This is a genomic window from Bradyrhizobium sp. MOS001 (genome assembly GCF_004634465.1).
In the GTDB taxonomy this organism is placed as follows: Bacteria; Pseudomonadota; Alphaproteobacteria; order Rhizobiales; family Xanthobacteraceae; genus Bradyrhizobium; species Bradyrhizobium barranii.
The window spans coordinates 1-56014 of record NZ_SPVJ01000042.1 but is presented as its reverse complement, the minus strand read 5'-3'; the positions used below and the strand labels follow the sequence as shown (position 1 = coordinate 56014).

The following is a 56014-nucleotide window of genomic DNA, read 5'->3' as shown; positions in this document are numbered from 1 at the left end:
TGGCAATCGACGAGACCTGTCGTTACCGTTTAAGTCGACGTGGTAGATTGAAACGGAGACAGTCCTCTACCTGAAGAAGACTTGTCGGCTAATGCGAGCAGAAATCCTGAAATTGTTTTCTGATATTTGTTTTGTGCAGATTGGCTTGAGCAAAGCTTCAAGAACCCTCTGCTAGAGTCAGATATTTAGGATAAATGTTTCGCTGCCAGTTTCCTCGCCATTGGCTTCTTCTTTCGTGCCTTTATGAGAAAGCCCGCTAGAATCGACGCATGGTTCACAGTGGTGTCGCGGGCCGCATATAGCAACGTGGCCTTGCGGTCCCCGATCGCCTTGAGAACCTCCGTCACGGCCGGGTTGGATTTCAGCTCGTCCCGATAGCGTTGCTTGAACTCAGTGAATCGATCCGCACGATGATCGAACCAAACCCTCAACGAAGGAGTTGGCGCGATGTCTTTGCTCCAGAGGTCGATGGAGGCTTCCTCCTTCTGCAGACCGCGTGGCCATAAGCGATCTACCAAGATTCGCTTGCCGTCGTCGGGTGCACGCGGCTCGTAAACCCGCTTGATCACAATTGACGCCATGCCCAATCCCTTCCGCGGGACGTATGCGGCCTGCGGGGGACCGCTGCACCCGTGGCCGAAATCCACCTATGCGAGACTACGCAACCGAAGTTGCCATGGGCAAGATTGCGCTGCCCGCGAACAGTGCTATCTCACCTGCGCTCGTCATATGAGATCGGATACGCAACCTCACGAACGGCGAGCATTGGATCGGCAGCTTCAATGCCTGGCGGGAACGTTGCGGGCATGAACAGCAAACTTCTGCTCGCCTCTTGCTGGTCGGGCACCAGGCACTCTATGCTGATCGTCCCAAGCTTCGCCGTGGCTCGACTTTCGGGCCATGCGATAGACGGATCTTCAATCTCGTCGTCGGCCGTTGCAAGTTGAGCGTACCAATCGAATCGAATCGGTGCCGTTGCAATCCGTGTAGCAATTTCTTCGGAAAGATAATTCGGCCCCATCGACTTGCGAGTTGCCTCGTCGAGGTAATGCTCTCCAGCCTCGGGAACGAAACGATAGCGTACAAACGTCCGTTCGTTCGCTTCATTCAGGAAAGCTACCGAGTTGACGCCAAAATATGCGGTGGTGGCATAGCTCTCGGGCGGCGGCTCCTGCGTTGTAAGGAACCGTTTGGCGATAGCATGACTCTCGAGATATTTGTCCAAAGGCGTCGGCTTTGGAACGCCAGCTCCGCTGGAAGCGATGCTCCGCAATAGAATTCCAAACTCCTGCGCTGTCGAAACCGGAAAGCCGTTAAAGCTGTGACTGACGATGTCCAGGCTTTCGAACCCGCCGGTACCTAACTTGATAGCTAAGCCGCGCGGATTGGCGTCGATGATATTGTCCGGAATATTCGGAATGCCGGTGAAGTTCGAGAATCTGATTATCACCGGAATTGCCGGGCCAGAAAACAATGCGGCTTTGCTGAGAGTCCGTGCAGTTTCCGAGGGCAGGAAGTTGCCGGTCAATATGATGCCTTTGGCATGAACAGCTCGAGCTCGGTGTCTTCCAAAGGCCAGGCGAAGGTCATCGACCAACTGCGCAGCCTGAGCGGCAAGAGCGGTTGGCGGTTGAAGCAAGGGGTTGGCAGGTTCTACTTGTCGTCCGCTGAGAGTTTCTGACTTCGAATTTGTCGACACGGTCTGCTCTCCATCGAATGAGTTATGTTGTTCTAGCCGGACGATCGCCATGTTCAGAGAAAGGGGAAGCGTCTAGGCACTAATCGATGCCATGGTGCGCCATGCCTCAAGGCTGGTATTGCAGTTCCACAGGGGCGATGTTGCAATCGCACGCTGCCTTCAAAGTCAGCGAAAGTCTGCTCTCATTGAATGGCGTGCACGACTACCGGGCTGAAGTCTTCGAAAGCTTCCATATATTCCGGTGGCTGGCTGACAGAGGTCCCGCGTATCCGATGCAATCAGATCGCCTGCGGGCAACGGTGCGCGAAAAAGGCGCCGACGCCAGCGGCGGCAATGCAAGCGGCCGCTCCGACACCCAGAGCGAGGCGTGGACTCACCGCATCGATCGCGCCGATGATGGATGCCCCCACGGGGGTAGATCCTATAAAAGCGGTAGACCAAAGCGCCATGACACGTCCTCGGTACTCAGGCGACGCCGCCAACTGGATCGTGCTATTGCCGGTCGTCAGAAACAGAATGCTGGCAAAGCCCACCATAAGAAGAAACGATAGTGCCGAGGAAACATTAGAGGTGAACGCGGTTGCCAGCATCGCTGCTGCGTAAAAAACCGCTATCCAGCTCAGTCGCTTCAGACCGGTTGCCGGCCGCCACATCGCGTAGAAGCCGCCGGCGACCGAGCCGGCGCCAAAGGCGCCAATGAGCCAGCTATAGGTCGTGGATGTCCCGTCGAGTGAGACACGGGCGAAAAGTGGGAGGCTGACCTCGAATTCGTAAGTGAGGGTACCAATCAACGCCATCATTGCGATTGGACCGATGATCTCTGGCACCGTCAACGCGTATCGAAATCCCTCGAAAAGTTGACCTCTCGCGGCTTTCGCTGGCTTCACTGGGTGAAGTTCGGAAAGGGTCATCGTCGTAAGCGCGAACAGCACGGCTCCAAAGCTCGCCGCGTTGGTGAGAAAACACCAGCCAATTCCAACACTGGCGATCAGTCCGGCGGCCACCATCGGCCCGAGGGCGCGGCCGACGTTGACGAACGTGCTGTTCAAGGTGACCGCGCTTCGGACATACTCTTTGCTGACCATCTCCGGAATGAAGGCTTGGCGGGCTGGATTGTCCAACGCTGAAAGCGTGCCGAACGCAAGCGCAAGCAGGTACACGAACCCGATACTGATTGTATTCGTGAGCACGAGAACGGCCTGGATGACCGACAAAACTGCAAGAGAGAATGCCGTTCCTAGGAGAATGCGCCTCTTGCTGTACCGATCGACGAGGAGACCCGCATAGGGCGTCAGCAGTAAGACGGGAAGATAGCGAATCGCCGTGACGAATCCGACGCCGGTTGCTGAATTCGTGAGCTGCAGGACTAATATGGCCTGGGCGACCGTCTCGGTCCAAGAGCCGATCAGACTGATGCCCTGGCCCAGCACGAAACGACGAAAGTTCGGCACGGCCAGAGCTGAAAATCGACCTGCTGGCTTCAGGGTGCTTTGCAAGGAGGCTGCCATTATCGCGGATCTCTTTCGAAGCCCCGCGCCGGTATGTGGCCGCGCGCACAGGAACCCCGCAATTGATAAGGGATCACCCGGCATTGCTTTTGTCGGAGCTATTCAGCTCAATCCATATGATTTTGCGCCGACTCCAGCCAGTCGCCCCCCATCGACGATGAGGTATTCGGGGCGGATCGGACGGTTCTCGAGAAAGCATTGGAGTATCTCGAGCGTGCCGGCCGCGTAGCGCGCCTGCGCGGACAGGGAGCTGCCGGAGATATGTGGTGTCATTCCTTGATGAGGCATGTGACGCCATGGGTGGTCAGATGGAGCAGGCTGCGGAAACCAGACGTCTCCGGCATATCCGGCCAACCTACCGGATTCCATGGCGCGTACGACTGCATCGCGGTCGCATAAGTCGCCGCGCGCGCAGTTGATGAGATAAGCGCCGCGCTTCATCAACGCGAACATTGCGTCGTCGAACATGTGCCTCGTCTTCGGGTAAAGTGGAACCTGGAGATTGAGCACGTCACAGGCCTTGGCGATGGACTGGGGCGTGTCGTGATAGGTGAGACCGAGCTCCGCTTCGATATCTTGCGGTAAGCGATGCCGCTGGTTGTAATGCAAATGAACGCCGAACGGCTTAAGCCGGCGCAAAACCGCAAGACCGATGCGGCCTGCCCCGATTGTTCCAAAGTGCATACCTTCGAGGTCGTAGCTCCTGCTGACGCAATCCGCGATGTTCCATCCTCCGCTGACTGCATAGTCATGTGATGGGAGGTAATTTCGGACCAGAGCGAGCACCGACATGACGACGTGCTCGGCCACGCTTATGCTGTTGGAGAATGTCTGCTCGGCCACCGTGATTCCTCGCTCGGAGGCGGATCTTAGATCGACGTGGTCGGACCCAATGCCGGCTGTCAGCGCAAGCTTTAGATTTCTGGCCTTTGCGATTCGCTCGGGCGTCAAGTATGCGGGATAGAATGGCTGGGAGATGACGACGTGTGCATCGGCCAGATTCCGCTCGAAAGCAGAGTTTGACCCATCCTTGTCACTGGTCACCACAAACTCGTGTCCATGGCTTTCCAGATATCCGCGTAACCCCAATTCTCCCGAAACGCAGCCGACCAGTGCGCCCCGCTTGAAGCCGGGCGTCCCACGCGGCGTCGGAAGTGTCTGACCGTCCGGATAGCTGCTGATGACGGGTATGTCGTCGCGAGCGTACTGTGGCGGATAGCCGGTCGAGGGATCGGGATAGAGGACACAAAGAATCTTGGACATGGGATCGCCTCGCGCCTTAGAACTGCGACGATGAGAGTGTAGGTAGTGGTGGTGGCGGTCTTCATCAATCAAACGGCTTCATAATTATCATGCGATCCTGCAAAGATACGCGGACAGAATATCTCCGGAAAGTTCTAGCGAATCCGTAGGCCTGAGACGTCTCGGAAGAAAGCCGTGCTGCGCAGCAATCCGTCGTGCTTAGTAGGTAGATGAGCGTGCGCCAGCCGCATACTTTTCGCAGCGAAATAGCTCCGAATACGGCGGGTGGTACGGACGAGTCCGATGAGATATGTCGCTGCGGCTCGAATAGCGCTGACCCTATTGCTGACGTCACAATGCATGCACAGGCAGGACCATCCGTCTTTGTGTGCCCGGAGACGATCGAGGGTACGACAACCGAGAAACGGGCCGAAATCCACAAATTACTTCTTACTTCCGTCAGGAAACGCAATGAACGATCTCGCGCGCTTGAATGCGAGCATCGACGGCCTCCGGCGCCTCGGTTTATCACAGACGCTGATCGTCGATCACCTGATCGGAGCCTACTGCCCAACCGTCGCCAAGGACAATTCGCTTTCCGACGCCGAGAAGACCGCGAAGGTTCGCCGGTTCGCAAGCCGAATTACCGTCCTCGTCCACCGGGAAGAGGATATCTCCGAGATACTACTTTACGTTCCTTTGAAGCCGTCCGTCGTAGATGCAGTGAACGCAAAAGCGCAGGCGAGCGGCCTATCCGTGGAGAGATGGCTTTCAAGGACGATCGAGGCCGCAGCGCAGTAGGACGAAGCAGTTGGTCGGTCAAGGTCGCTTTTCGATCGTGCGAGCGCAAAATTTTCAGCACTGTTCAAATAGATCGACGCCAAGGAGGGCGACTAAGTTTGCTGGCAAGCCAGCCGATCCGAGGCTGGGGCGCCACCTGTTCCGGACGGCGATAGCAAAGGCACGGACGATAATGGAGAATTCCGATGAGCAATAAAGCCGTAACGGTCGCTGTGTTCGTGTCCCACACGCTGGCCGAAGACGCAGTGAGGAAACTGGCGATCGCAAGCGTTGACATGAAGTCGATTTCGATTATCGGCAAGGATTACCACAGCGAAGAGAATCCCGTCGAATATTACAACGCGGGAGATCGAGCAAAGATTTTTAGGAAGATACGGTGCCGTCTTTCCGGTTTTCAGCCACCTGGTAATTCTTGGGCCGCTCGCATCTATGGTTGTGAGTACTCTTGAAGGTGGGATTATCGGTGGCGCCGCGGGTGCTCTCGCGGGCGCGCTCAGCGCGCTCAGCGCGATCGGCGTGCCGCAAAATTCGGTCCTGCGTTACGAAACGGCTTTGAAAGCGGACAACTTCGTCGTTACCGCGCAAGGCACACCGGAACAGGCGGAGAAGGCACGGGAGGCTCTTGAGCCCACGGCCGAGGCTGAAGTGTCGACGTTCTCGCCCAAATGAGGATCGAGCTAAAGTTCGGCGGTTGACAGCTCCGGACGTTGCATAAACGTCCAAAGCGAGTTCGGCCGCAGGCTCCAGCGGTGGGCGCGTTAGGCACCTGCATCATGACGCACTTCTGATCTGCGATGAGCTGTTGGGATCTGCTGGGCGGCACGCATCGTAGCGAGACCTAACGGGCAAGCAGTCAGGAGTGTGCAGGGGCATGGCGGAGGATCGAGGCGAACCAATGCTGACCGAACGGCATTTTCAAGCCACGACGCCCACACAAGAACGCCGCGTCTGGCTAGTCGTTGCAACGGCTTGTGTTGGCGCTTTCATGGGTCAAATGGACGCGAGCGTTACGCAGCTGATTCTGCCTGTCCTGGAGCATGACTATCGCGCGAGCGTCGATCAGGTCAGCTGGGTCTCTGTTATTTACCTCCTGATTGCCGCCGTGCTGCTCCCCGTGTTCGGACGCCTCTCGGACATCTATGGACGCAAGATGTTCTATCTCTGCGGCTTTGCCGTCTTCGTGCTAGGGTCAGCGCTGAGTGGGTTGGCCCCCAACCTTGGTCTTCTGATCTGCGCACGCGCTTTACAGGGGATAGGATCGGCCATCCTGGGCGCGAATAGCGTAGCGATCATTGTCTCCGTCGCGGGCGAGAGACTCCGGGGACGTGCGCTAGGCATTCAGGCCGCTGTTCAGGCGGTGGGGTTGTGCACCGGACCAGCGGTTGGAGGCATCATCGTTTCGGAGCTGAATTGGCGCTGGGTGTTCTGGATAAACGTTCCAATCGGTATTGCGGGTGCATTAGCGGCGGCGCTGGTGATCCCTCAGTCTGGGGGAAACGCCAGTGGCGAGCGCTTTGACCGATGGGGTGCTGTGCTGCTCACCCCCGCACTTGGCGCCTTTGTCTTCGCGGTCAACCAGGTTGGCGCGTGGGGGCTGGCTTCGCCGGCAGTTTTGATGGCCGCCGTTCTAGCGGGTGTGCTGTTGGCTGTGTTTGCTTGGTGGGAGGCCGGAAATCCATCTCCGCTGATTTCGCTTGCCTTGTTCCGTAATGCGTCATTCGCATTGGGCAATATTGTCGGGATGATGGCAAACGCGGTTCTGTTTGGCGTTTTCTTCCTGATACCATTCACATTGGAGCGCGCTTTTCGGGATACGCCGCTTTCGGCGGGGTTTCGTCTGACGCTCGTCCCTCTTATGCTGGCCGTGGTCGGTCCGGTAAGTGGGACGTTAGCGGACCAACTTGGCGCTCACATTCTCTGCTCGGCGGGCATGTTGACGGCCGCCGGGGGGCTAGGGCTCCTCTACATCGCGCTCGATCCCAGTTCACCGAGCCTAGAGATGTTGACCGTTGCGCTGGGCATTTTTGGTGTCGGTCTAGGGATCTTCTTGGCTCCGAACAACAGTGCAATTATGGGCAGCGCGCCTCCGTCTGAAGTCGGCGAGGCCGGCAGTGTGATGAACGTCGTGCGAGCCCTGGGTATGAGCATCGGCATTGCTTTTACGTCGACCATCCTTGCTTCGCAGATCGCCGGTGGTGCTGCTGGCGTTCAGACGATCGGCCTTGCACCGAGGGAGATGAGCGAAGCCGCGCGGGTTGTCGTAGCTGTCTTCTGTGGCCTTTCACTGTTGGCTTCCGGTGTGTCGGTTTTGCGCTCAAACAGGTGAAGCGCGGAGTCTTCCAGGCCGTCGTGGCCTAATCGTGCATTCCCACAATCAATTTTCTATTCGTCAAAGAAGTCGGAAAGACTTCGTTTTATTCTTTCGGTGGATTAGTGCGTTGAGCAACAGGACCGTTGAATAATGAGAGCAATTGTTATCGATGAACACGGCGGCGCCAACGTACTCCGATTGCGGACATTACCAGCGCGGAAACCCGGCCCCGATCAGGTCCTGGTAGATGTGGTCGCCGCCGGCGTGAACTACATGGATGTAGGTACCCGCGAAGGATACGCCCGCGGAAACACGACGTTACCATTGACGCTCGGCGTCGAGGGGGCCGGCACGATTGTCGCAATGGGAAGCGAAGTAGATGGCTTGAACGTGGGAGACCGCGTCGCTTGGTACTTCGTCTGGGGGAGCTATGCTGAGCAAATCGTAGCACCTGCCAGTGCTCTCGTCCCTCTGCCTGATGAAATCGGCTTCGAGACTGCGGCGGCCTTGATGATGCAGGGTCTGACTGCGAGCCATCTGGTCTTTGAAACCTACGCCATGAGGCCAGGACACACCGCGCTCGTTCATTCTGCCGCGGGAGGCGTTGGCCTATTGCTCACGCAGATGATCAAACAGCTTGGCGGCAAGGTTATTGGCCGGGTGTCCAGTCCAGACAAGGTCGAGGTCGTTCAATCAGCGGGAGCGGACGCCGTCATCACTTCGACAACACACGAGTTCGCGGACGACGTACTTCTTCTCACAGCCGGTGACGGCGTTCAGGTCGTATATGATGGGTCTGGCGCCGATACATTTTGGGGCTCGGTCGCCGCACTCGGCTATCATGGCGTCTTGGCGTACTACGGCCCGCTATTCAATCCGCTAAATCCGATTGATCTAACCGATCTGCCCAAGAGCATTCATGTCACCTATCCGATCGTGATGCACCACGTCAGGACGCGGACCGCCCTGTTGAAGCGATCGGCGCAATTGTTCGATTGGGTCCGCAATGGAAAGCTCAAGGTTCGGATTGGCGGTCGCTACACATTGGCAGATGCTGCGCGGGCGCACCAGGACTTGCAATCTCGGCGTACGGTCGGAAAGTTGCTTTTGCTGCCGCACGCGCGAGAGGGGCGGCAAGAGACGGCATGAAGAAGATAAGTTTCTTCCTCGAACGTTGTCGGAATTTAGTCCCAGGACCGTAGACGCGAACCGTACGGGTTGGCAAGGCGGATGCTCGGGAATTTCGTTTTCCGGGTTCGGTAGCGGCCGAGAATGCCCGAGGGTCGAAGCAAGGGTGGCAAGCCACGTCAAAGACATCAGCAGGAGAGTACAGATGATTACGTTTGAAGTGTCCGAAATAATACGAACGAAGAAAGCGCAATACTGCAGGTTCGTCGACACGAAACAGTGGGATGGACTCAGCCGCTTGATACTGCCGGATGCGAAGTTCATCTTCTTCGGCGTTGATGGTGGAATTCTGCACGAATTCGACTCACTTCAGACGTGGATCGAGTTAACGGCCGCGACGCTCGACGGCGCCCATACGAGTCACCGGGTGAGCAATTCCGAGCTGACGCTGCTTTCGAAAGGGCAAGTTGCCGCGATTTGGGCGATGGAGGACTATCTGCTTTTGCGGGCGAAGGACGGCAACCCAGCTCAGACGATGCGAGGTTACGGGCACTATCACGAGATATGGAAGCAGTGGGACAGCGACTGGTTTTTGGCGAAACTTGAACTGACGCGCACAATCCTAGAGTTCAAGGCTGCTGCAAGATCCAACTGAGCACGCTCGACTACGAAGCAGATGTCGGGGTAGTCAAGAACCATCATAAACCAGACAGCGGTCTGAATATCGTTGGCATAAAAGACTTCTGGCGCCGCGCCAATGAGACGTCCAGATCGAACCATAGTGATGACCGGGCTCTCTGCTGACGTGCGGGCCAGCTGATAGGTGAGAAGAGGAAGCTGCTGCCGAAGTGTGAGCCACTGCGGACGCGACCGGTGCGACTTGCGCTGACAACGTGACACCCAGAAGCTACCGCGGTTATCGCGGCCCGCCGTCATCCAGCGGCGGAGATTCATGCCACTCGCGGCACAACGATGAGGCCCGCACCGGGGCGAAGCGCTTGCGCGCTTCTAGGCGCAGTTCGATGCACAAAAGAGCGCCCAGTCCGAACGCGCGGAAATTCGAGATCTCAAACCTAGTTTGATCTGTCTCAAAAACCGTATTCTTGTAAAAGGTCGGGGCTTCGACGAATAGTGTTTCGGGAAAGGAAATCCGTAGCCACCCGCATGAAGAGCAATCGCTTCGTTAGCCAGCCTTACATGGGGGTGGGGGGCCGAGATGATATGACGATCGGCGCTTCCGTCTGCAGTCCGGATGCGTTCAACTACACCCTTGGCGGCTCGCTCCGGATAAAGCCCGTCGCTGTCTACGAAGAGCTGGCCGAGCGACGTCGCGTTATGGGGTTCAAGCCGCTATAACATTGCGTCTGTAGCTATCGCCACGTGAAGACAAGGCGCCCGGCTCAAAATTCAGTCCACGCCATCGACGCGGCGTTTCGCCGACACACTGCCTGAATACCGTCGTGAAATGGGATTGCGACTGGAAGCCGACGGCAAGGGCTATATCGACTACAGACTCATTGGTTTCGGCGAGCAGGCGTCGCGCCATCTCAATTCGATACTGGACCACGAACTCGCGCGGACGTAATCCGGTTGCCAAGCGAAATTGTGCGGCGAAGTGCATTCGACTCAGTCCAGCAGCGCCGGCCAGATCTTGCAACTTGATGGTTTTGGCATAGTGCCTCTTTACATACTCGAGGACCCGCTTCAGTCGCCAGTTCTGTAGGGGCGCTGCCTGACGGTTAACCGCGGATTGGGTTACATTCTGCAGGCTGAGAATTCGGGTGACGATTGCTAGGCGGACGGCATCAGCATAAAGCCCATCGAACTCGGAGCCGCGCTCCTCAGCGAGCGCCAAAGCTGCCGTAAGGCGCTTCAGGACAGGATCGGAGAAGTGCGGACTGACGGCGTTGGCGAGTGGGCTACTGGGTTCGAATTCGCGAATATACTGTCGGTACTGCGCGACACGGCTCCGCTCGATCCGGAAACAGATGGAGGTACGTACTACCGGGGAGCGGTCTTCTGATGCCGAGATGTTCTTCGCAGATACATTCGCATCAGATTCCCGACGGCGCCGAGGGCGGTTTGCGGCCACCGATATGAGGGTGTCCAGCTCTCTCAAGTCGACTGAAACGGCTACCGGCTCCTTGTCGCCAAGCACAACAGGAAGATCCGACCCGAACGGTGATGTATCGGCAGGCCCGGCGCTGTCATCATCAGGGGAAGTAGCCGCCGTATTGACGTTTACTCGAAGGTTGTCGTCGAAGCGAGAAAATGAATGATGGTCCATAGCGCTCTCTCCGAAAAAGCAGCCACAAGCTGAAGGAGCTGAGCCCGATGAGCTGCTGCATCGGACAAGAGAAGCGGCCGCATCGATCCGGTGCCGCGTTCACTTGTGCGTTTTTACCGTCCAGTCGCGACCGAGCCCAATCAGTTTAAGCGAAGAATCGCGAAGTTTTGTTAAGTGGGAAATCAATGAAGCGACGCGGGACTTCCCGTTCAGATCTCTGTAGATGGTAGGTCGCCTATTGCGTATGCAACCGCACAATCCTTGATCAGACGGTGCGTCTGGTCGTTCGAAATGGAAGTCGTTCGCGCAACGCGGAGCGGGTATTTGAGCCGTGACCCCGTGAGCCTCGCAACTTGATTATCCGCTTTATGAAGAACTTGCGGCGGCGGAGGCTCTGATATCAGCCAAGACTAACTCGCTGCGAGGCGCATTGTCAGCCCACAGGCAGATGTAAAGTGTTTTACGGACGTTCGTGAGTATCGTTTTTCATGGCCAGCCGAATTGCGTCCAGTAAATCTTTATGCCGGACAGGTTTACTTAAAAACTTCACAGCGCCAGCGTTTATCGCTCTTGTCGACACAGGGGGGTCGGTACATCCACTCATAAAAATCACGGGAAGGTGCACGCCAGCCCTGACTAGGTCGTCGTAAAAGTCGAGACCACTTCGCCCAGGGAGTCTAACATCGAGTAGAAGACAACGACAACCGATCGCAGAAGAGCTTTGCAGGAAATCCCCGGTCGACGAAAAAACCTCCGCGCGTAGTCCAATCGATTGCAAAAGCCCTCTGATGGCCTTACGGATGTCTGGGTCGTCGTCGATAATCGCGACAGCGGATCGACCTTCATAGCGAGATATAGTCGGACAAGCCGCCAGCGACTGGTGTGGTAGTCCGACCTTATAGTGGTCGCCAACAAAGGTTGCGCTCGACCCCCATGCTGCTTCTCTGGTGGAAATCGGCGCTGTGAACGTGTAGCCGCGCCCCGAAATTGATTTTACTATTCCCTTATCACCGCCGAGTGCATTTCGTAGCGCTGCAATCTGAACCCGCAAGTTGCTCTCACTTACGATCGTGTTTGGCCATGCACGGGCGACCAACTCCTCCTTCGTGACGAGATTTCCATTTGAATTGAGCAATGCAAGTAGGAGATCAAATGCTCGACCGCCGATCTCAACGGGGATGCCGTCGGCAAACAGTTGCCGCGAATGAGGCAGTACATGAAATCGATTGAAGCCAATCAACGCTTCAGCGGTGTTCTCGATCGCGAGATCATTGACTGATTCGTTCAAGTTGCCGATACGGTCGAGTGACTTTATCGGGGATCCGTTGGTCATACTGAGGCCCTTGTTAAAGCCGCCAAAAACGGAAATCCTGATCACGCAAATAACTGCGGTCGCCGACCGATCATTCAGTGCTAGAAAGGGTCAGCGCCTTGCGCACGCATGACAGAAACTCGTTCCGACGGACTGGTTTGTTGAGAAAGCAAACTGCACCTGCATTCAAAGCTTTCGTTCGGATTTGTTCCTCCGAATTTGATGTCAGAAAGATGGTCGGAATCTGGTAGGCAGATCTGATCAGGTGTCCTTGGAGCTCAAGGCCGGATAGTCCTGGCAGATTAACGTCGATGATCAGGCACGAAGCCCGCTCCGGCTTGCCGTGCTGCAAGAAGTCTTCAGCTGTCAAGAACGTCTCAACCTCAAATCCCGCTGAGCGCAAAAGCTCGGCCACCGCGTTTCGAACAAGGTCATCATCTTCAACATAAGAGATGGTCGGATGAGGCACTATTGTAATCCCGCCTTGAGATTAAAGGATATCGTCCCGCCCAGGCCGCAGCCAGCTCTGCCTTGGTGAGCGTCAACTAGATCAAGGGTCTGGAAAAACCTAGCCCAAGGTCGAGGTACCCGAGCCTGCTTTGGGGAGCTTGTCAGCTATACGAATCAGCTCCGCGAGAGAGTGAGCTCTCATTTTTCGCATAACGTTTCCGCGATGCAGCTTTACGGTAGCAATGCTGATGCCGAATTGCTCGGCAATTCGCTTGTTCGGAGAACCTGCCACAACGAGGCTAAACACCCCTCGCTCGCGTGGGGTAAGGGATTCATAGTCAACTTGAATGCGCGCCTGCACTTGGCCAACTTCTCGCTGGGCGGCGTCACGGCTGATTGCCGTCTGAATCGCGTCCAACAAATCCTGATGACGCACTGGTTTTGTCAGGAACTCGACGGCGCCCGTTTTCATCGCTCGGACAGACATCGGCACGTCAGCATGTCCGCTAATGAAAATGACCGGGATTCGGATATTTGCCCGAAGGAGATCGTCGTGAAAATCCAGACCGCTTTGTCCTGGCAACCGGACGTCAAGTATTAGGCAGCCGGGACCGTCAAGCCGCGTTGGTGCATTGATGAACTCCTGTGCTGACGCAAATAGTTGCGCTCGCAGTCCCACCGATTGGAGCAAGCCGTCGAGCGCCTCGCGTACGTTCCGATCGTCGTCGATCACAATTACGGTCGGCTTCTCGGAATGCTCGCTCAAGTTAGTGTCTCTCGGTCGATGTTGCACGGCGGATAGGAGGCTACTGCCATGAGGAGGCTGCGGCAATGCCAAGGACCAAGCTGCGGGCGTGGCGATTTAGACGATTGGCGGATGGTCAGTGTCAAGTACGGAAATCATCCGACTGCATAATCTGGTTTGCCAGCCCTGTGGGCGTCCGCGTTGGCTGAGCGGTCGAACGGATACGTTCGGTCGGTGGTGCTTTGTATGGTGCGGGCCACATCTCCATCGGCCCCTTGGCCAAGTGAAGAATTCAAACACTACCCGGGGCCAGTTCACTGAGCAGAGTTCTGGCTGCCTGGAGATCGGCGGTATCGAGCCCCTCCTCATACCGGGAGAATACAGAGGCGATCAGCGCGCGTGCCCTCTCCGTTTCGCCATGGCTTTGCCAGAGCCGCCCGAGCGTCATCGCCGCCCTCAGCTCCCAGCCCATGGCGAAATGCTCACGAGACAGCTCGAGAGACTGAAGGAGCGTGCTCTCGGCCTCAGAGAAACGAGCGCAAGCCGCGAGCACATATCCCTTCACGCGCAGCATCTCCGGTAAGTCGAAGGATCGCCCGGCTTTTCCACGTTGGTCGATGGCCTCCATAATTGAGGCCAGCGCCTGGTCGCGCCGCTCCGCCTGCACCAATCCCTCCGCGAGAGTTGAGGCGAAGAGAGTGTGTATCGACCGATGACGGGCTATCCGAAGAATGTCAGATCCTTGGCGGAGCAGATCGATTCCAACTTCGATCTCGCCGCGACGGATCAACAACTCCCCCTGGAGTCCAAGCCCCACTGCCTGATAAGGACCAAGAAGGTGGCGGGCTGCATGATCCACGAGCTTTTCGACCAGCCTTCCGGCGTTCTCCAAGTCACCCACCCATAAAGAAACATAGGTGCCCCATACCAAGGCTATGCCGAGGGTGAGCGGTTGTTGTACACGCTCAGCTTCATCGACCGAACGTCTCGCCGTGTCGATGGCCCGTATCGGCTGCCCGATGAGCCAAAGGCTGCGAGCATAGGCCACTAGCGCAACAACTCGGTCATCAAACCCAATGCGAGGCATGCTGATCCGCCGGGTTGCAAGATGCGGCAGACTGGCTGTCCCGCATCTAACGACGGCTTTGTCTTGAGCGCCGACTAGATGATACGATACTCCACTCATCCACTCCGCGGTACGCAAGGTAGATGTATCATTCAACCTCGCTGCGATCGCTTCGCCGCGGTCGCTTACCCGCAGCGCTTCCTGATATTCGCCTATTCTGCAGAAATAGGTGTGAAACTCTCGTAGTAGCCATAACTGCCATTCAAGATCGTCGAGCGTCTCCGCGAGTTCGAGACTGCGGCTGAGAGCAACCTGGACTTCTTCTGTGTTGCCGCGCGTGAACATCAGGGACACGCCGAGTGCGGCGTGCAATTCCATCTCCTGGCGTTCGCTGGTTGAGGTTGGATCGAGTGCCTCGATCGCGAGTTTCGTCCACCGATGGCACTCCGTCAACAGTGAAAGCTCGAGGAAGTATGGAGCGGCGGCGGTCGCCAGTGCTATCCCAATCACCCGATTGCCTCGTTCCGAAAAGCTCCACTCCAAAGCAGCTTGGACGTCCGCGACGTGCTCGGCGTATGGGACGAAGCTAATTCCTTTCCCGAATACGACGTTGCTGGCGGAAACGCCGGCCAGGAGGTTACGAAAGTGATTCGCGTGGTTCTGTGAAATTTGTGCAGTTTCGTCACTCTCAATAAGAAGGCCGCCAACGAATGCTCGGGTGGTGTTGAGCAGTCGATACCTGGCTGGTTTTTCAGCCGAGAGCGAAATCAGAGATTTTGCCACCAAGTTCGCGATAGCTTCAACGATCCACTCTTCGCTCATGCCAGCGCTGCAGGTGACTGCTATTGCGGCGTCGAGAGTGAATGGTCCCGCGAATACCGACAGTCTGCGCAATATTGCGCCTTCGATAGGTAATAGTAGGTCGTAACTCCATCCAAGCGCGGCGCTCAGCGTCTGATGCCTCGGTATTGCGCTGCGCTTGCCTCGCCATAGCAGTGACAGTCGGCTGTTGAGCAGCTTGGCAGTCCCTTCGATCCCGTACGCGCTCACTCGGCCAGCAGCGAGCTCGAGTGCTAGCGCAATTCCGTCCAAATTTCTGCATATCTCACCAACTAAGGGAGCCTCGGAATCTTTGAGCATAAATCTGCCGACACTTGCCGCGACGCGTTCGACGAACAACTGCGCTGCCGGATAAGAAAGTACCGACGCTTCGGTTGTTGCTTCGAGAGGCGGGCAGTCCAGCGGGGATAGTCGGTGAACCTGTTCGCCCTCCGCTCGAAGCGGCTCGCGACTAGTAGCCAGAATGGAAATATCTGGAGCGCCGCGAACGATCGCCTCAGCGACCAATACCAGGCCCTCCAAAAGATGCTCGCAGCTATCAAGTACCAACAGCATGCGTTTCTCGCGAAGAAAAGCCAGGATGCTCGGCATCGGGTCTTCGAGCCTTACGGTTAGGCCTAGTGCAGCCGCGATGGCGGTTGTCGCGAGGTGCGCAGTTGTGAGTGCGCCCAAATCGACGAACTTGACCATTTCCTCGAACGCGGCAAGTTGTCTGTGACCTACCGCCAGCGCGACCGTTGTCTTTCCGATGCCGCCCGGCCCAACAATCGTAACCAATCGATGAAGCGAGAGATCCTCGCAAACACTGGCGATTGCTTCGGCGCGCCCGACTATGTTTGCTGTGTGAGCGGGAATGCTGCTTGAAAACGCTATTGCGAGGCGCGCCTGCTCCGGATGACGTCGGATTGGAGCGGCAAAGCAATAGCCTCGACCAGAGACGTTCACGATATATCGAACGCCGAGTGAATGCTTTTCAAGCAGCTTACGTAGTGCACTAATGTGGACGCGGAGTGCACTCTCATCGACGACCACATCGCCCCATGCCTTTGCGACGAGATCCTCCTTACTGATGACCTCGCCCGCGCTCTCTGCGAGGATAGTCAATATATCCAGGGCTCGTGCTCCAATGTTTAGGGGGGCGCCGTTCACTTCGAGCGTCCGCAATTTCGGGAACAAGCGAAAAGGCCCAAAGGCCAGAGCTCCATCCTGGGGATTGTCGCCGTGCATGCGGTGCCTCCTCTGTTCCCTGAAGGCCGCTGGTGATCCGCCCGAGGTCCTAGATATCTATCTGGACGCAGGGCCCGCGCGGCCCTGTGCTTTCGCTGCCGCTGCTTAATCATCGATACTAGCGCCGCCGCGTGCAACTGGCGTTGCGGCGATGGCCGCATCTCAAATGTCTAAGGTTGCTCGACTGGGGGCTAGGATCAATATGCGTTTGGCTAGGTGCAGATAGGCGGTTTGCAACTCCTATTCGTTGCGGGACCGCAGTTGAGGTCAGGCAACCCTGTCGGTCCCTGGCACTCGCACACATGCTGCGGCGGCTGCGCGACCGGTTCATCATTCGACAGGGATGGCGACACCATGGGTTTCCATGAGGTGCGGTCGGTGTGTGGTCGGGCTACAAGCGAGGCGCGAGTCCGCACTCTCAAACGTTAAAAAAAGTGCTAAACAGTGCTGTTTGATCCCGAGGCTTTCTTCGTGTGGAAGGAGCAGCCCACCATGATAGCACCGCCTCCCGAACAGCGCGTTTTCCTTGCAATCGCGGCATCCGCCGCCGGAATCGCAGCGTGCTGGCTAACAACAACGCCATTTGGTTTACTGGCTCCGGTTTCCGCTCTGTATCTCTACGCGAGTAACCGGGTGGTTCTGTTGCTCCGCGCGATCTGGGGTTTTGCGTTCGCCGGTGCAGCAATAGTCGTTTACGTCTATGCGAGTGGCTTGCCTAATCCTTTACTTTATTGGGCAGCGTTTTTCGCGCTGGCGCTTTGCATCGGAGAAATCTTTGCGGCGAAATCGCTCCGCGGCGACGCGGTGCGGGCAAAGTGGATCATTGAAAACATGCCGGCCCATACCTGGTCGGCGAGTTCTGGCGGACACATCATACACGTGAGCGCGAGCGTTCTCTGCTATACCGGCGAGCTGGGAGATAAGACGGAGCTTTTCCACGAATTGGATCCTGCGGGATGGCGCCGCGTCGTTCATCCCGACGACTATTTACGGGTCCACGACCGGTGGCGACATTCCCTGACGACGGGTGTCCCATTTGATACGGAATGCCGGGTCCGAAGCGGAGATGGCAACTATCGCTGGTTCTGGTCTTTCGGCTCTCCATCGCGCGATGACGACGGCCGTATCGCCGGTTGGTGCGGCACGATGATTGACATCGAAGAAAACAAGCTTGCAGAAGCAGCGTTGCGGGAACGCGAGCGCGAGCTTTTACAGCTTGTGAACATGTTGCCGAGTCACATTTGGAAGCTGAATCCGGACGGTGAGCCGATCTTCTTCAACAAGCGTGTGATCGACTATCTCGGCGTGGCCGCAGAGGAGCCCGCCGCGCCGGTCATGAGCCGGCTTGCGACCTTCATAGAGACTGCCGTCCATCCCGATGATGCTATCGATGTAGCAAAGAGGCTCAGCCGGTGCATCGTCACCGGCGACAGCTTCGCCATGCGTTATCGGCTGCGTGGCGCTGACGGCGTCTACCGCTGGATGTCAGGTCGCATGGAACCGATGCGGGAAGAGGATGGGCGCATCACCCAGTGGTATGGGCTCTCTCACGACATCGATGATCTCTTGGCAACGCAGGAAGCACTACGAGAGAGGGAGCGCCTCCTATGGCAGCTTGTTGAAACACTCCCGGCAATGATCGACTGCGCTGCGCCGAATGGCGAGCCCGTTTATCGTAGCCAGCGGCTCCGCAAATTCCTCGGGTATGAACTTGAAGAATTGGACGGCGGTGGGACGTCCCGATTGTCCGGCACGCTCGATGCCGGCGTTCATCCCGACGACGTTGCGGGCGTCAAGGAACAATACGCCCTTTCGTTGCTTACCGGTAAACCGTACGCTCGAAGGCATCGACTGCGACGCTTTGATGGCGAATATCGATGGGTCGAAACGCGCGCCGCGCCGATGCGAAACGCGGAAGGTGCGATTGTGCAGTGGAACGTGATCTGCCTAGATATTGATGGCGAGGTTCGAGCGCAGGAAGAGCTGCGACTGGCGCAAGGAAGGCTTGCGCGTGCAAACCAGGCGGCAAGCCTGGCGGAGCTATCGGCTTCGATCGCGCACGAGGTCAATCAGCCTCTTGCCGCTGTCGTTGCTAATTCGCACGCCTGTCAGCGCTGGCTCACGGCGGATCCGCCAAATATCGAGCGCGCGCGTAGAGTAGTCGAGCGCATCATTCGAGATGCGAACGGTGCGGCGGACGTCGTAGGCCGCATTCGTGCCTTGTTCAAGCAATCCGTGGAGACTGGCCGGAGTACCATAGTGTTGGCCAACGTCGTGACTGAGGTATGCGATCTCATGGCCGGGGAGGCGATCCGGCGGCGTACTCGGATCGATGTCGACGTCGATACAGACGTTCCACCCGTCGCACTTGACCGCATTCAAATTCAGCAGGTTGTGAGCAACCTCATTCGCAACGGCTTGGAGGCGATAGATCGAGGGTCGGGTGATAACGCGATTCGAGCGCGCGTGCGCAGGATTGAGGGGGCAGTCCAAGTCGAAATCAGCGATAGCGGCCCGGGTGTCGAATCTCCCGACCGAATATTCCAGCCGTTCTTCACGACGAAAGATCAAGGAATGGGTATGGGGCTGGCCATCTGCCGTTCAATCGTCGAATCTCACGGTGGACGATTATGGGTAGAGAAGAACGAGCCTCGTGGAGCAACCTTTATCTTCACGTTGCCACATGATGCGAAAGCGGTGACATGACAGCTGACGATCACATCGTCTTCATCGTGGACGACGACGCGCGCATGCGAGAGGCGCTGCTGGAGCTATTGGACTCGCACGAGATGCAAGCGTTGGCGTTCGGTTCGGCCGGCGAATACATGAACGCGAATAAGCCGGATGCTCCGGCCTGCCTCGTTCTCGACATCGAGTTGCCGGATATCAACGGTCTCGATTTACAGGGGCAGATCGCGCAGAGTGATCATCCACCGATCGTATTCATAACAGGACATGGCGATATTCCGTCCTCGGTACGCGCGATCAAGCATGGAGCGTTGGACTTCCTGACCAAGCCGTTCAGCGATGAAGATGTCATGACAGCGATCCGCGCAGCGGTCACACAAGATCGTGCAAAGCGGTCGGATCGCGCTGAACTCGCTGTGTTGAGGCAGCGCTATCTCACCCTGACGCCGCGCGAGCGTGACGTTCTTCCGCTTGTGGTGAGCGGTCTTCTAAACAAGCAGGCCGCCGCCGAATTGCGGATAAGCGAGGTTACGCTTCAGATTCATAGAAGAAACGTGATGCAGAAAATGGCAGCGGCTTCCCTAGCCGACCTCGTGCGTACGGCGGAGAGATTGGCGATACCAATTACCCACTCGCGACGACCGGGAGGGGATCGATTGTGAAGGGCAGTGTTGTAGCCGTTGTTGACGACGATCCGCGATTGATCGAATCGATGGAGGAACTGTTGGAGTCTGGCGGTTATCATGCGCGTTGTTTTTCTTCCGCGCAGTCGCTGCTCGACAACGGATTGTCAGGCGTAGACGTGCTCATAACCGACATTGGGATCCCCGACATTGATGGCTTTGAACTTCGCAACCTAGCCATGAGGTTGCGGCCTGGTCTGCCGGTGTTCCTGATTACCGGCCGTCATGAAATAGCGGACCAAGGCCGTGCCCAAGGCATAAGTGGATTCTTTCGCAAGCCTTTTGACGGGCAGGCGTTGCTTGCAGCGGTGGGAAAAGCCTTAAGTGACCGAAAGTGAAGGGCACCAATGAGAGTTGACCAGCAGTTTCGACGAAAATCGTCGCCGATATCTTTGATGAAAGGAGACGATCCAGAGCAGCCCCTCGTCATCATTGTCGATGATGACGCCTCTGTCCGCGAGGCGCTGTCTGAATTACTTTTGTCGGTGGGTTTTCAAGCATCCGGCTTCGCCTCGACTCGAGAGCTGCTCGCTGCCGGCGTGTTGGACCGCCATGGCTGTCTCATCCTCGACGTTCGGATGCCCGGAGCGAGCGGTCTTGATCTGCAGCATCATCTGGTCGAAAGCGGCAATTCTAAACCAATCATATTCCTTAGCGGTCATGGCGACATTCCAATGACCGTGCAGGCGATGAAGGCGGGCGCCATCGACTTCTTGACCAAACCGGTCCGCGATCAGACATTGCTTGACGCTGTAATGTCCGGGATCAAGAGAGATCTGGCACAACGAGCTTCCGCCTTGGCCACCAAGCGCAACCTTGAACTCTTAGAGACGTTATCGCAGCGAGAGCGTCAGATATTGTCTGAGGTTTCCGGCGGCCGGGTAAATAAGCAGATCGCATTTGACCTAGGTATCAGCGAAGCGACGGTGAAGCTCCATCGTTCGAACATCATGCGGAAGATGCAGGCTGCCTCAATCGGTGAAGTCATTCGGATCTGGGAGTCATTGCCCGCATCCGTACGAGAGGCTCGTGCTGAGGTATGAATCTTCGACCGCCCTCACCCCATGAGATGGCCGCGCTATCACGTGGGAGATCCGTGCTGCAATGCCTCATAGTCGGCGTTTGGGACGGTGTCAGGAAGTCTCACCGCCGCGGCTTAGATCGGCGACGGGGAAACCAACGAGCTCTGCCTATCCAAAGCCTGGGGGAGTTGGATCGCATTGGACCGGCCGCGGTTTGAGGAGGGCACTCTGAGGGCGTCGACAATCGATTGTAGGGAGGAGGTCTCAGTATTTTCCAGCGTGATGTGAGGAAGCGGCCTCGATCCATTGAAGCCGACGGCGAATGCGGGCGATGTTCCTGCGCGAGGAAGAGATGAGCTGAACTCGCTGCGTTGCCGATTTCGTTGAGCGACCGCAAATGGTTGCGGCTGAGCAGGAAGCTCACACCGCAGATTCCATTGGTGCCAGTTTAGGAGGCGAAGCATGCTTTAAGCGTGCCGGGCATCGGCCTTGAAGAATGTCAGCAGATCCTCGTTGACTTGATCCTTGTGCGTTGTGCACAGGCCGTGAGGGGCACCTTTGTAGACCTTCAACGTAGCGCCGTTGACGAGCTTGGCTTGCAGCGCGCCGGCGTCTGCGAACGGCACGATCTGATCGTCATCGCCCTGAATGATCAACGTCGGCACGTCAAATTGTTTCAGGTCTTCGGTCTGGTCCGTCTCGGAGAACGCCTTGATGCAGAAATAGGCGGCAGGGAAGCCCGCCCTCATGCCCTGCAGCCAGAATGATTGGCGCACCCCTTCCGACACCTTCGCGCTAGGGCGATTATAGCTATAGAACGGCATGCTGAGGTCCATCCAGAATTGGGATCGATCGGCGATAGCGCTGGCGCGGAGCCCGTCAAACACCGAGATCGGCAAGCCGTCTGGATTTGCAGCGGTTCTCAACATCAGCGGCGGAACTGACGAGATTAGTACGGCTTTAGCCACCTGTTTCGTACCGTGTCGGGCGATGTAACGCGCGACTTCACCGCCACCAGTTGAATGCCCCACGTGGATGGCCTTCTTCAAGTCGAGCTTCTGCACGAGCTCCGCGAGATCGTCAGCATAGGTATCCATATCGTTCCCGGTCCACGGTTGGCTCGAGCGGCCGTGGCCCCGACGGTCGTGGGCGATGCAGCGATAGCCGCGCGAAGCCAAGAAGAACATCTGGTCTTCGAATGCGTCAGAGGAAAGCGGCCAGCCGTGGCTGAAGACAATGGGCTGCCCTGAACCCCAATCCTTGTAAAAGATCTGGGTACCGTCTTTTGTCGTAATAGTACTCATGTTGGCCTCGATTGCTGGGGGTGGGATCGCGTAACGGTACGATCGCGGTGATCGAACGTATTGCGGGATCGGCCAAGCTGTTGCGCAAAGGCACGGTTGTCAGCCCACGATCACGACTTCATAAGGAATACATCGCTCCCGTGCATTTGCTAAAAGGCTCGTCTTGCTCTTGCAAGACTGCAGGTATGCCGAACACTACTGTGTCTCTGGAGACGCGATGCGCGCCTCAGTCGCTACTACGAAGGATTGCAAGATGCTTGATGCTTCCACACCTCGCGCAGCGCTCATGAGCCCGACCGATCTGGGGGCCGGCGCGATGAAGCAAATCCCGCCCGCATTGAGAGTTTTGCTGGCGGACGTCTTCGCCTTGTACGTGAAGACAAAGAATTTTCACTGGCACATGTCTGGAAGTCACTTCCGGGATTATCACCTATTGTTGGACGGCCACGGCGACCAGATATTCGCAATGATAGATGCGATTGCAGAACGTACCCGCAAAATCGGCGGAACGACTATTCGCTCGGTCGGCGATATCGTGCGTCATCAGCGCGTCGCCGATAACAATGCAGAATATGTCGGCCCGCAAGACATGCTGGCGGAATTGTGTGCCGACAATCAAGAATTGACTAGAGAGATGCGTAGGGTCCACTCTATATGCGACGAGCACGGCGATGTCGCGACCGCAAGTCTCCTTGAAAACTGGATCGATGAGACCGAGCGGCGAACCTGGTTTCTCTTCGAACCGTCGCAATGCCGTCTCAATTCGGATCGGTGAATGCTCCGCTGATGGTCATTGACCGTGACGGCGCGATGCTTGCCTTGCTGGCTTCGGGCCGCCGAGCGTCCGGCGTTGTCAGGGCGAGCCGCTTCTCGAAGGGGGCGACGCTGGTTCTGCCGCGCCGCTCGGCGCCGTCCCATCTTTGGCTGACACCGCAGGCTCGACTCCGAACTTGAAGCTCTTCTCTTTCCCACCGCGCGACGACCTGGACTACGGCGGCTCGGTGTCGTGGTGAGGGCGTTGATTCATCCCGCCCCATATTGCCGGCATGAACGGCCGGATGGTTGATCCAAGACCGTTCTCCACCTACTCGAGTGTCCGCGGCGGCCGGTACGGGTCGCTCATGCTGAGTCGACCGACCGATCGCCTCAGGATGACGGTCACGACCTTCTCCGTAGTCTTTCCGGCGGTGAAGCCGATGCGTGTTCATTGTTGCGTTTCACGTCTTCCGGCGCGCAACGTGCCGATTCTGCGCGTCCGCGGTGGTGGGCCACGTGCTGACGCTCAACGTGACGAGACCTAGGTTGAATTGCTGCCTCGATCGAAGCACGCTGACCAGCGTTGGACGGGGCCTTGCTGACCAAACCGCGAGCGGTCAATGTTTAAACCGCCCTGCGAAACTGAAAAGACCGGGGGAATAGTTCGATGCAAGATTGAGCTAGAAGCCGCAAAGGAGCTCATCATGCATTCGACAGTCAAGCCGTCATTTCGCTATCAGTTAGAGAAGCAGAAGCCACGCGTCGGAGCAGGTGGAACGACGCGTGGAGCGTCGGTTCACGAATTCCCGGCGAGCATCGGGATCGCCGGCGTCTCCATGCGTCTCGACGCGGGTTCAATGAGGGAGCTGCACTGGCACGCAAACGCGGCGGAATGGGGCTACGTGATATCAGGGCAATGCCGCACTACTCTATTGAATCCGGATGGTCCGACGGAGACGGACATTTTTGGCCCTGGGGACATCTGGTACTTTCCGCGGGGCTGGGGGCATTCCATTCAAGGTATTAGCCCTGGAGAGTGCCACTTCATTCTTATCTTCGACAATGGTGACTTCTCAGAAGATCATACGTTCAGCATCACCGATTGGCTGGCCCACACTCCCAAGGCTGTTATCGAGCAGAACTTGGGTGTCAGCGCCGACGTAGTCGCAAAGATGCCCAAAGGAGAGGCTTATTTCGCCAAAGGACCGGTGCCCAACGACCGGTCGTTCGATGCTGCGCCGAGAAGCTATCCCGAGTTAGCAAGTCGGCATCGTTATCCGTTGCTTGCGCAGCAACCGCGGCGCATTCCGGGCTGCGGTGTGCAGTATATCGCATCTGTCAGGGAATTTCCGATCTCGACCGGCATGGCCGGTGCGTTGCTCGAGATTGAGCCTGGTGCGATGCGTGAATTGCATTGGCATCCGAATGCCGACGAGTGGCAGTACTACATCGAAGGCAGCGCCGAGATGGCCGTATTCCTTGCGGAGGCACAGGTGGTTATCGATCAGTTCGAAGCCGGAGACGTCGGCTACGCACCGATGGGAGCCGGGCATTATATCCGGAACACCGGTAACGGCCTCCTGCGCGTGCTTATCGGGTTCAACAGTGGGCACTATCAATCGAATGATTTGAGTGCATGGGTTGCGTCGAATCCGCCCGATGTACTCGCAAGCAATCTCGACATCTCACGGGAGGCGGCAAAAGGCCTGCCACGTTCACCGCTCTTCATGGTGTCCGAGCGCGACGCCGGCTAATAACTTCGGCCGCGGGTCTGGCTAAGGTGCGACGTTGGTCAAAGGAGCGCGCCGGAAGGCCGGTGGCAGTCGAATGAGGCAACACGATTCCTGCCCTGACGATCCGATCGCGCTCAAGCGGAGCGGGCGGTTTGTTGAACGCGACATTGCCGTCGTAGCGTAGTTCAACGTTGCGGTACTTTGATGCTTTCGATCGGAGGAGGCGATGAAGCACCTTTTCGAGGCCTCGCTCGGGCTAAAGGGGTCGTAAATTGCCGACAAAGAACGTGCACTTTAGCTACGGCACGTTTTCTCATGAAAGAAAGTCCTATCCCATCTTGGGAGGCTGCTGGGGCCCGACCGTGAGACGAGGGTGAGCGGTGCTTGAGCGCCAACTTTGGCTCGGATCACGGTTCGGCCCGTTCAGAAGTGTGAGATGGCGCTGTGATGCGAAATGAGGTGAGCAGCCGAGATACGATGGCCGCCCAAGCTAAAGCCGCACTATTGGCGCTTGGTATCGTCTACGGCGATTTGGGTACCAGCCCGCTTTACACGGTTCAGGTGATAGCACAAATCATGGGCGATCGGTTTACCGCCGAGGCGGCTCTGGGCTCACTTTCCCTCATCGTATGGGCGCTTATTCTAACTGTCTCACTCAAATATTGCTGGTTTGTGATGCGGGCGGACAATCAGGGCGAAGGAGGAATTCTTGCCTTGATGACGATGACCGGTGCTCAGTGGGCCGGTCGAGGGCGCTGGTGGATCGTTGCGGGTCTATTCGGCGCAGCACTTCTCTATGGCGACGGAATCATCACCCCAGCGATTTCCGTGCTCAGCGCTGTCGAAGGCCTGACTATCGCGACGGATTGGTTTGTGCCGTACACGGTGCCAATCGCTGTCGCTATTCTTGTATTGCTGTTCGCTATCCAAAGCCGGGGCACCGGCACGGTTGGCAGAGCGTTTGCGCCGATCATGTTGGTCTGGTTTGTCACCATTGCGATGCTCGGCATCTTGGGAATTTGGCATCAGCCCGAGGTTCTGAAGGCGATCAATCCGCTCTACGGCTTTGAGCTACTGATCATGCATCGCGGGATCGGAATCGCGACCCTTGGTGGGGTGTTTCTCGCGTTGACTGGCGGCGAAGCACTTTATGCGGACATGGGTCAGGTGGGGCGAAGGCCGATGCGAATCGCTTGGTATTGCGTGGTGCTTCCGGCGCTTGTCCTCAACTATGCGGGGCAGATCGGCAATATCTTGAACATGGGTCATGCAAGAAGCCCGTTTTTCGAATTGGCTCCATCCTGGCTAATTTATCCTCTCGTCGTGCTGGCGACCAGTGCCTCGGTCATAGCGAGCCAGGCAATTATCTCCGGTTGCTTTTCCATGACCCAGCAGGCGGTGCAGCTTGGATGGCTTCCTGCCACTCGAATAAAGCACACGTCTGAGGATGCCTACGGGCAAATCTATGTGCCGTTTGTGAGTTGGACGATGATGATCTTTACGGTAGCGTTGATCCTGGGCTTTGGTAGCGCAAGCCGATTGGCGGGGGCCTATGGGACTGCTGTCTCGATCACAATGGTTCTTACCACGTTGCTGCTATACAAAGTTCTCCAGATGCGGCGGTCCTCTACGTTCTCCGTCAAAGCGGCGCTGCTTACGGCCATATTTCTCTCTGTCGATCTGGGCTTTCTTTCTGCCTGCATGCTCAAGATAGGGGATGGAGCATGGATACCGCTGACTATTGGCGGTCTCGTGTTCGCTACCATGGTAATCTGGCATTCGGGTGCGGCGTATTTGCACTGTCGGAGCCAAGTTCGATCGATGTCACCCGCACAATTCTTCGAACTCCTTAATAGCGGCCGGATCGTCCGCGCACCCGGCACCGCGATCTTCCTGACGCGACTGTCGGAAAACATACCGCCGATTATCGTCAATTATGCACGGCGGACGGGTTCATTGCAAAAGACGGTAGTTCTGCTCTCAGTGACATTCGAGCGGCTTCCGCGCGTGGCCCCGAGGGATCGAATAAGGATCTCACGACTTGCGGAGGACTTCTGGCGCATCAACGTTCACTTAGGGTTTTTTGAAGATCCCGATCTTCCTTCCGTCCTGCTAACCGCGACAAATTTGGGGGGACCGCTCGTCTGCCAGCCGTCTTACTTCATCGAGCGTCTTGACGTTGTCAGTCGCGGCTCTCGCACATTGCCGTTCAGACTGCAGATATGTTTATTTTCAATTATGTTGAGAAATTCGGCCCGCGTGGTCGATCGGTTCAAGGTTCCGCCAGCGACACTGATCGAGTTAGGACGGCGGATTGACCTGTAAGCCGTGCTTACCGCTGCAGGAGCTTGTGCACTCGCTCGGCTATACCTGAGCCGCCAAGCTGGCTCACCGTGCCAGCCACGCCCGACAGGTGGGGGCAGCACGAAAATTCCGGAGTGGATGGCCGAGACCACAAGATGACCGTTCTTGTGCGAGACGCTCGCCTAGCGCGGCGTCGATACGACCGTTTCGCGGCGCTTGCGTGGCTGCGTACAGGAGGCGGTTCCGGTGATTGCTGTCTTCGGCGGGCGCGAGATGAAGGACAGCCGGTTGAGAGCTCGCGCGAGCCCGACGGATACGTGCTCGAGTGGTAGTCACTGAAGAGGGAGATGGCGGCGTGCTTTGCTGCTTTTTCGTCCAAGTTTGGCTTGCGCTGAGCAACTGAGTAATCGAACGGCAACGGCTAATGCCGCAGTTGACATGAAGCGATTGCGCCGTCCAAGGCAAAGCGGCGCGTCCGAGATATAAACCGGCGCAGAGTCCGGCTTACTTCGAGCGCACACTCATAGTCCCGCAGCTGCTTGGCCGAGCCATGCTTTTCGCTTCACGCCTACTCAGAACAAAGCGCACAGAGCGCCGGCTCGGACCCACAACAACCTATGCGGCGATGTTGCACACGCAATCACAGGAGAGATATTGGGGAGCCGACATTTTTGGCTGTACTTCGCGACGGGTTGACTGGCTCACGACGCTACTTGATACCGATGACCATGCTATCCGGGCCAACGAGATGCTCGACGCGGGTCGTGGTAAATCCCGCTTCCCGCAGCCAGGCACTGCAATCAGCGCCGGTATAGTCAAATCCTCCAGTCGTCTCGACCAGCATGTTCAGGCTCATCAGAAGACCGAACGCATTGTCACGACGATCATCGTCGATGAGAGCCTCATAGATGATTACCGCACCGCCATTCGGCAAAGCGGCGAACGCCTTGGCGAGCAGGAGCTTCTTTTGTGCTAGGTCCCAATCATGCAAGATGTGGCCCATGATGATGACGTCGGCCTCGGGAAGCTCGTCCTTGAAAAAATTCCCCGCGTGAAACCGTACCCGGTCCGATAGCCCCATTCCGGCTATGAACTCCTCGAAGACCGGCTGGACTTGGGGAAGATCGAAACCGATCCCCCGAAGATGAGGATGGGCTCGCGCCAACGTAGCCGGCACCATGCCCTGCGCAGCGCCGATATCCACGAACGTCTTCTGATGGTCCCAGGGGAACTTCGCGGCTATCGCTAGCGCCGATCCCGCGCTGATTCCGCTCATGGCGGTCAAGAAGCCGCGCAAGACCTCCGGCTTTGCATACATGGCGCCAAAGAAATCCTCGTTGTTCTTGCTCTCGTTCTGAGGTTGACCCGAACGCAGAGCTTCGGTTAACGAGCCCCAGAAGCCGTATAGCCGCGTATTCGCCATTTCGAGCATGCCGCCAACGTAAGAAGGTTTGGCCCTGTCGAGAAACATATCGGTTTCGGGAGTATTGCGATAAACGCCGCCGTCGCGTTCCAGCATTTTCAAGGCAACCAACGCATCCAGAAAGTCGGGAGCCGCACGCCGATGAAGCCCAATCTTTATCCGTAGGGTCTCAAGGTCCGAAGGCCCGCTTGCGAGTGCACTGAACACACCCAGTTCGACCGCGCTCAACAATGTTTTCGAGCCCCAGAAACCCATGCCCAATTGCAGAATTTTGTTAGGCGTTACAGCCGCTTCGCCAATCGCCGGTGGATTGCTTCCAGCGGCCGAGCTGGTTATGGCTTCACCTAAGTTCATCGTCGCCTCCAGTGCTAGCGGTGTTGAGAGCTCCACGGGGTCGTTCTAACTCTCTTTAATGTGCATCATTGACCGGTCTCTTTGCAAACCCAAGGGGGCAATTCGCATGGTACCGGCGAATGCTTCGTTGGCGTCTCAAGGCAGTGCGATGTTTGGGTAGTTCGGTCCGTCCGTAGTGCCGCCCCGCTCGGTTGGTCTATCTTAGTAGCGGGATGCTTCGCGGCGGAGAGGGCTCGCTGGATGACTTCGACTGAACGAAAAGGTCTTGGGATTCGGCAACGGTCCACGCCGAAAGTAAGCTGCACGTCGTCGCTCTGTCGTCCGCGCTGACGCGACGCTGGCCGCGGGTCCTAAGCAACTCGGTCGATGCCGGCTGGGTGCGCACGAGGATGGGCGGCGCGGGCGCCCCGATCGACATCGAGAGCGGGCAGAAGACCCAGACGTGGCTGGCCGTAAGCGAGTATCCTGCTGCGCTGCTCAGCGGCCGATTACTGGCCTCACCTCCGGCAGCAAGAGCCGGCCGGCGAAGAAGCGGACCCCGGTTTTCAGGACAAACTCATCGACAAGCTTGGCGACATGCCCGACGTGGCGCTCCACAGTCCTGAATACTTCCGCTCCTGATTCAACAGCGTTCCTCGGGCTGCCACTCTCAAGGGCAGCAAAGGGCCCAAAGGCGGAAACTAGTGGCCCGTCGATCGGCATAGCTTCGCTAGCGTCCAATATTGAATCTCCAGCACGGGACGGCGGTCAGACCTGAGGAGTACTCGGTAAGGGTGAATAAGACTTCTATCGGAGGCAAGGAAAGACGCGCGCGCGTGCGGTTGTGCCGCACCGGGCTCTTGTGAACCGAGCCGCGGTGCGTCTCGGCCATTCGGCTTCGATCCCTCGCGCAAGCAGATATAATGTGTCGCTCGCCGGAGGCACTCGCGCGAAGGGCTGCCGCTTCGCGGCACCGCTATCACTGCCCGTCGCGCGGGTGCCTTGTTAACCGGTCTTCTCTAACCGGGGTTGGGACGTCAAGTACCAAATCTGGTCTAATTACTGCATTGTGGCTGTGCCTTCCGACCCTACCGTGGCGTCAAAGCGATCCGGCGATCGCGCTTCTCTTCGAGGTCGGGATTCCCGCCTCATGATGATGTTCGTGAAGAAGTGGCGGGACCATCTCGGGAACGCAGTTACGAAGCAATCGGCTCGCGCTGCAGACCGGTTATCACCCTCGCCATTCCTCGTCCTGCCGGACTCCTTGACAGCCTTTCGGCCGTGTTCTGCTGATCAGTTCATTCGGGTGTCAGGCTGCCGCTGCGGCCTCCGATCTCTCCCACCGGAAGTCGCTGCCGTCGCACCACATACGGTGCAGTATGACGGATATCTTGCGAGCCACCGCGACCAGCGCATTTTTCATGGAACTGCGCTTAGCGATGCGGATGCCCCATGCCTTTAACGAGCACCATCGTCTGGTGTTGACCATCAATGAGTGCGCCGCTTCAAAGAGATGTTCTCGAGCAAAGGCATCGCCGCATCGGGTGATGCGCCCGTTGTAATCGACCTCTCCGGATGCGTATTTGCCTGGGGTCAGTCCAAGATGGACGCCAACATGCCGTGATTTACGGAAGCGGCCTGGGTCATCGATGGTCGTCTTGAATGCTAATGCTGTCAGGGGGCCAACGCCAGGAACTGTCATGAACCGGCGGCAAATAGCATCGCTCCGAACCAGGCGCCCAATCAGGCACGCCAACACGCGCGCTTGTTCGCCGAGGATGCGCCGGGCTTCGAGCAATGGAACGACGAGGGCCTGTAAATCTCCGTCAGCCACGATCAGCTCGCGTACACGTTCTTCAAAGCGGCTTTGGCCGATAAGGCCCACTTTGAATCCGAAGGTTCGAAGCGCCGCCCGAATATGATTGTTGAGGTCGCGTTGCTTGTCGAGCAGGCACCGGCGACTGCCCATCAGCGCTCGTAGCTTTTGGCTGGCTTCAGATTTGATGTGAACCGCCTTAAACCACCCTGTTCGCATCATTTGCGCAAGCGCACGAGCATCGTTGCGGTCCGTCTTGACGGTCTGAGCTTGCATCACGCTCTTTGCGTGCCGGGTCTCAACACAAATGACTGGTAATCCGCCTCCCGAAAGTCCCTTGTGCAGCCAGGAAGAACATTGACCGGCTTCCAGCCCAACGCGCTGCAGAGCGAAGCGGGTATTTCTCAGCCAGGAAATTAGCGCCTCGGGTTCTGTATCCGTCACTCCTTCCCTGACGATATTTCCATCTTGATCAACGATGCAGATCGCGGTGCGCCTCAAAGACACGTCGAGTCCAGCGAAGTAATTCATCAGGATCTCCAGTTCATCTTGTTGGGCGAATCGATCGACGTATTATGCGCCCGAGAAGCCGGTGCCCGGTTACTTCATCTCGCGACTGCACTCGGTCCCGGGTCCCGCCGCTACGCGTCGGCGCTCGCGACTGCACTCGGTCCCGGGTCCCGCCGCTACGCGTCGGCGCTATGCTGACTCTCTTGCGGGTGCCTCTTTTCATTCTCTCACTCTTGCTCTTGTTTTCGATCTCTTGTTTTGGCCTGCGCTGACTTGCTCAACATTCCAACGCTTGAGATCTCAAGGGCGCCGCCCCTCGCGCGCGCCAGGGTAAAGCGCCGGCTGGCGCCGGCGCCGACCCGAGCGGTCTCCCCGGTCTTCCGTGCTTTCGAGGGCGTCACCTTCTCGAACGGCTGACATGCGCTCGTGCAGACCCGCGTCTATCGAGCGGCCCTTGCGGGCGGGCGAACCCCCTCCGCTCGGGTCGCCCTGGCGCTTGCTACCCCCGGTCTCGCCGACGGGCAGGGGTGCAGGCGCGGAGTGCGCGCTGCACCCATGGAAGCAAAAGGAAGAATGATCATGTCGGCCAAATCAGTTGAAATCAATCCCGCGAGCGGGACGGAGACTTTGATTCCGCTCAATAAGCTCAAGAAGTCCCCGAACAATGCGCGCAAGACGCCGCATAGCGAGGTGGCGATCGAGGGCTACGCGGCGAGTATTGCCGCCAAGGGCATCCTGCAAAATCTGGTGGTCGAGCCCGAGTTGGACGGAGAGGGGACGGCCACGGGGTTCTATCTCGTGACCATCGGTGAGGGCAGGCGGCTCGCCCAGCTTTTGCGGGTCAAGCGGAAGGAGATCAAGAAGACTGAGCCGATCCGCTGCATCATCGACACCGCGAACGACCCTCACGAGATCAGCCTGGACGAGAATGTCACCCGCGAAAACATGCATCCCGCCGACCAGTTCGAGGCTTTCAAGAAGCTCGCGGATGAGCGCGGGTTCGGCGCGGAAGAGATCGCTGCCCGCTTTGGCGTGACGGCGCATGTGGTGCGACAGCGCCTGCGGTTGGGCGCGGTTTCGCCCAAACTGATGCAGGTCTATCGCGAGGGCGAACTGGCCCTTGAGCAGCTGATGGCCTTTGCCATCAGTGACGATCAGGCCCGGCAGGAAGCTGTCTATGAGCGGCTATCTTACGAGCGGGATGCCACCACCATCCGCCGTCTGCTCACTGAAACCCATGTCGCTGCAACCGATCGCCGCTCGCGGTTTGTCGGGCTCGAGGCCTATATCGAGGCAGGCGGTACGATCCTGCGCGACCTCTTTACCGAGGATCGCGGCGGCTATCTCGAAGACGTGGCGCTGCTCGATCTCTTGGTGACAGCACGGCTTGGCCGGGAGGCGGACGCCTTACGGGCAGCCGAGGGATGGAAGTGGACGGAGCCCCATCTCGACTTCCCGCATGCCCACGGCATGCGTCGTGCCTACCCGCATCCGGTCGAGCTCTCGGCGGAAGATCAGGCCGCCCTTCAGGTCGTTCAAACCGAGTTCGATCGGCTGACCGAACAGCATCAAACGGCCGAAGAACTGCCTGATGAGGTGGATGCACGGTTTGGTGAACTGGAGAACCAAATCGAGCAGTTTGAGGCGAAACGGCAGGCCTACGATCCCGGCGACGTCGCGCGCGGCGGCGCGTTCGTGATCCTCAATCATGACGGCACCATCAGGGTCGAACGCGGTTTCATCCGCCCCGAGGACGAGAAATTCCCTGCCGAAGCGGGGCAGGAAGGCGATGCTGTGGCAGCCGATGATGAAGGAGGAGGTGACGATCAAGCCACGCGTCATGGTGAAGGAGAGGAGGAAGAAAACGAGGAGGAAGGCGAGGAACAGAAGCTGTCCGATACGCTCATTCGTGACCTCACCGCGCATCGCACCCTAGGGCTGCGTCTCAATCTGAGTGAGCAGCCGGACGTTGCCATCGTGACAGTCACCCACGCGCTCGCTGCTCAAATCTTCTATGTCGGGGCCAATGCCCATGTGGTCGGCATTCAACCGGTCAAGACGGATTTGACCGCGCATGCGGTCGGTATCGAGGATACTCCGGCGGGCAAAGCGTGGTCGGATCGCCATGCCAATTGGGCGGGGCAAATGCCCCGGGACGTCGCCAAGCTGTGGGAATTCGTGGTCGAACTCGACCACGACAGCCACATGGCGCTGTTCGCCCATTGCACGGCATTGACGGTCAATGCGGTCAAATTGCCACTTGACCTCCGGCCGCGCGCCTTGGCGGCGGCCAGCCGTCTGGCCGAGGCCGTCGCCCTCGACATGACCGGATATTGGCGGCCGACGGTGCAGAGTTATTTCGGCCGGGTCACCAAGGCGGGCATCCTTCAGGCCGTCCGCGAAGGCGTCGGCGAGGAGGCCGCCGAACGTATCTCGGGTATGAAAAAGGTCGAGATGGCGGCAGCCGCCGAGCAGCTGCTGGCGGCAACCGACTGGTTGCCGCCGTTGCTCCGCACGGCCAAGACGGGGGATAAGGTCGGTTTGCCAGATGGGGCGCAAGGCCATGATTTCTGCTCGCAAGCTGCCGAGTAAGAGGCGTGCCGGTGCCGCTGGAGCGGCCCCGGCACGCGTCAAATTCCGGCCGCGCTCCTCACGGTGCGCGGCCGGTTCAGTTGAAGCAAGGCGGGCAATTAATCACGCTAACCCGTCCCCAAATGGGGGCCACGATCCGTCCGATCTGCGCGGCTGGCAGTGCTTATCAAGCTGTGCCGCACCTTCCCTTTGATAGCGGCGAGCAATCAGGTTTGGCTACTGATTATGTCCAGATCTCGCGTGTTCAAAGCGCAGTCGCGCGAACAATTCTGGCCGGCGCCGTCGTTTCCCGATGCGAAAATGCGGTCGGGTTCGCTTGGTTTGTCCGGTCCATAGTTCTTGCGTTTGATGCGCAGACGCCGGCTCTTTTCTGATCGATACCGCCGTTTTCCAATGCTGTGGTGGGCGGTGGCTGCCATGGTCATCGCCGTCAGTCCGGTCATGGGCTCGCGTCCAACGCACCTTCGAATGGCTGATCAGGCCCGAGGGACGGCAAGAGCCTCGATCGCCTTCCCGCAACAGCTCACGCCTGCTTTTTTCCCCTGCCGCCAAGCGGCGGCATTCCTCGCGCAAGACAAAAAAGCAGGCTTTCGCCGTCCTCCGCTGGCGCTGCGGGCCTGGTGGCTGCGGGCCGATCGCTCCCCGGGCCAAGGATCGCCATCGAGGCTGCGATGGGCGCGGCCCGAGCAACAGACAGACGGAGATGACCATGGCGACCATCGGCACTTTCACCGCTTCGGACAACGGCTACACCGGCTCGATCAAGACGCTGACGCTGAACATCAAGGCCAAGTTCGCGGCCTCCGAGAAGGACAACGACAAGGCTCCCGACTACCGCATCTTCGCAGGAGCGACCGAATTCGGCGCCGCCTGGAAGAAGACGGTTCGCGACAGCGATCGCGAATATCTCTCGGTCAAACTCGACGATCCGAGCTTCCCCGCTCCGATCTACGCCTCGCTGGTCAAGGTCGAAGGCGAGGAGGGTTTCACCCTGATCTGGTCACGCCGCAACGGCGACTGACGCCGGGGATCATCGGCCCCGCCTCCTCGGAGGCGGGGCTTTTTTGCGTTTCTTGCGCCGCGTTGAAGGAAGGCATAAGAGCATTTTCTCCCTCAAAAGGGAGGTGCGCAGCGACGAATTCTCGGCGCAACTTAAGGCCGGTTCGACGCGCCGAGTTGCGAACCAACCGAGCCTTTGAGAGCGTTTCCAGTGGGCGGCTTGCGCGCTGGCTCGCCGTTTGCGCGGTCGACCGACAGCGCCTTCTTCGACTTGAAACCAGCACCGGCACCGCGCTTCGGATACGAAACCGGCCGCTTGCTAAGCTAACTAATCTCGTTTGGATCGCGAGAAACTTGATGTGATGCATACCTCAAATCGTTGTCCCTGCGTCGCTCGTGCGGTGAATAACCGCTCTGCAGCAACGCCTGTCTTCTTCGTCGGAAGAGCACGATTGCCTCCTTATGGCGCTACGACCTATGGCAGCCGTCCCCCATCCGAAACCCTCGCACGCTTCCTTTTTTCCCCGCCGGCAAGCCGGCTCCTCGCGGCCGCTTCGCTGCAAAAAAGGAGCGGGCTCGGGTGCGCCGCTGCGCTTCGCCGCGAGGGTTCGGATGCGGTCCGGCCGCCATGACGGTCTCGCCATCGCAGGGCATCGGCCCCGCGGCAACGAAGGAGACAGACCATGACCGCGATCGGATTCGTCACCCGCACAATTTACGGCGGCTTCAGGGGCCAGCTCAAATTCCTGCCTATCTGCGCCGACATCGACATCGTGCCCAACCGCGATAAGTTCGGCGATAGCCCACCGGACTTTCGCATCTTCACCCAAGGCCTCGAGGTCGGGTCCGGTCGGATTCTGAGGGGCGAGAGCCGCGGAACGGACTACGTCAGCCTGTCACTCGCAGCACCCGGCCTCGGAGGCCGCGAGCTCTGCGCCAACCTTGGTCGAACGATTGGCCTTTACGGTGACGGCAGCTTTTTCCTGATCTGGAATCCTGTCGACTCGGTCAAAATGTTGGGCTCCCGCGCATCGCGCGGGAGCCCTTTCTTATGTCGCGGGCAAAAGATTTTGAATATCGCCGACGGGTCTAAGAGTGTCCCCAACTGCGCGTACGGGAAGAGCGAGCGCGGCTGAACAGCCTGCGAGACATCCCATTGCGATCGAAGAAATGCACTCGCACGCAGCGCAATTTTACCTGGAGCTGAAGGTCGGACGATGGCTTTTCTATTCGTTCCGATGCAGAAGATCGCTCCATCGCCATCGGAATTTACGCCAATCTATGGACAGCCGAGAGACTAGAATTGATGGCTTGGACGCGTGCCGAGCGGCAGATTTTTTGCGTGCCTCGTGGATCAGCAGATGCGGTTGCGGCAAGATGAGGAAGGGTTAGCGAGTAGCAACGAGCTGGGGGAGTGATGGCAAGATAAAAGCACTGTCGCCTAAGGGCGGCTAAGTGGTTGTCTGCACATCCAAGAGTTATCGCCATGGGTACAATGCTTGTCGCCAACGCGCACCTAGGCCACTCAATGTTCTGCGTAAACTCGTCCGCAGGTTCGTTCGGCATTATCGTGCTGCAAGTCTCCGAACCTTGCTGAGAAGGGGCGGATGGTCGATTTAGCCTCTCATCGGAAGAACAAGCACCTCGCATCAGCGGCCCGTCAGATATTCCTTCACGACTTATTTTCCGAGCCATCCGGGTTCGGAAGCCCTCAGAGCTGCGTCAACCGTGCAATAGCTCGCTTTACCAGGCCCACGGAACATTCTAGGCGATGAAGCAGAGCTTCCAATTCTGCGGAGGTAGCTTCTTCCATACGGAGGTTGTCGTCGGCGACAGTCCGAGCAACAAGACTGTCGACTTGTTCAGTCGCTGTACCCGCGCCCGACGATGCTTCGACTTGTCCCGCCGGTGTTAGGACAATCGAGGTCTTCGATCGCCTAAGAATTGCTGATTCAGCTAGTGCGGCGGGTAGCTTGACCGCGCAGACGACCTCGCCCGTTTCGATGAGCCGATAGCCAGCGCTATATGACCGGCGAGCGAGAACGTCGTCGCCGTCCTCCAAATCCAAGAACGCCTCTACTGATCCTGTCGAAAGGTTCACGTCGTCCGCCCGTTGAGCCCCATCCGCCTTTTGCGATGATAGCAATTTCCAATGTCGAATGTAACTTAAAAGCGGTCGCCTTAAAGGCGTCAATTTGGCCGATGTGTTCCTGTGAAACGGACACACAAAGGGCCCTTACGAGACATCCTTGCGAAGAACATGCGTCGCCTTCGGGCTGTGCGTGGTCTGAGTCAGGAGGCGCTTGCGCACGAGAGTGGGTTGAACAGGACCTATCTCAGCGGGGTTGAACGTTCCGAAAGAAATGTGTCGATCGACAACGTGGCGCGGATTGCAAATGGCCTCGGGGTCGAGCCTTGGAAGTTGCTCAAAGACGACTGACCCTAACTCATTCGTAAAAGCCAAAAATAATTCCTGCCGCGCCGATGTTGACGCTGAGATGAATGGCTGCACCTCCGAGCGTAGCGGGCGTATGCAAGGTTGGGCTAGCGGCCTGCCTGCAAAGCAGCGGTGTCGATCCACGTACCGATCCTATGCCTACCTCGGCGCCGTAATCGGAGATGGCGCGGGCGAGCTGTACTTACTGTACTTCTTCCAAGCCCGCTTCCAGATCGGCTGTCCGTTCCGCACCCCTCGTCGGAGAAAACGGGGATCTCAGCGGTGTTCGGGTGTCGCCTGCCGGTGGACGTGCTCCGCGCGGGCCTGCCATAACAGACCGCCTTGTTGGCGGGTTTGGCAGAATATCTCTCCAGAAGGGCTTTTTGCGAACGAGAACGGCGTTGTAGGCCAATGGGTCGCGGCATGACCACAGCCGGGTCGGGCCTGATCCGCCCGTCAACCCCTCGATAGGCGCTCCCGCAGCGCCGACAGCGAAAAAAGGCCGCGGCTCGATCGAGGTCGGGGCCCAAGTCCGGGAGGAAGGAGGTCGATTATTTGCCGAGCCAGACCTTGGGCGCCTTCTCGGCGACCATGGCTGCGCGGGCGTCGATCTCGGCCTGGGTGATCGACGAGACCGGGTGATCTATGACCACGGGGATCAAGCCTTCCATGCCGACCGCGAACACATCATCGCTCACGAACCGATGGACAAGGGGCTCGTCGGTATGTTTCTGGGCTACTACTACGAGGTCCGCTCCGAGCGGGAATACTTCGATGAGATCCAGGATGTGAAAGTCACGAAGGATATGCTCGACCTCGCAAGACACATCATCAATCAGAAGACGGGTACGTTCGATCCCGAGAAAATTGAGGATCATTACGAGACCGCTCGCTCGAGCAACGCGTGCGGCGGGACTGAAATATGGGGCGACATCGGCTAACTCCTTCGGAATCACGCCCAAGTAGCCATCTTCGCTCATTATCTATGGCCATGAAGCATCGCACTCGAATTCAAAAACATCTGATCATCGCCGAGAACCAGCAAGGTCGGAATCCGGACCAGAAGCCGAGCCAGCAGAACCAGGACCCCGGTCAGAACCAGCAGGGCGGCCAGCAACAGGGCGGCCAGAAGCGGTAAAGTAGAAGAAGAAAGCCCGGCCGAAGTCGGGCTTTCTTTGCGCGCGGGCGCTGGACTACTTACGATTCTTGTCGAGTGCCTGCGCCATTTCGAGATGGTGCTTGAGCGCCGGCAGGGTTTTACCCGCCCAGTCCTTCAGCTTGGCATCGTCCCCGCCATTCGCGTAACGCTCGAACAGCGACACCGCATCCTTATGAGCGCTTATCTGCATGGGGTCGTATTCCGACGCAAAATCTTCGGGCTTAGCGTCGCGCAGCTTTTTGATCTTGTTCTGCGATGCGTCATCGAGCGAAGCCGGGATCGCCGCTTTCAGATTGTCGGGGACCATCGATTTGAGTTCGCGGCTCGTCCTGGTATGGTCGGTCACCATCATTTCCGCAAACCGTTTCTCGTCGGCTGTGCGCGATCTTGGCCGCTTCGATCTCCGTCATGTCGCTCATGGCGGCTTCCTTGATGAAGTCTTCGGTCTTCGGCGCAATTCCAAGCGCGGAATTCACGCCGGTCTTCTCGCCGACAGATTGCGCGGAGGATGGTGAGGCAAAGACTGCAAGCAGGGCAAATGCAAGGGCTGCTTTTTTCAACGAAGGTTTCCTCTTGGAAGGTGAAATGTCGCGATCAACCTTCGCTCAGGATCAAAGTTCCTGAGCGTTGAGGTGCTCCGCGAGCACGACCCCGGTCCGAGAGGAGGGAGACCGTGGCCGCTTGCCCGGGCAATGAGCATACCGGACGCTCCGGCACACACGGGCAATGCGAAGGCAAACTGGGCCGTTCCTAAACTTGTCAGTTAAGCTCAAATCCGGGGCACGCGCTGTGTGCACTTTTGGACCGAGACGCGCGAGAATATCGATCATCATGAGGCCGCACACTTCCGAGCCACGCCGGCAATCTATCGGCTCGCCTTTTTGCGTTTTTAACTTGTGCCTGTCTGTTTCGCTCGGACAATCATTGGGAGTTAAAGGGATTCTTTATGTCAGCCGCGTCGCGCACCTGATTTTCGAACTTTATGCGGGACTCGCAACAATCGGGCGGGTCGAAGGCTCGTCGTTCCAATTCCCGGCGACCCGGGCGCTGTTCGCTGACGCGATAGGAACAAGCGCTGTCCATCTGAATAGGGTAGTTCAGGAGCTTCGCACGAGGGGCTGTTGGAGATGGAGCGTGGAAAGATAGAAAGTCTCGATCTCGACGAACTTCGCAAGCTTGCAGACTTCGATCCGCTTTATCTGCACCTGGACGCTGCTCTCTGATGCGCTACTTTTTCGACATTCGAGACGACTTCTATTCTGCGGAGGACACGGATGGCGAGGAGCTGTCCGGCATCGACGCTGCTCACAAAGAGGCGGTAAAGGTCGCGACCTCGATTGCGGGCGATCTTTTCGTTGCGAAGGGTTCTGAGATCACGGTAACTGTCAGGGATGAGCAAAGGCCGCTCTTCTCGGTGAGGGTCAATCTCAGCTGTAAGGATTTGAGCTAGTTCGAAGTGGGGTCGCACCAGATCGTTGCCCGTAGGTCAGGTTAGAGCGCCGATAGAGTTTCTTAAATAGGCGTGCGTAGACCTTGGTCGACGCTGCAGAAGCCGGCGACACCACCTGGCAGGTCGGAAGATGTGTGGCCAGACAAGCCGTCGCTGCCACGCCAGGAGTTCTTGGCATCGGCTGTCAGGTATCGCGACAAGTGACGAAGCGAGGCTCAAATGGAAACCGTAAAAAAGGCTCCTAAGCTGAAAGGCCCGCTGAATTAGGCGTCCGCCTAGGAAGTCTACCGCGCTCAAGGCGCGGTCTCCTGGGCCAGCTTCTCGCACGCGTACCAAACCATGAGGTTCTTGAAACAGTCAAAGTCGGCCAGCACGTCTGAGCGCTTGAAGCCCGCAATCAGTTCGAATTCCTCAGCGTCGCCGACGGCCATTGCCCAGATTTCGTCTGCAAAGCCATCGAAGATGCAGACCGTATCGCTGGTGTAGCTGATGGAGGAAAGCGGCAATCCGCTCCGTGCCGCGCGATGTCACGCGCATGTGCCTTCAGGCTGGCATTGAACCATGATCGGAAACTCGTTGCGCGGATGTGCAGGGTCTTACGTGGGCGGGACCGGTTTGACATCTGAAGCTCGTTCGCTTTCTGAGCCGCCCTGAGTGGCGGTCTCGATGCCCAGCGAAGGCGCTGGTTGAACAGGCGGATGCGGAACTTGACCGCAGGTGAAGCGGCCCGGCTTGCCGGAGCGAGGGGTTTAGCCCTTGAACTGTGCGCGCCCCGGCGCAGATTGGCATCCTGAAGGGGACCCCCCGGGGCTCAGGTATTGAGCGACGGAAGGCGACCGGAATTGGAACGACTCAAAGGCAGCCCCGTTAGCCGCCGAGCTTCACCAGCGGTGATGCGACGACCTCAAAACATTGGAGAAGCGCAAATGGCGAAAGAGCAGAAGACACTCGACGACCTGTTTCACGATACTCTCAAGGATATCTACTTCGCTGAGAAGAAAATCCTGGCCACGCTGCCGAAGATGGCAAAGGCTGCTCAGAATGAAGAACTGAAAGCAGCATTCGAAAAACACCGCACCGAGACGGAGGGCCAGATCGAGCGGCTAGAGAAGGTGTTCGCGGTGATCGAGAAGAAACCGCAGGGTAAAACCTGTGCCGCGATCGTCGGTATCACAGAAGAGGGCGCCGAGATCATGGAAGAATATAAGGGCTCGCCCGCTCTCGACGCCGGCCTCCTTGCCGCCGCCCAAGCCGTCGAGCACTATGAGATTTCTCGCTACGGCACGATGATTGCCTGGGCCGAAGAGCTTGGCCTCGACGATGCCGTCTCACTCCTTGAGGAGAACCTCGAAGAGGAAGAGGCGACAGACGAGGCTCTGACTGAAATCGCAAAGACAGCGATCAACCAGGAGGCTGAAGCAGCCTGACACTTACGATGAATTAGAAACTGCCCCGCAATACGGGGCGTTTCTTTATTCCGTCCACTCCAGGCCGCGGGCGCCTGGTTCCATTCCCTTGACAATGAATTTCAGACATTCGCTACAAAGCTTAGCGACACCTCCGCCAGTCCCCGCATCGAGGCTGCGGTGACCCGCTATTCACTCGAAGAACTACGTCAGCGCCATGTCATCGAGGGTAGGCCGCTTGAGGCGAGCCTCGAAGAAATCCTGCGCGCTGACGGCCGCGCGGGAGCGCGCGCTATCTTGGCCATGATTGAAAAGCGGCGTTTTGAAAACCGGTCCGAAGGACAACGGCTTTGCAAGATGCTCCGCTATGAAACGCTTCTCGGGGACCAGGGGCATAATGCGGTCGCGGGCGTCGATGAGGCCGGGATGAGCCCGCTCGCGGGGCCGCTCTCGGCTGCCGCAGTGATCTTGAAGCCCGGCACGCGCATATCGCTCCTTGGAGGAAACCTTCAGCGAACCGCGCGGACCCGGCGAGGACAAGGCCAAGATCAGCGTGAACGCGGGCTACAGCGCGCCGGACGAGTCGCCAGACGTCTAAGATAGTGCGGCTCGGCGCATGGACCATCTTGCCATGAAGCGCCGGCTTGGTCGTGATGTTTGCCGGGTGCTTGAGTTGGCCCTTGGCACGCTCGCCAGCGAGGAAATCGGCGAAGAAATCGGCCTGTCGGCTAAGAGCGGCGAGCGGATGGCCGTCAAGTTAGTCGATGGCGCGATCGTCAAGCTGATGGCCGAGTACGCCCGACGCGATGCTGCGGATCGGGAGGCTGCATAATTTATGTCGGGGCGCTAGGTTCACTGTTCAGTTTGGGAACAGTGAAATTGCGAGCGCCACCGTTTTATGTCGGGGCGCGCGATCCTGGCGAAGTCAGCCACGTATTGACATGGCCGGCAACGTCTATTTGGTCCGCCTTGCGCAGAAGCTCATCGCGGCGAATGCCATGGGGCATGCCTTCAGCTTGTTGGCGGAGGTTGGTCGCCTCTTGTGCTAAGCGATATTCGAATGTCGATGTTTGCTTGAAACGACGTCGCGTTTCCATGACGGTGCTCCTGTCCGGTTGGGCGGGAGCGCAATACTCTCAGTCACCGATGAACGCCGAGTGCCGCGCGGTGATCCTACTCATATGGGGCCCCGGGTGCAGCCAAACTAGACCCGCGTCCCTAATTCGTCACTGATTTCGCTTTATCCCCAGTGCGCTCGACGCAAAAGAGCGCCATATCGGCTTCCCGCGTTCGCGCAGTTCTGGCGTCGCGCGCCGTTTGCTGGAGGCCGGGCTACTGCCTTCCGGCGCGCCGGGTGTTGCGCCAGAATTGGAACAGCGCGACGTATGCCTTTTGCTCGCAACTCTGATGTCTGCGCCAAAGCTTCATGAAGCCGTGGACCACGCTCGGGCCTATAGCGCAATGGCTCCCGGCGGGGCGGTTCTGTCGCCTGATGCACCCGATAGCATCCCGCGATCAGCGCTGGACTATCTGGAAGTCTACTCCGAGGTCGTTATCGGCGGCCCGGCGGACGCCGTAGATGACATCCGCGGCCATCGCTTTGAGTTCGCCCATGGCTGGCGCGAGCTTTCCGCCCATACACCGAACGACACCGTAACCCGCTTCGTTTTGCCAAGCGCGCTGGCTTCCCATCAACAGGCAACACATCGCATTGCTGGCGTGGTAAAGGGCGAAGCATTTGTGAACCTAATGAAGGATCTATTTAATGGCATTGCTTAAGAAGAAGGAGGCGGCAGAGCCGTATCGCATTCCCTCACTCGCGGAGGCCGATCCGGCTTATGCAGCGCTGCTGCAAAAGCAATCAGACCTGTACGCGCCGCAATCGAAACTCACCAGTGAGCGCCGCGATTTGCAGAAGCGGATCGATGAGTCTGGGGCAACCGAGCCAATTGTCCCGGCGCGAGTAGTGGCGGAATTGCTTGGCGACGCGACGGATAGCACGCCGATGCTTCGAAAGCGGGCGACGGATAACCGCTAAAGCAGTAGCCCTGTTTCGGCGTGGCATCGAACTGCAGCGCGGCCCGCATGCCCCCGCCGAGTTGCGAGACCTAAAAATCGCACTCGCCGAAGCGCTCGGCCGGTCGAAATTCCGTGCCAGCCCATTGGATCGGGAGCCGCGGTCATTGATCGGTTGCGACAAGGAGCCGGTCGAGGTCGAGCTGGAGTTGAGGGCGCGGCTGAGACTGCTGTCGGGAAAGCCAACCGCCGATTAAGTTGTCTCGGATTGATCTGTCGCAAATGCTGACACCGGACCAAAGACTATATTGAGACCGGTTTATGGAGCTCTGCCATGATCATAGAGCGCTTATCCCAAGAGCATCGCAACATTGAGAAGTTGCTGGCGATCCTCGAGCGGGAACTCGAGGTATTCGACCGCGGCGACCGTGCTGACTACGAGGTCATTCACGCGGTTATCAGTTACTTCGAAGTCTACCCAGAAATTTATCATCATCCCCAGGAAGACTTAGTATTCGCCAGGCTGAGGGCACGAGATCCGGTTGCTGCTGCGAAGGTCGGCGATCTAGCTCGCGAACACCAGAAAGGGGCCCAACTTCTACGCCGCGTCGCTCAGGCGGTCGACAGCGTTCTCGCGGAACGTGAAATTCTGCGCGAAGACGTGGATCTTATCGTTCGGGATTTTATCGCGCACGAGCGCCGTCACATGAGGATGGAAGATCGCGATTTTTTTCCTGTGGCACTTAAGGTTCTCAAGCCTCAAGATTGGGCTGAGATCGCTTCAGCCGCAACGAGTCACAATGACCCGCTATTCAGCGACGTTGCCGAGGAGCGGTTTGACACGCTGCGCGCACATATTTTGCGGCTTGAGCAGGAGGCTGACGCGGAGCGTAAGTAATCGCTGGCATCGCGCAGTGCATCGTGCCGCGTGACGCTGAGGACGCTGAGGACGCTGAGGTCAAGCGCGCAAGGGAGAGAATTGGGCTGCGCCTTTGCTTCCGCGCTCACATACGCTTGTGGCCCGAAGCAGGAGGCTACGATGCCGCTCCACACCGACAATCTCGAATCGACCATGCGCTATGCATTGCTGACAACGCGTGCTATTGCCCTTTGTCCTTTCCATCCAGAGGTCATGATCCGCGTCGGAGACAGCGACGCCGAAACCCATGCTTATTACCGCGCCAGAAGCATCACCAAGAGTGATGGCACTTGCTGGCAGCGTGAAGATCTCGTGGAGGAGATTGTGCGCCAACTCACGGATGCGGCCGACGGCGTGTGTCCTCGGTGTGCGCAGCTGGTTGCTTCCCATAACTGACGGGCCGCGCCGTCAGGAACGACCGACACCCCAACGTCTAATGGACGGACCCTGCGTTTGGTCTTCTCGGGAGCTGTTTCTTTGGCCCGTAACTCTCTCAAGTAGCTTCTAGAATTTGGCAAAACAACCGAGGCGCCAATTGCCCGTGCGGCTCAGCTTTGCAGTTTAGTCTGCTTCTTTAAGTTGGAATAGCGAGCTTCGACTGACGCCTGGTTCCGGCCGAGCGCTGCTGCGACATCCTTAAATGACGCTCCGCTTTCTCTCATCTGTAAAAGCATTTCTTCGTCCTCTGCGGACCAAATGGTCGAAGTTTTAGGCGCACCGGTACGGACCATTTACACCCTGCTGCCGAGTTTTCTTGACCATCCTAGAGGTAGAACGCTTCAGAAAAATTGTGGCAACTGGCATCCCGCAACAACCTCTTACAGGTTGGGCAGTCGTACACGCGCACGCCGGATCGTAGAGAGATCAGCGATCCGCTGTTGGCCCTTAAGGCTGGCGGCAGATTGGCTAAAGCTGGCCGAAGGTGCCAGCGCGCAAGTTGAGCGTAAGAGGTGAGTATTTTGGTTGTTGCTGTTCGCCTGTTCGCCAAGCATCCGGTCTAGCGGGTTCGGCGCGTTTTCCACGTCTGGAAGGTCGGTAAAGCCGCTTCGTCGCGGCCCTAGATGGCTAACGATCAATCGTTGTCTACACGCGCGTCCCTAAACCCCACGGGGTGACTCTTGCGAGCCTTGGCGTCAGCGGCGCTAGCATCTTTATCGCCCAAGCCGTCGATCGCATCTCCGGCCAACTCGCTGGCCCAATCATTTTGTGTTGGATAGCCATCAAGCCAATCCTGTTCTGCGGCTAGGGCCGACCACGCCCGCGCCATCCGCTTGTAACGGCGCGTCGCCTGCGCATTGGTCGCGCCATCAGCGAGTTGCAGGCAATTATGTGCATTTTCACGAAATTTATTGGATGTTTTGGCCATCGGAGACAACGGGCCCCCGATGAGATTGTTCCGACTGCATGCAGCGGCCGTGGTGAGCGGCGGGCACGCGCGACCCATCAACTACCGCTGATGCCCGAGGCCGATTCCCAAGCCCAGGGCCTTCTGACGGAGCGCACTCTCTGTTCGCTTGGTCATCTTGGCTATTTTGACGACAGGCGTTCGTGCCTTGGAGTGCGCTTTAAGTTCCTTGATATCGGCAGCAGTCCACTCGCGACGGATTGCTCTTTTCTTCTTAGCCAAAACGGCGCTCCTTCGAGGTTGAAGGCGCGGTCTAACAACATGGCGCGTGGTGCGCAACCTACCGCGAATGGCCAAGCAGCCGCTTTAGCGAACTCAACAGCGACCTTGAAATATTCCACGCCCCCGTTAGCGCCACATGGCTCGATTGATAGATGTCGGTTTCAAGGCCGACCCGAGAGGCATGCGCGCCGAAGTCTTCAAGCACCAGATAGATGTCGCGGTCGAGGCGGTCGGCCGGCACGATCGATGGCGAGGAACGCATACACCACTCCGACAGGGCGAAGAGACGGCCTCGGCTGCAGGGGTCAAGGGGCGTAGGCCCGCTCCGCCGGCTCGGCTAGGCAAGCGAGCGACGACTCAAATATTCGCCCGCCGTTGTGGTTCCTTGTCCAACTCAAGCTGGCGCTGTCCGTATTTAACCCAGTGTCTGAAGCTGATTTAAGGGGCCTAACATGGTAGAAGGCAAGCCAGCGGGGAGAGGCGCTCCCACGTCCCGCGCGGGCAACAGGAAGGCTGGGCCGATGATCAACATTGCTGAGTGCCGAGAACAGGCTGAGCACTACAAGAGACTTTCTGGCGCGAGCGGCATTTCCAAGGATCGCGCCGACGTTCTGAAAAACATCGCCCGAACCTATGTCGGTTTGGCCGGCCAACTGGATCGACTAGCTTCCCTCGCGAGGAACGAGCAAAGGTAAGGCAGCTTCATCTGGCGGCCTTAGTTAAGCTGCGGCGCTTTCGGATGATTTCACGAAGCTTGACGTCGCCGCTTCGATAATCTGACGAGGCTCCTCTTCTATGCGGGGCGGCGGATCCTTAAGACGGCGTCTGCGGCTTCCAGTTCGGCACCTTCCGTTGGCCGCCGCATTGTACGCAGATGGGCGACACTGATTTTGTGAGATATCTGCGCCAAGCGCAGAATTGCCTGCATGAGGCTGAGAGGGCGACGCGAGAGGTCGACAAGGAGGCGTGGCTGAAGCTTGGGGAAGAATGGATGGAGATGGCGCGCAGGGCTCAAAGGCGGGCGCCGTACAAGCACTAGACCTCGCGGGCCGGTGGGAATCCGCCCTAGGCAGGGGAGATTTAGGACTTGGCTGGGAACGTCTATGTTGCGCCCGGCTTGTGTTCTGCGGTGACGGTCTCGGTCCCACGAGGCAGAAGCCTGTCCGGAGCCCCAGCATCATAACGCCCCCCGGCCCAATGCTGGGGCCTCCACGGGCAGCGTCTCCACCAGCGGAACTTTCATCCACCTCTTAATACTCGCTTTCCAACGTCGGGAAGCGCACACTGAGGCATCACCGCAGGGCCAGTGGCATACATCGGTGATGAGAACGCCAATTTGCGCTCCCGCCTTCTCAGGAATCGAGCAGCGCCATGCGGCAGCAATAACTCAAGCCACTGCGCAAGCAACGTCAGAGGTCTGGATCGCCTTCGCGCAAAGCCCGCCTCGCCGGCGGAAGTATCGTGCCGGGCGCGCCATTTGAGCCAGCGGCCTGATCTTCACCAACACCGGTGGCGCTGTAGCTTTCAACCTCTATACCGACCTCAAGGAAGACGTGACCGTTGGCATTCGTCACATCCCAACCGGTCTTTCTGAGTCCGCAACTGGCCCTTCGCGGACTTGAACCGCGGATCCGGTGATGTCCGCTCACAGTGGCAGAGCAGACCATCTATGGACCCGCCGACTTCCGAGCTTGACTCAAAGCGGGCTCACTTCGCCATCCACGACCACGTAATCCGCTTTCGGGCTACTTCAATTGCCTCGGCCCGCGCGGCGTCGTCGGCTTTTCCGGCGCGGACGGTGCAAGACTCAGCGTGACCATCACGGTCTGGGTGGTCGGCCGGTTCTCGGTTACGACGTAACGCGGGAAAGAAGACCCCGATCTGCGGACCGATGCCGACCGACTGGCCCTTGAAATCGCCGAGCTTCGCACCGGCTCCGCTGTCGCCGGTGACCTGCTGATAGACATAGCCGGCGAGCCCGACATCGGCTTCCATCGCCAACCCATACAAGCGCCTAAGGCGCATCGACGGAACTATCTCCTGCGGTGGCTGTTGGCGAAGAGAGCGACCAACCAGTCAGCAGCCCCCAAATGTTCAAATCCTTCCTCGTCCTCGCGGCCTTGGCGCTGCTCGGGGCCACCGTGGTCGCCTTACCCGCCTTCGCCCCCAAGGTGGAAGCTGCCGAAGCAGCGGTCCTCGCCAAGGGCGATCGCCTGCAAGTCCGGACGTCAGCCGTGAACTGCGGCAGTCAGGTCTGGCCAAACCTCGAAGCGGCGTGTTTGCGAACGACCGGGGACGGCGCCAAAATTCTGGAAGCCCGCCTTGTAACCGCCCGCCGCTAAAGAAATCGCCGGTTTGCCGGCTCTGACGCAAGTTGGATACTTCATGACTCATCCTTTGCACGAACGCAGCATTCAGATCAGCCGCGTCCACCTCTCGGCGATTGGCAAGGAAATTGGTGACCGGCTTCGGACTTTCTCAATCAGGGGTCCGTTCGACTGCCGCCCACGCTGGTAAAACTCGTGCAACGACTGCGCGAGGATCGTTCCCAGAGTTCAGCCAAGCCGGGCCCATGAAAGATTTTCCGCACGCGTCGTTCCCGCCTGATGTCATCAGCATCATGACGACGGCGTTGGACAGCGCCCTTTCCACGCTCCCTCACCCGGTCTCATCGGCTCAGGTCACATCGATAAGCGAAAGCATTCTTCGCTCCACCAAGGAAGGCGAACGAGATCCCAAGGTCCTCGCCAGGATGGCGATGCTGGAGCTTATGGTCTCACCGCGGGTTTGATCGAATCTATTGGCGATGCGGAGCCGGCTTTAGCTCGCTATTCGTCCACAATGAGCGCAGCAAGGAACTGCCAGACACTCGACTGCCTCGAGAAGGAGCCACGATGACAACGGCAACAGGATCAACCGAGCTACCCGAGGTGGCCAAGGTCCTCGTGGTTGAGGACGAAATGGTGTTGCGCATGCGCGCTGCCGATATCGTGGAAGATGCGGGATTTTGCGCGCTGGAAGCCGTCAACGCGGATGAGGCGATCGCCATTCTGGAATCGCGCTCGGACATCGCCCTGCTGTTCACGGATATTCAGATGCCAGGCAGCATGGACGGCCTGAAACTGGCCCATGCCGTGCACAGCCGTTGGCCCGACATCGGAATCATCTTGGTGTCCGGTCAGGTGAAGCCATCTGACGCCGAAAGGCCGACCGACAGCCGCTTCTTCAGCAAGCCGCTGGGGGTCGCGCAAATGACTGCGGAATTGCAGGCGATGGTCGGCGCCGGCGCATTGAAGATCGTTCAGGGCGCCACCATGGTGCAAGCCGACGGCAACGTACCGACGGGCGCGCCGATCGATCCACCGTCGCGGACCGCCCATGAAACGGCTTTGTCTGCGGAGAACGACAGTCTTCGTCTGTTGCTGGAGCAGGCCGGCATCGACGCCAAGGCGTTGCTCGCCCAAGCCGGAATCGATGCGAGGGAGCGCGAGGCTGCCGACAAACTGCAAAAGCTCATTCTTGGCGAGTTGCATCATCGCATCAAAAATACGCTCGCGACCGTCAGCGCCATCGCCTCGCAGAGCTTCCGGACCGCGACCAGCATCGAGCATGGACAGAAGGCCATGGAGGGTCGGCTGCTCGCGCTCGGGCGCGCCCACGATCTGCTGATGCAGATCAGCTGGTCCAACGCCAGTCTCACTCATACCTTCAGCGACGCCACCGAACCCTACGACAGCCAAGGGACCAGGCGATTCCATTTCAACGGACCGGATATCAGGATCACGTCAGGCGCCGTCATCGCGCTTGCGATGACTTTCAACGAGCTTTGCACCAACACCACCAAGTTCGGCGCCCTCTCCGACGTCAACGGCCGCGTCGAAATTGCCTGGACCATCGATGACGACAAGCAGCGGATGCGCCTGACGTGGACTGAAAAGGGCGGCCCTCCGGTTCAGCGGCCGACAAGGCGCAGTTTTGGCACCCGCATGATGGAATCGCTCGGCCAGCAATTGAACGGTCGTGTGCAACTCACTTACGATCCGTGCGGATTTGTTTATTTCCTAGACGTGCCGCTAGGTTCGATCATGGCGGCTGCGTAAAGGGGATGGCCCCTCGTTGCGATTGAAAGAGCGAAAACTAAACATCGGTTTCGCTCGATGGAGGCGTCAGAAGGTAGCATAAAGCGGACAGCACGTCTCAGATTGACCATGCCCGTTTTTCGGGGAGGCGTTGTTTTGCACGAGCAGCCGTTCCGCGCTGCTTTAACGGAGATGGCCGACATCATCGCCAAAGGCAGGGGCTGCTTCCGTCGGTCCCTCTCCGTCGGCCGGAAAGGCGAGGATAGTCCGATGCACTGTCGCATCCACTCATCAGCAGGAGATCTTGCCTGACACCCTCACGAACTCTGCACGAACGAAAAGTGCACGTATCTGGTGCCGTTTCTGGTGCGCTCATTGCGGTGGGGGCAACGGAGACCAAGTAAGATACTGATATTCTTGGTGGGCCCGGCAGAAGTCCCACCTTTCAACAAAATCAATCATTTAATTTTGTCTCGGCGCCACAACGGACCGCAGATCGACCAAAGGTTTTCAACGGAGTGTCTAGCCAATCTCGGCGATTTTTTATCGGCAACGGGCCGTCGCGCCCGTAGTTCAATGGATAGAGCAGCGGATTTCTAATCCGCAGAGCATGTCGCTAACGTCGAGAGCCTAGCTATTGATCTGGATCAACTTGGCCACGCAGTTCAAGCCAAGTTGGAATTTCCACCGACGGAATTGCCCTTCTCGGGAGGTGAGGGATGATGGTTCCGGCAGTGACGATCAATCCACTGGTGAATTTGGTTCGTGCAAATTCCTTAGCTTCTTCCTCTGTTGCGAACGTCTCGGTTAAACGCGGATGTCGCCGCCTTGACAGCGTGCCATCGGGTGGCACTTCGAAAGTGACATACCAAGTGTGCTTCATGCTGCGATGTCGCCGCTGTTGGTCCTCTGTACTACGCGCGGGAACGAAAAAAGCCGCCACCGGGACGAAGCGGGACGGCTTTTTTCTCGTTCGCGATCCGCCTAAAAATTCTTTACCGACGCGCCCCAACGCGGTTGACGCCTCCGTTCATGTTGCCGCCGGCGTTATGACGGACAGCCGCGCGCGCCACCGGACGAGGCCTCAGCACGACGCCGGCCCTCGCGACGCAACCTGCCGGATAGCCAACATACGTGCAGTAAATTACCGCCTCGGCGGGTGCCGGAGTGAGAGTGAGACCTGCAACCCCCAACAAGGCGCTGGCAGCAATCCCGGTAACAGTCGCTGACTTGATCGAAAGACGCTTCCTCGGATACATGGCGGACCTCGCTCTTCGTGCTGCGGAACTAAAAGATCGACGGGAGCCGCCTCAGGTGCGGCTGAACATAGCAGGAGCGCCGAAGGATCGCGGACGTTGACCTAGATCAACGGAGGTCCGCCTAGCGCCCAAGGCCATGCGACCGAGCGCCCGCTTCGGGTCTTGGCACTTGCCGGCGCACTTCCGGTCTACCCCGATAATCGGACGAACTCGGTGTCGGCAGCCACTTCGCACCCTTGCCTATCGCGCTCCGTTAATAAACACCACGCCGCACGGCGCGACGCGTATAGCGGTAATCGCGACGGTCGACACGACGCGCAGTCACGCGGGCGCGCCGGTACGTGACGGCCTGCGCTTGATCAACGCTTAATTCCACGCCGCGCGGCGTCACCTGCGGCGAGACCGGAATGATCGCCAACATCACTGCTGCAAACAGCAGTCCGACAATCGAGGAAACTCTCATTGCACCTACTCCCTATTGTCCAACGTGGCTGTGTCACCGGCAAAAACTGTCTGGTCTGTGTGCCTATTTGTGGGCCACTCTGAGATCGCCCTATCCGCTGGGGATAGACAGCGAGAGGCTCCAACTGAGGTCGCCTCAGGGCTTGTTCCGGCAGAGAGAACCAAGCCGCCTAGGAGTGCATCGTCTCTTTCTGCCGCTCCATATGCTCGCAGCATTAGGGCACGAAAACGTTGCGGGATGCTCCTTTTTATACACCCCGGATGATTTTCTTGCGGCCAGCCGTTGCTGCGCGGCGAAATAACAGCCATCACGAGTTGGCGCGCCAGTTGGTACACAAAGGGCGGTGCGCTATGTGGCGCATGTCGAATACGGAAGCCGTGATCTTCATGGATTGGAACGCCCAGAGCCCGCATGAGGTTAGATAGATTGCGCACCATCGCGGCGGCCTGACCGCGCGCTGGATTGGAGGCAGCCTATGAAAATCGTGGACGAAGACGGCGAGATCATCGCAACAGCATCCGATGACCATACTCTAATCGGCGGCCACCACCGCCTCGCAGTGGCGGCCAGCCTCGGTAAAAGACTGTTCTGGCGAGATACCGGCGAACCAGTGAAGCTTGATAACTTCTTCAAGCATTATGGAAGTTCTCTTCGACATACAGCCTAAGCCGCTCGCCGAGCGTATCGTTGTTTGGATCAGCAACAGACAAAGGCTGCCGAGCCTATGTTCGTTTGGTGCCATTACCGGAAGTGACCCGCTTCGGGTCATCAGTGCTGTCGTTAAAGGGGGCCTTGGCAGGACGACGGGCGATAATGTCTCGCTCACTTGCCCTGCTGCTTGACCGCCCACAACCGGTAGGCTTCGTCCGCTGGCGCGACCGTCGCAGGACGGCGGATCTGAGTGCAACAATGACATAGACCAAGACGGGGACGGGCAGAGCGAGTAAACTATTAAGTCTTGGGGCAGTCCAGCAAGCAAGGGAGGTAGTCATGATCTCTCGGCGGAAGCTTCTTTCTTCTTTGGGCTTGGCGACTGCAATAGCCGCGTTCCCGACCATGCTGATGGTCCCCGACGCGGAGGCGCAGACCGCTGGCATGGAAAGGCGTCAAGATCGACGTGAGGGGCGACGCGAGCGCCGCGAGGATCGCCGTGACGCGCGCCAAGTGCGCCGCGAGGGGCGCCGTGAAGCGCGCCAAGTGCGGCGCGGAGTTACGACAGAGCCAGGAGTTACGACGGGGACAGCTAAGTAGCTCGGCTGGAGCGTAGTGGGTCGATAGGTCCCCACCTCCGCTTATCGTCCCGGTGCAGCGCTTGCAGTAGCTCCAGCCTATGCGGCGCTGCCGCGAAACCGAATGTGAAGTCCGCTTTTCGGCAGGCGGAGCAGACGAATTGTGCTCCAAGCGAGTTCTTCGGATTTTGACCCGGAGCGGTCATCGCCGTGTCAGATTTCGCCGTATCGCACAATACCGATGCCGTCCCACGACGGTAAAGGCCTCGGTCCCATTCCGGGGGCGCATTTGAAGTGGGTGCCTATTGATCCAGATCAACGGCGAGACGCAAGGCGGCATGTCACGTTGTGTTTGATCATCGCCCGACAGGGAGAGAACAACATGACAAGAAATGCCAAGCTTCTTGGATTGATCGTGACTGCTGCGCTCTTCACGGCAGCTCCGTTGTCGCTCCAATACTCACCGGCGAAAGTGCTATCCGTATCCCTTGACGGTGCCGAAGCGCGAGTTGGGCGACCACTGACACCGATGAGCGTAGCAGGCGTTAATCGCAGGGTGCATCGGCGAGCTTACTATGGTGCAGCGGCGGGAGCTGCGGCGGCGGGAGCTGCGGCTTACGGAGCGTATGGCTACCGCAGGGCTTGTGGATACGCTCCCTATCCGCCCTGCTATTGAACCTCTCGGCATGTCCGCTTCTGCGCCGCTACCGGGGGACAAGCGGACATCAAGCACTGCGACCAACCAGATCAGCCCATTGCCGCGCTGCTTGATCGCCCATAGCCGGTAGGCTTCGTCCTTGTAGGGATCGTCAACGGTCGGCGGCGCGATCAGCCTCGCCCGTCGCCCTCAGGACGAGGGCAATGTCGGCATCCCCAAGCAAGCGAGCCGGATCGAACGGAGGGGCGAGCGGTGGATTTTTTAGCCGCCGCCGAAGCCAGGCTCGCAGCTCAAGCCTGTCGAGCCGCAGCGCCGCCGCAACGAACGCCTCGAAAAACCGCTGGCGCTGCGCTGCGTCGAGCCGCGCCCAGCCTTGCATCGTCGCTTCGGTAAGATCAGTGCGCCACATCTCGCGAGAACCTCTAAAGCGAATTCAGCATACGAAACCCGAAAAACGGAAATTGTAAATATCCAGACCTCCTGGGATCGCGCGGTCCCGGCACCGTTCGACGCCCTCAGAAGGACCCGGCGGCGCGACGTAGTTGGCGGACGATCATCTCCTGATCCGCGAAGGCCAAGGAGCAAGCTGGCTGGCCAGCGACACGAGGTTCTCTTGCGAGCAAATACCAAGCTTGTTGGTGAGCATCGCGCGCGCCGCTGCGACCTGCTTGGCCGTGCCGCCACCTCCTGCGCGATTGTCTTGTCTGTCTTGCCTTGGGCGAAACGTCGCAACAGCCGCTTCTCGCGCGGACTTAGGATCGGCGTCCGCAACGTCGATGGTTGTTGCTGCGTGTCGGTCACGGCACCAGGATTGCGGCGATAGCCATCGCAACCGGGAGCAACCCGAGCCCGATCATGCCTGCGGTATAGGCCTTTTCGCTTTGGAGTAGCTGTCTTGGGTGACGCATGATCAAGCCCTCCCTCGCAGAGATAACATGCGGGAGCATGCACCCGCGCGGCGACACGCGCCAGCCCCCTTTGCAACCCTGTGCGACGCACGCTCCGGTGAGGACCCGGACGACCGACGCCATCCTTCCATGGTGCCCGCCAGCCCGCGCGCATCACCTCGTTGCCAGTGTTGATCGGCACCCGATTTCAATTTTTGATGCGCGCTGGATTGGCACGTTGACTCGACCGATTGGCGCCGTGCGCCGTCCATCTGTCAGGTCTGCCTCTTCACGATTTCAAATCCCTTTGCCTGCAATTCCAGCAGTATGCCCTGTGCCAAGTGCGTGCACTCTTCGGGCTTGATCCAGTGCGGACTTCTCCAATCCGGGTCGTCTTCCTTTGGGTAACTGGTGAAGGCGGAGCGAATGGCGGCTTCGATCACGTCGATGGGATTGTCCGACATCTGCATCCCTCACGCATTTGGCGAAATAGATTAAAATCCTAGGAATTAAAGAACAAGCCCAACTGGACACTCACCCGGCGGCCCTCTCCGTTCAGAAGAACGTCACCGCCATTAATGGTTTGATCTAGGTCAACGTTTGTGCCCTCGGGCTCAGGCACGTGAACAGCTTTGTAGAAGAGAGTTAGAGATGAACTGGCTAAGCCCCTTGTTCGGCATTGCAATCGCGTTGTTTGGTCAAGATGCATTCGCCAAAAACCGGTTGACAGACCCCGTTAAGATTGCACGAGAATGCAAAAGCGATGTGGAGCGCTTTTGCAAAGGACTTCGGCCCGGTAGCCATCGCATCATACGCTGCCTCAAGGCGCGAGTGGCCGAATTGTCGCCCGCGTGCTCGGCCGCACTTAAGTCAACGGAATAACGGAGGCCAAGGCGATCCGCGTCTAAACGACGGAGGGAGGCCCCGTCACTGCCATCACGTCACAAGTGGAGCATGCCGATGTGGGTTCTGATGTACGTCTTCTCCTACTCAGTCAGCCCGGCCGCCACCAACGACAGGGCGGAATGGCGTCTCCTTCCGACTGTGGTGTTTCAAGAGTTCTCGAACGAAGAACGATGCAGGGCGGCTAAGTCGGCGCTTGAAAGAAGTTTAGGGGACGCCGGAGCTAAGCTGAGAAGTGGTCTAGAAGACTTGAAGACCATCGGCAAAGCTGACCCAGCACAGATTATCATTGCCTACAATGTGGAATGTCTTCCCAAATGAAGGCGGCAGCAGCGGCGTGCTGCCGGCGCCTGCCGCTTCCATATGGCCGGGCGGAGTAGTTGCCATTTTTGCCCGCCGCGATATTCTGACAATCGGCTAGGGGGCTTAGAATGTTCGATGTGTATCTGAACGACAGACGTGATCTGTTGGTTGTGAGCAATGGTTTGCCAATTCCTCTTCCGGGCGCGGCAGGCAGATGGCGCAAGAAGAAAAAAGTAGCGAGCGTCAGCGAGGACATTAAACTCGCCGTTCAGAGACAGGGCTACTACATGCGCAAGCTAACGGACTTTAGGAAGCGTTAGTCTGCGAACCGCATGTGCAACCTCTTGTCTGATTGCGGTTGCTGGCACAAGGGTTCAGCTCGTTACCGACAGCCTGCGAGGCTCGCTCTTGTCTACGAGGTCGACGTTCATAGCCGCCTC

55 protein-coding genes and 4 pseudogenes are annotated in these 56014 nt (G+C 58.2%); 35 read left to right on the top strand and 24 right to left on the bottom strand.

What is annotated here, in order from left to right; all coding sequences use genetic code 11:
* Positions 1–185: 185 nt before the first annotated feature.
* From CT676_RS34045 to CT676_RS34030, 4 genes are all read right to left on the bottom strand, one after another.
* Positions 186–581 (bottom strand): DUF488 family protein, encoded by a 396-nt coding sequence (locus CT676_RS34045; protein ID WP_135216284.1) that lies wholly within the window; start codon positions 579–581, stop codon positions 186–188.
* 131 nt (positions 582–712) lie between these two features.
* Entirely contained in the window at positions 713–1699 is a 987-nt protein-coding gene (locus tag CT676_RS34040) for a catalase family peroxidase (protein WP_167768248.1), read from the bottom strand.
* Between the two features lie 278 nt (positions 1700–1977).
* Positions 1978–3207: an MFS transporter gene (locus tag CT676_RS34035; RefSeq protein ID WP_167768247.1), complete on the bottom strand. Its 1230-nt coding sequence runs from the start codon at positions 3205–3207 to the stop codon at positions 1978–1980.
* A 102-nt stretch (positions 3208–3309) separates the two neighbouring features.
* Complete coding sequence (locus tag CT676_RS34030) at positions 3310–4470, bottom strand: NAD-dependent formate dehydrogenase (RefSeq protein WP_135216281.1); 1161 nt, start codon at positions 4468–4470, stop codon at positions 3310–3312.
* Positions 4471–4920: 450 nt separating this feature from the next.
* On the opposite strand from CT676_RS34030, the gene CT676_RS34025 reads away from it, so the two are divergent.
* From CT676_RS34025 to CT676_RS34000, 6 genes are all read left to right on the top strand, one after another.
* Positions 4921–5250 (top strand): hypothetical protein, encoded by a 330-nt coding sequence (locus CT676_RS34025; protein ID WP_135216280.1) that lies wholly within the window; start codon positions 4921–4923, stop codon positions 5248–5250.
* A gap of 185 nt (positions 5251–5435) precedes the next feature.
* Entirely contained in the window at positions 5436–5699 is a 264-nt protein-coding gene (locus CT676_RS34020; RefSeq protein WP_135216279.1) for a hypothetical protein, read from the top strand.
* Positions 5686–5919, top strand: a complete 234-nt coding sequence (locus CT676_RS34015) for a hypothetical protein (protein ID WP_135216278.1) — start codon at positions 5686–5688, stop codon at positions 5917–5919. Before CT676_RS34020 ends, CT676_RS34015 begins: the two co-directional genes overlap by 14 nt.
* Positions 5920–6145: 226 nt before the next feature.
* Positions 6146–7576, top strand: a complete 1431-nt coding sequence (locus CT676_RS34010; protein WP_167768246.1) for an MFS transporter — start codon at positions 6146–6148, stop codon at positions 7574–7576.
* A gap of 135 nt (positions 7577–7711) precedes the next feature.
* Positions 7712–8710 (top strand): quinone oxidoreductase, encoded by a 999-nt coding sequence (locus CT676_RS34005; RefSeq protein WP_135216276.1) that lies wholly within the window; start codon positions 7712–7714, stop codon positions 8708–8710.
* A gap of 184 nt (positions 8711–8894) precedes the next feature.
* Complete coding sequence (locus CT676_RS34000) at positions 8895–9344, top strand: nuclear transport factor 2 family protein (RefSeq protein ID WP_135216275.1); 450 nt, start codon at positions 8895–8897, stop codon at positions 9342–9344.
* Between the two features lie 687 nt (positions 9345–10031).
* Here the strand turns inward: CT676_RS34000 and CT676_RS33995 are convergent.
* The 5 genes from CT676_RS33995 to CT676_RS33975 all read right to left on the bottom strand — a co-directional run bounded on the left by CT676_RS33995 (position 10032) and on the right by CT676_RS33975 (position 16616).
* A complete protein-coding gene (locus tag CT676_RS33995; RefSeq protein ID WP_135216274.1) occupies positions 10032–10976 on the bottom strand; it encodes an AraC family transcriptional regulator in 945 nt (314 codons plus the stop codon).
* A gap of 460 nt (positions 10977–11436) precedes the next feature.
* Positions 11437–12354, bottom strand: coding sequence for a response regulator (locus tag CT676_RS33990; RefSeq protein ID WP_135216273.1), 918 nt, complete (start codon positions 12352–12354; stop codon positions 11437–11439).
* A gap of 25 nt (positions 12355–12379) precedes the next feature.
* Positions 12380–12757 (bottom strand): response regulator, encoded by a 378-nt coding sequence (locus CT676_RS33985; RefSeq protein WP_167768245.1) that lies wholly within the window; start codon positions 12755–12757, stop codon positions 12380–12382.
* Positions 12758–12856: 99 nt separating this feature from the next.
* Positions 12857–13504, bottom strand: coding sequence for a response regulator transcription factor (locus tag CT676_RS33980; RefSeq protein WP_135216271.1), 648 nt, complete (start codon positions 13502–13504; stop codon positions 12857–12859).
* A 271-nt stretch (positions 13505–13775) separates the two neighbouring features.
* The gene (locus CT676_RS33975; protein ID WP_135216270.1) at positions 13776–16616 is read right to left on the bottom strand and encodes a winged helix-turn-helix domain-containing protein; all 2841 of its coding nucleotides are present in this window, start codon (positions 16614–16616) and stop codon (positions 13776–13778) included.
* Between the two features lie 735 nt (positions 16617–17351).
* On the opposite strand from CT676_RS33975, the pseudogene CT676_RS33970 reads away from it, so the two are divergent.
* The 4 genes and pseudogenes from CT676_RS33970 to CT676_RS33955 form a co-directional block, all read left to right on the top strand.
* A pseudogene (locus tag CT676_RS33970) lies at positions 17352–19322 on the top strand (PAS domain-containing protein); the annotation flags it as partial.
* Positions 19319–19966 carry a response regulator gene (locus CT676_RS33965; protein ID WP_135216269.1) on the top strand — a complete coding sequence of 216 codons (648 nt, stop codon included), beginning with the start codon at positions 19319–19321 and terminating at the stop codon, positions 19964–19966. The pseudogene CT676_RS33970 and the gene CT676_RS33965, both read left to right, overlap by 4 nt.
* On the top strand, positions 19960–20325 hold the full coding sequence (locus tag CT676_RS33960) for a response regulator (RefSeq protein WP_135216268.1): 366 nt from the start codon (positions 19960–19962) through the stop codon (positions 20323–20325). Before CT676_RS33965 ends, CT676_RS33960 begins: the two co-directional genes overlap by 7 nt.
* A 9-nt stretch (positions 20326–20334) precedes the next feature.
* Complete coding sequence (locus CT676_RS33955) at positions 20335–21030, top strand: response regulator transcription factor (protein ID WP_135216267.1); 696 nt, start codon at positions 20335–20337, stop codon at positions 21028–21030.
* Positions 21031–21476: 446 nt separating this feature from the next.
* Here the strand turns inward: CT676_RS33955 and CT676_RS33950 are convergent, their stop codons facing one another.
* The gene (locus CT676_RS33950) at positions 21477–22313 is read right to left on the bottom strand and encodes an alpha/beta hydrolase (RefSeq protein WP_135216266.1); all 837 of its coding nucleotides are present in this window, start codon (positions 22311–22313) and stop codon (positions 21477–21479) included.
* 253 nt (positions 22314–22566) lie between these two features.
* Between CT676_RS33950 and CT676_RS33945 the strand changes: the two genes are divergently transcribed.
* From CT676_RS33945 to CT676_RS33935, 3 genes are all read left to right on the top strand, one after another.
* Positions 22567–23088, top strand: coding sequence for a DNA starvation/stationary phase protection protein (locus CT676_RS33945; protein ID WP_135216265.1), 522 nt, complete (start codon positions 22567–22569; stop codon positions 23086–23088).
* A 685-nt stretch (positions 23089–23773) separates the two neighbouring features.
* On the top strand, positions 23774–24823 hold the full coding sequence (locus tag CT676_RS33940; RefSeq protein WP_135216264.1) for a cupin domain-containing protein: 1050 nt from the start codon (positions 23774–23776) through the stop codon (positions 24821–24823).
* A gap of 456 nt (positions 24824–25279) precedes the next feature.
* Entirely contained in the window at positions 25280–27127 is a 1848-nt protein-coding gene (locus tag CT676_RS33935) for a KUP/HAK/KT family potassium transporter (protein WP_167768244.1), read from the top strand.
* A gap of 688 nt (positions 27128–27815) precedes the next feature.
* Here the strand turns inward: CT676_RS33935 and CT676_RS33930 are convergent.
* Positions 27816–28883, bottom strand: coding sequence for a methyltransferase (locus CT676_RS33930; RefSeq protein ID WP_135216262.1), 1068 nt, complete (start codon positions 28881–28883; stop codon positions 27816–27818).
* A 179-nt stretch (positions 28884–29062) separates the two neighbouring features.
* Here CT676_RS33930 and CT676_RS45520 point away from each other — a divergent pair.
* Positions 29063–29504 (top strand): annotated as a pseudogene (locus CT676_RS45520) (daunorubicin C-13 ketoreductase); the annotation flags it as partial.
* A gap of 667 nt (positions 29505–30171) precedes the next feature.
* On the opposite strand, the gene CT676_RS33920 reads toward CT676_RS45520, so the two are convergent.
* Entirely contained in the window at positions 30172–31209 is a 1038-nt protein-coding gene (locus tag CT676_RS33920; RefSeq protein WP_085398136.1) for an IS110 family transposase, read from the bottom strand.
* Between the two features lie 558 nt (positions 31210–31767).
* On the opposite strand from CT676_RS33920, the gene CT676_RS33915 reads away from it, so the two are divergent.
* On the top strand, positions 31768–33780 hold the full coding sequence (locus CT676_RS33915) for a ParB/RepB/Spo0J family partition protein (protein WP_193560923.1): 2013 nt from the start codon (positions 31768–31770) through the stop codon (positions 33778–33780).
* A gap of 206 nt (positions 33781–33986) precedes the next feature.
* Here CT676_RS33915 and CT676_RS33910 read toward each other — a convergent pair whose 3' ends face one another.
* On the bottom strand, positions 33987–34223 hold the full coding sequence (locus CT676_RS33910) for a hypothetical protein (protein ID WP_135216260.1): 237 nt from the start codon (positions 34221–34223) through the stop codon (positions 33987–33989).
* Between the two features lie 266 nt (positions 34224–34489).
* Between CT676_RS33910 and CT676_RS33905 the strand changes: the two genes are divergently transcribed.
* The 5 genes and pseudogenes from CT676_RS33905 (at position 34490) to CT676_RS44465 (ending at position 38354) form a co-directional block, all read left to right on the top strand.
* Entirely contained in the window at positions 34490–34801 is a 312-nt protein-coding gene (locus tag CT676_RS33905; RefSeq protein WP_135216259.1) for a DUF736 domain-containing protein, read from the top strand.
* 661 nt (positions 34802–35462) lie between these two features.
* The gene (locus CT676_RS33900) at positions 35463–35915 is read left to right on the top strand and encodes a DUF736 family protein (RefSeq protein WP_135216258.1); all 453 of its coding nucleotides are present in this window, start codon (positions 35463–35465) and stop codon (positions 35913–35915) included.
* A 1124-nt stretch (positions 35916–37039) separates the two neighbouring features.
* The gene (locus tag CT676_RS33895; RefSeq protein ID WP_199877133.1) at positions 37040–37219 is read left to right on the top strand and encodes a helix-turn-helix transcriptional regulator; all 180 of its coding nucleotides are present in this window, start codon (positions 37040–37042) and stop codon (positions 37217–37219) included.
* A 671-nt stretch (positions 37220–37890) separates the two neighbouring features.
* Positions 37891–38106: pseudogene (locus CT676_RS46315) on the top strand (Ku protein); the annotation flags it as partial.
* A gap of 101 nt (positions 38107–38207) precedes the next feature.
* On the top strand, positions 38208–38354 hold the full coding sequence (locus CT676_RS44465; RefSeq protein WP_167768243.1) for a hypothetical protein: 147 nt from the start codon (positions 38208–38210) through the stop codon (positions 38352–38354).
* 55 nt (positions 38355–38409) lie between these two features.
* On the opposite strand, the pseudogene CT676_RS33885 reads toward CT676_RS44465, so the two are convergent.
* Positions 38410–38935 (bottom strand): annotated as a pseudogene (locus CT676_RS33885) (DUF4142 domain-containing protein).
* A gap of 166 nt (positions 38936–39101) precedes the next feature.
* Between CT676_RS33885 and CT676_RS45510 the strand changes: the two are divergent.
* The gene (locus CT676_RS45510; RefSeq protein WP_343287558.1) at positions 39102–39521 is read left to right on the top strand and encodes a helix-turn-helix domain-containing protein; all 420 of its coding nucleotides are present in this window, start codon (positions 39102–39104) and stop codon (positions 39519–39521) included.
* Positions 39522–39597: 76 nt separating this feature from the next.
* Positions 39598–39825: a hypothetical protein gene (locus tag CT676_RS33875; protein ID WP_028154544.1), complete on the top strand. Its 228-nt coding sequence runs from the start codon at positions 39598–39600 to the stop codon at positions 39823–39825.
* 293 nt (positions 39826–40118) lie between these two features.
* Here CT676_RS33875 and CT676_RS33870 read toward each other — a convergent pair whose 3' ends face one another.
* Positions 40119–40331 (bottom strand): hypothetical protein, encoded by a 213-nt coding sequence (locus CT676_RS33870; RefSeq protein ID WP_135216257.1) that lies wholly within the window; start codon positions 40329–40331, stop codon positions 40119–40121.
* Positions 40332–40751: 420 nt separating this feature from the next.
* Here CT676_RS33870 and CT676_RS33865 point away from each other — a divergent pair, with 420 nt between their 5' ends.
* A complete protein-coding gene (locus tag CT676_RS33865) occupies positions 40752–41252 on the top strand; it encodes a DUF892 family protein (RefSeq protein ID WP_135216256.1) in 501 nt (166 codons plus the stop codon).
* 183 nt (positions 41253–41435) lie between these two features.
* Here the strand turns inward: CT676_RS33865 and CT676_RS46310 are convergent, their stop codons facing one another.
* Positions 41436–41771 (bottom strand): hypothetical protein, encoded by a 336-nt coding sequence (locus CT676_RS46310; RefSeq protein WP_167768242.1) that lies wholly within the window; start codon positions 41769–41771, stop codon positions 41436–41438.
* Positions 41772–41847: 76 nt separating this feature from the next.
* Here CT676_RS46310 and CT676_RS33855 point away from each other — a divergent pair, with 76 nt between their 5' ends.
* Positions 41848–42063 (top strand): hypothetical protein, encoded by a 216-nt coding sequence (locus CT676_RS33855; protein ID WP_135216255.1) that lies wholly within the window; start codon positions 41848–41850, stop codon positions 42061–42063.
* Positions 42064–42127: 64 nt separating this feature from the next.
* Here the strand turns inward: CT676_RS33855 and CT676_RS33850 are convergent, their stop codons facing one another.
* Complete coding sequence (locus tag CT676_RS33850; RefSeq protein ID WP_135216254.1) at positions 42128–42328, bottom strand: hypothetical protein; 201 nt, start codon at positions 42326–42328, stop codon at positions 42128–42130.
* Between the two features lie 310 nt (positions 42329–42638).
* On the opposite strand from CT676_RS33850, the gene CT676_RS33845 reads away from it, so the two are divergent.
* The 4 genes from CT676_RS33845 (at position 42639) to CT676_RS33830 (ending at position 44562) form a co-directional block, all read left to right on the top strand.
* Positions 42639–43010 carry a hypothetical protein gene (locus tag CT676_RS33845; RefSeq protein ID WP_135216253.1) on the top strand — a complete coding sequence of 124 codons (372 nt, stop codon included), beginning with the start codon at positions 42639–42641 and terminating at the stop codon, positions 43008–43010.
* Positions 42997–43269: a hypothetical protein gene (locus tag CT676_RS33840; protein WP_135216252.1), complete on the top strand. Its 273-nt coding sequence runs from the start codon at positions 42997–42999 to the stop codon at positions 43267–43269. The genes CT676_RS33845 and CT676_RS33840 overlap by 14 nt, the downstream gene beginning before the upstream one ends.
* Before the next feature lie 312 nt (positions 43270–43581).
* Complete coding sequence (locus CT676_RS33835; protein ID WP_135216251.1) at positions 43582–44145, top strand: hemerythrin domain-containing protein; 564 nt, start codon at positions 43582–43584, stop codon at positions 44143–44145.
* A 141-nt stretch (positions 44146–44286) separates the two neighbouring features.
* Positions 44287–44562 carry a hypothetical protein gene (locus tag CT676_RS33830; RefSeq protein ID WP_135216250.1) on the top strand — a complete coding sequence of 92 codons (276 nt, stop codon included), beginning with the start codon at positions 44287–44289 and terminating at the stop codon, positions 44560–44562.
* 676 nt (positions 44563–45238) lie between these two features.
* Here CT676_RS33830 and CT676_RS33825 read toward each other — a convergent pair.
* Both CT676_RS33825 and CT676_RS33815 read right to left on the bottom strand, forming a co-directional pair.
* Positions 45239–45532: a hypothetical protein gene (locus CT676_RS33825; protein ID WP_135216249.1), complete on the bottom strand. Its 294-nt coding sequence runs from the start codon at positions 45530–45532 to the stop codon at positions 45239–45241.
* Positions 45533–45851: 319 nt separating this feature from the next.
* On the bottom strand, positions 45852–46055 hold the full coding sequence (locus CT676_RS33815) for a hypothetical protein (protein ID WP_135216247.1): 204 nt from the start codon (positions 46053–46055) through the stop codon (positions 45852–45854).
* Positions 46056–46314: 259 nt separating this feature from the next.
* Between CT676_RS33815 and CT676_RS33810 the strand changes: the two genes are divergently transcribed.
* Positions 46315–46488, top strand: coding sequence for a hypothetical protein (locus tag CT676_RS33810; RefSeq protein WP_244623350.1), 174 nt, complete (start codon positions 46315–46317; stop codon positions 46486–46488).
* A 1012-nt stretch (positions 46489–47500) separates the two neighbouring features.
* Here CT676_RS33810 and CT676_RS33805 read toward each other — a convergent pair.
* Entirely contained in the window at positions 47501–47788 is a 288-nt protein-coding gene (locus CT676_RS33805) for a transporter (RefSeq protein WP_205124619.1), read from the bottom strand.
* Between the two features lie 95 nt (positions 47789–47883).
* Between CT676_RS33805 and CT676_RS33800 the strand changes: the two genes are divergently transcribed.
* The 3 genes from CT676_RS33800 (at position 47884) to CT676_RS33790 (ending at position 49893) form a co-directional block, all read left to right on the top strand.
* Complete coding sequence (locus tag CT676_RS33800; protein ID WP_085398337.1) at positions 47884–48135, top strand: hypothetical protein; 252 nt, start codon at positions 47884–47886, stop codon at positions 48133–48135.
* A 230-nt stretch (positions 48136–48365) separates the two neighbouring features.
* On the top strand, positions 48366–48584 hold the full coding sequence (locus CT676_RS33795; RefSeq protein ID WP_085398330.1) for a hypothetical protein: 219 nt from the start codon (positions 48366–48368) through the stop codon (positions 48582–48584).
* Positions 48585–48723: 139 nt separating this feature from the next.
* Positions 48724–49893, top strand: coding sequence for an HWE histidine kinase domain-containing protein (locus CT676_RS33790; RefSeq protein WP_244623349.1), 1170 nt, complete (start codon positions 48724–48726; stop codon positions 49891–49893).
* A gap of 974 nt (positions 49894–50867) precedes the next feature.
* Here CT676_RS33790 and CT676_RS45495 read toward each other — a convergent pair.
* On the bottom strand, positions 50868–51131 hold the full coding sequence (locus CT676_RS45495; protein WP_085398333.1) for a hypothetical protein: 264 nt from the start codon (positions 51129–51131) through the stop codon (positions 50868–50870).
* A 253-nt stretch (positions 51132–51384) separates the two neighbouring features.
* Positions 51385–51594 (bottom strand): hypothetical protein, encoded by a 210-nt coding sequence (locus tag CT676_RS33775; RefSeq protein WP_135216245.1) that lies wholly within the window; start codon positions 51592–51594, stop codon positions 51385–51387.
* A gap of 475 nt (positions 51595–52069) precedes the next feature.
* Here CT676_RS33775 and CT676_RS33770 point away from each other — a divergent pair, with 475 nt between their 5' ends.
* Positions 52070–52261 carry a hypothetical protein gene (locus CT676_RS33770; protein WP_028150075.1) on the top strand — a complete coding sequence of 64 codons (192 nt, stop codon included), beginning with the start codon at positions 52070–52072 and terminating at the stop codon, positions 52259–52261.
* Positions 52262–53632: 1371 nt separating this feature from the next.
* Here CT676_RS33770 and CT676_RS33760 read toward each other — a convergent pair.
* Positions 53633–53890: a hypothetical protein gene (locus tag CT676_RS33760; RefSeq protein WP_085398334.1), complete on the bottom strand. Its 258-nt coding sequence runs from the start codon at positions 53888–53890 to the stop codon at positions 53633–53635.
* 753 nt (positions 53891–54643) lie between these two features.
* Positions 54644–54832 carry a hypothetical protein gene (locus tag CT676_RS33750; RefSeq protein ID WP_244464034.1) on the bottom strand — a complete coding sequence of 63 codons (189 nt, stop codon included), beginning with the start codon at positions 54830–54832 and terminating at the stop codon, positions 54644–54646.
* Between the two features lie 496 nt (positions 54833–55328).
* On the opposite strand from CT676_RS33750, the gene CT676_RS33745 reads away from it, so the two are divergent.
* Together CT676_RS33745 and CT676_RS33740 are read left to right on the top strand one after the other, a co-directional pair.
* A complete protein-coding gene (locus tag CT676_RS33745; RefSeq protein ID WP_014497287.1) occupies positions 55329–55592 on the top strand; it encodes a hypothetical protein in 264 nt (87 codons plus the stop codon).
* 110 nt (positions 55593–55702) lie between these two features.
* On the top strand, positions 55703–55894 hold the full coding sequence (locus CT676_RS33740) for a hypothetical protein (protein WP_041955355.1): 192 nt from the start codon (positions 55703–55705) through the stop codon (positions 55892–55894).
* Positions 55895–56014: the final 120 nt, after the last annotated feature.

Bases quoted from the DNA above. Each gene is read 5' to 3' on its own strand.
- CT676_RS34045 (WP_135216284.1), bottom strand. From the start codon at position 581: ATGGCGTCAATTGTGATCAAGCGGGTTTACGAGCCGCGTGCACCCGAC.
- CT676_RS34035 (WP_167768247.1), bottom strand. From the start codon at position 3,207: ATGGCAGCCTCCTTGCAAAGCACCCTGAAGCCAGCAGGTCGATTTTCA.
- CT676_RS34030 (WP_135216281.1), bottom strand. From the start codon at position 4,470: ATGTCCAAGATTCTTTGTGTCCTCTATCCCGATCCCTCGACCGGCTAT.
- CT676_RS34025 (WP_135216280.1), top strand. From the start codon at position 4,921: ATGAACGATCTCGCGCGCTTGAATGCGAGCATCGACGGCCTCCGGCGC.
- CT676_RS34020 (WP_135216279.1), top strand. From the start codon at position 5,436: ATGAGCAATAAAGCCGTAACGGTCGCTGTGTTCGTGTCCCACACGCTG.
- CT676_RS34010 (WP_167768246.1), top strand. From the start codon at position 6,146: ATGCTGACCGAACGGCATTTTCAAGCCACGACGCCCACACAAGAACGC.
- CT676_RS34005 (WP_135216276.1), top strand. From the start codon at position 7,712: ATGAGAGCAATTGTTATCGATGAACACGGCGGCGCCAACGTACTCCGA.
- CT676_RS34000 (WP_135216275.1), top strand. From the start codon at position 8,895: ATGATTACGTTTGAAGTGTCCGAAATAATACGAACGAAGAAAGCGCAA.
- CT676_RS33995 (WP_135216274.1), bottom strand. From the start codon at position 10,976: ATGGACCATCATTCATTTTCTCGCTTCGACGACAACCTTCGAGTAAAC.
- CT676_RS33975 (WP_135216270.1), bottom strand. From the start codon at position 16,616: ATGCACGGCGACAATCCCCAGGATGGAGCTCTGGCCTTTGGGCCTTTT.
- CT676_RS33965 (WP_135216269.1), top strand. From the start codon at position 19,319: ATGACAGCTGACGATCACATCGTCTTCATCGTGGACGACGACGCGCGC.
- CT676_RS33955 (WP_135216267.1), top strand. From the start codon at position 20,335: ATGAGAGTTGACCAGCAGTTTCGACGAAAATCGTCGCCGATATCTTTG.
- CT676_RS33950 (WP_135216266.1), bottom strand. From the start codon at position 22,313: ATGAGTACTATTACGACAAAAGACGGTACCCAGATCTTTTACAAGGAT.
- CT676_RS33945 (WP_135216265.1), top strand. From the start codon at position 22,567: ATGCTTGATGCTTCCACACCTCGCGCAGCGCTCATGAGCCCGACCGAT.
- CT676_RS33940 (WP_135216264.1), top strand. From the start codon at position 23,774: ATGCATTCGACAGTCAAGCCGTCATTTCGCTATCAGTTAGAGAAGCAG.
- CT676_RS33935 (WP_167768244.1), top strand. From the start codon at position 25,280: ATGGCCGCCCAAGCTAAAGCCGCACTATTGGCGCTTGGTATCGTCTAC.
- CT676_RS33930 (WP_135216262.1), bottom strand. From the start codon at position 28,883: ATGAACTTAGGTGAAGCCATAACCAGCTCGGCCGCTGGAAGCAATCCA.
- CT676_RS33920 (WP_085398136.1), bottom strand. From the start codon at position 31,209: ATGAATTACTTCGCTGGACTCGACGTGTCTTTGAGGCGCACCGCGATC.
- CT676_RS33915 (WP_193560923.1), top strand. From the start codon at position 31,768: ATGTCGGCCAAATCAGTTGAAATCAATCCCGCGAGCGGGACGGAGACT.
- CT676_RS33910 (WP_135216260.1), bottom strand. From the start codon at position 34,223: ATGACCGGACTGACGGCGATGACCATGGCAGCCACCGCCCACCACAGC.
- CT676_RS33905 (WP_135216259.1), top strand. From the start codon at position 34,490: ATGGCGACCATCGGCACTTTCACCGCTTCGGACAACGGCTACACCGGC.
- CT676_RS33900 (WP_135216258.1), top strand. From the start codon at position 35,463: ATGACCGCGATCGGATTCGTCACCCGCACAATTTACGGCGGCTTCAGG.
- CT676_RS33895 (WP_199877133.1), top strand. From the start codon at position 37,040: ATGCGTCGCCTTCGGGCTGTGCGTGGTCTGAGTCAGGAGGCGCTTGCG.
- CT676_RS44465 (WP_167768243.1), top strand. From the start codon at position 38,208: ATGAAGCATCGCACTCGAATTCAAAAACATCTGATCATCGCCGAGAAC.
- CT676_RS45510 (WP_343287558.1), top strand. From the start codon at position 39,102: ATGCGAAGGCAAACTGGGCCGTTCCTAAACTTGTCAGTTAAGCTCAAA.
- CT676_RS33875 (WP_028154544.1), top strand. From the start codon at position 39,598: ATGCGCTACTTTTTCGACATTCGAGACGACTTCTATTCTGCGGAGGAC.
- CT676_RS33865 (WP_135216256.1), top strand. From the start codon at position 40,752: ATGGCGAAAGAGCAGAAGACACTCGACGACCTGTTTCACGATACTCTC.
- CT676_RS33855 (WP_135216255.1), top strand. From the start codon at position 41,848: ATGGACCATCTTGCCATGAAGCGCCGGCTTGGTCGTGATGTTTGCCGG.
- CT676_RS33850 (WP_135216254.1), bottom strand. From the start codon at position 42,328: ATGGAAACGCGACGTCGTTTCAAGCAAACATCGACATTCGAATATCGC.
- CT676_RS33845 (WP_135216253.1), top strand. From the start codon at position 42,639: ATGTCTGCGCCAAAGCTTCATGAAGCCGTGGACCACGCTCGGGCCTAT.
- CT676_RS33840 (WP_135216252.1), top strand. From the start codon at position 42,997: ATGGCATTGCTTAAGAAGAAGGAGGCGGCAGAGCCGTATCGCATTCCC.
- CT676_RS33835 (WP_135216251.1), top strand. From the start codon at position 43,582: ATGATCATAGAGCGCTTATCCCAAGAGCATCGCAACATTGAGAAGTTG.
- CT676_RS33830 (WP_135216250.1), top strand. From the start codon at position 44,287: ATGCCGCTCCACACCGACAATCTCGAATCGACCATGCGCTATGCATTG.
- CT676_RS33825 (WP_135216249.1), bottom strand. From the start codon at position 45,532: ATGGCCAAAACATCCAATAAATTTCGTGAAAATGCACATAATTGCCTG.
- CT676_RS33815 (WP_135216247.1), bottom strand. From the start codon at position 46,055: ATGCGTTCCTCGCCATCGATCGTGCCGGCCGACCGCCTCGACCGCGAC.
- CT676_RS33810 (WP_244623350.1), top strand. From the start codon at position 46,315: ATGATCAACATTGCTGAGTGCCGAGAACAGGCTGAGCACTACAAGAGA.
- CT676_RS33805 (WP_205124619.1), bottom strand. From the start codon at position 47,788: ATGGAAGCCGATGTCGGGCTCGCCGGCTATGTCTATCAGCAGGTCACC.
- CT676_RS33800 (WP_085398337.1), top strand. From the start codon at position 47,884: ATGTTCAAATCCTTCCTCGTCCTCGCGGCCTTGGCGCTGCTCGGGGCC.
- CT676_RS33795 (WP_085398330.1), top strand. From the start codon at position 48,366: ATGAAAGATTTTCCGCACGCGTCGTTCCCGCCTGATGTCATCAGCATC.
- CT676_RS45495 (WP_085398333.1), bottom strand. From the start codon at position 51,131: ATGTATCCGAGGAAGCGTCTTTCGATCAAGTCAGCGACTGTTACCGGG.
- CT676_RS33775 (WP_135216245.1), bottom strand. From the start codon at position 51,594: ATGAGAGTTTCCTCGATTGTCGGACTGCTGTTTGCAGCAGTGATGTTG.
- CT676_RS33770 (WP_028150075.1), top strand. From the start codon at position 52,070: ATGAAAATCGTGGACGAAGACGGCGAGATCATCGCAACAGCATCCGAT.
- CT676_RS33760 (WP_085398334.1), bottom strand. From the start codon at position 53,890: ATGTGGCGCACTGATCTTACCGAAGCGACGATGCAAGGCTGGGCGCGG.
- CT676_RS33750 (WP_244464034.1), bottom strand. From the start codon at position 54,832: ATGTCGGACAATCCCATCGACGTGATCGAAGCCGCCATTCGCTCCGCC.
- CT676_RS33745 (WP_014497287.1), top strand. From the start codon at position 55,329: ATGTGGGTTCTGATGTACGTCTTCTCCTACTCAGTCAGCCCGGCCGCC.
- CT676_RS33740 (WP_041955355.1), top strand. From the start codon at position 55,703: ATGTTCGATGTGTATCTGAACGACAGACGTGATCTGTTGGTTGTGAGC.